Genomic DNA, 57,671 nt, shown 5'->3' on the forward strand with positions numbered 1-57,671 from the left:
GATAGTATTCAATTTGTAGGGAGTGATACCTATTATGCTTCTATTCCCACGGTGTATGAGTCTATTTATACCAAAGTGAAGGAGAAATTGGAAGAGGATGAAAAGTTTTTTGAAGAGGAAAGGCAGAAGAAGCAGGATTCTTTAGTGCAGGCCAAAGAAAAATTGAATCCAAATCTGAAAAAAAAGCCGGTTGAGACTAAGGATTCCGTTCAATAAACTTTTGGCAGGACATTTCAATGGTTCTGTCCAAGGCCTCAAAGGAATACCCTAATTGTTTTTGGATTTTGTCATTATTGAACTTTTGGTTTTTTCGCAAGGAAGAAACCGAGATTTTGGTGAGTTTTCTTCCCCTATTCCAAAAAATGTTTCTAAGCCAATCCAATCGCCAAAGGATTTCCAATTCCCAAAACTTAAGCTCCCTGTTGGGGCTAGGTTTACCAAAGCCCTTTGTTACTTTATAAAGAATTTCTTTATAAGAAAGTTGATCTGCTACAATGATATATTTTTCATTGGTTATGGAAGACTCCATTAGTTGGGACATTATATTTACCACATCGCTAACCGTAACAAAGCCAGTTCCTCCTGGCGGATAGAATTTACGAGCTTTAAAAGAAGTTTTAAACAAAAGTCCGGTCCCAGTATTCCAAAAACCGGGGCCCAAAATTACGCCAGGATTTATGATTACAACAGGAAGACCTTCTTGAGCACCTCTCCAAACTTCCAGTTCGGCATCCATCTTGGTCATGGCATAGACATTGCTCTGCTGGGAATTCCATTCGGTTTCCTCCGTAGCCTCTTGGTTGTCCAAGGTTCTCCCAATGGCGCCAATGGAACTAGTGTAACACAATTTTTTAATAGCATTGGCAATACAGAGATTTACAATATTCTTTGTGCCTTCAATATTTACGGTACGTAAGAGTTCATAATCATTGGGGTCAAAAGAAATTAAGGCCGCACAATGATAAACATGGGTAACGTTTTCAAAAGCAATTTCCAACGCTGGAAGGTCGTTAAGGTCTGCCTCTATCCATGAGATTTTTTGAAAAAGTTCTTGGGATTTGTCGGTATAATAACCGAAAACCTTTTCGACTTCTTTTAAGTTGCTCTTTTTTCTATGAATGGCTTTAACAGAGGCGCCAGTTTGCAATAAGTGCAAAAGAAGGTGCGCTCCTACCAAACCAGTACCGCCTGTGACTAAAATCATGGCGTAAATTTACTCAATTGACTCCAATTTATTCCGTTTTCATCAAGACTTAAGCAACCTATTTATTTTATATTTGCAGCTATTATTGAATTAGAATATTTAAAGCATGACAATAAACTTTGTAGAAGAATTAACTTGGAGAGGAATGTTGCACGATGCAATGCCCGGTACGGAAGAACATTTGCTAAGTGGAATGCAATCCTCCTATGTGGGGATTGATCCAACTGCAGACTCGCTTCATATAGGACATTTGGTAGGTGTTATGATGCTGCGCCACTTTCAATTGGCAGGTCACAAACCCTATGCATTGATCGGCGGGGCAACTGGGATGATCGGTGATCCTTCTGGAAAATCTACGGAGCGAAACTTGCTGGATGAAGCTACATTGGCACATAATCAGGCTGCCATAAAAGCACAACTTTCACGTTTTTTGGATTTCAACAGTGGAAAGGACAATAGTGCCATCTTAGTGAATAACTATGATTGGATGAAGGATTTTTCCTTTCTGGAATTCATTCGAGATGTCGGGAAGCACATTACGGTAAATTATATGATGGCCAAGGATTCCGTTAAAAAACGGCTATCGGCTGAAGCCAAGGAAGGGATGTCCTTTACGGAATTCACTTATCAATTGGTACAGGGATATGATTTTTTACATCTTTATAGAGAGTTTAACTGTACACTTCAAATGGGGGGTAGTGATCAATGGGGGAATATTACTACTGGTACCGAGCTAATCAGACGTATTGGAGGCGGAAAGGGATTTGCCCTTACCTGTCCCTTGATTACAAAGGCAGATGGCACCAAATTCGGGAAGTCTGAAGGTGGGAATATTTGGTTGGATTCTGAAAGAACCTCACCTTATAAGTTTTATCAATATTGGCTAAATACCTCAGATGAGGATGCCGAAAAATATATCAAAATCTTTACTTTTTTACCGAAGCAGCAAATAGAAGATTTGGTAAAAAAACATCAGGAAGCGCCACATTTAAGGGTGCTTCAAAAGCGTTTGGCAGATGAGGTCACCGTAATGGTGCACTCCCAGGAAGATTTGGACAACGCCATAAAGGCCAGTGATATTCTTTTCGGAAAATCGACCTCCGACGATCTGAAAAAACTGAATGAAAAGACGTTTTTGGATGTTTTTGAAGGTGTACCCCAGGCTGAGGTGTCCAAGGAGGATATTGAAAAAGGCTTGGATATAATTGCAGCCCTGGCGGCAAAAACGGGCTTTTTAGGGTCTAATGGAGAAGCTAGGCGCGAGTTGAAACAAAATTCCATTTCCGTAAACAAGGAAAAGGTCAAGGAAGATTATATTATTACCACGGAGGACCTTATCAATAATAAATTTGTTTTGCTGCAGCGCGGGAAGAAGAATTATTTTGTGCTGTTGATTAAATAAATACCTTATCTATAGATTCCCCGAATTAAGCCTTCGGGGTTTATAATTCATTGCTTCCTAAAAGAGTTAAGGCTTGTAGTTTTTGAAGTTTTGTTGTAGTATAATACATTCTCTAGATCTAATCAAGACAGTTTTTGGTTTTCAGACAAGAATGATGACAATAACTAATGTAAAGTTCCCTATGGCTTGTATCGGATACAGTCTTCTTCAATAAATTTTCTCAAAAAAAACAATTATTATTATTGCGGGATAAAAGAGTTAACATCTCTACCGATTGCATTAAGTTTAGTGGTTAGGGTGATGTATTTTGGAATATTCAAAATAAACAGGAATATGACCAGAAAACAAGGGGAAGAAAACACCCAGATCTTAAAAGATGAAAATGATCCTAGCGATAATTATATTTTTCAGGATAATAAAAAGACTAAAATAGGCGCAGCAATTATTACCGCTGTCTTGTTAATTATCCTTGCCGGGCTTATTTTATCAGGGCTTATTTTTGAAAATTGACGGTATTCAGGGGTCTAATTACCAGTGGGAATTAGGGCATTTAAAGGAGTGCGGTAACTGCTTGGCAAAGTCGCTCGACTTAGTATAGGCGTTCCTTAAAAAACGGATATAGCTTTATTCTCCATTGTGGACGCTAAGATCTTGGGATTATAATACCATTAAATTACAGCCGCGAACATCGGAATGATCAAACCTACCTAGTATTTCGAAACTACCGTTGCCATATACCTTACCCAAATCCTGTGTGGCTATAAAGGAGCAGGAGTGTACATTGGCCAGGTCAATGACATTTACGCCACCTGTCTTCCCCACTTCCTGTAAAGTTAAAGGGTCTTCCGTTTCGCGTGTCATGACTTTCATCCACTTAGGTGTTAAGAAAAGTCCATTCCCTTGTGAATAGGCTTGGGACAATAGCTCTGTCATCCCGTATTCGGAATGGATATTAGGTACCCCAAAACCAGATTTTAGCAATTGGTGCAATTCCTCACGAATCAATTCTTTTTTCCGTCCTTTCATTCCTCCGGTTTCCATAATTATGGTATTCTTAAGGTTTAATTGGTACGCTTCCGCCATGTCCAAAAGGGCAAAGGAGACACCCAATAGCAGTATTTTGGTACCGCTGCCATTCAATCTAACCATGGTCTTTTGTAATCGATCAATATCATCCAAATAAAAGCCGCTATCAGGATGCGTGCTTTTAAGGATAAGATCATTGGCCATATAAATTAATGATGAACCCTCCCTTTCCAGATAAGAAGGTAATAATGCCAGTACACAGTAGTCCTCTATATCCCCATAAAATTGTTTAAAAGCCTTTAGATAGCTATTTTCATATAGTTCCGTATTGCGGACATAATGTTTGCTTACTTCGCTTCGTGTGGTTCCACTGCTTGTAAATATAACTTGGGGAGTAAAGGAGCCGGTAATTACTTTTTTGGTCTTAAAAAATTCTATCGGAAGAAAGGGTATATCCACAAGGCTTTTCACATTGGATTCATCTTTTCCCAAGTGCCTGCAAAACTCCTGATAGACCAAATTTCCATGATACTGTATCCCAAAAGTTTTCAATGCCACGGCATTGAACTCAGTTTCAGTGGAAATATTAAAAATAGTATCAGTGGGCATATTCTAATTTACTACCGCAAAAGTAAGGATAACAACAGAGTGGAAAACCTATTTTGTGGTTTTATTGAGAATTGATAATGTGAAAAATTTACTTCGCGCTATAATTAGGCAGAACAGGCATTGGCCGTGGAAAAAGAATGTGGAGAGGATTTGTTATGAGGAGGTGTTCAGAAAAAAAATGTGTTGACAAGACGGATTATTTCACAACCAACTTTCTGGTCATGCTTTCGCGGTTTTCGGTAACTTGCAGAACATATACCCCGGGCGCCAGTTTGGATATGTTTAAAAGACTGGTCTTAATACGGTCCTGTAACACTATGGTGCCAAAAACATCATAGATTATTACATCCTTTACACCATTATGCTTGGTGGTAATATAAACTACCTCCTGATAGGCAGGATTGGGATATAACTTAAATGTATTGGGCTCGGCAGCTCTGTCCTCAGGTTCTTCAACAAATTCCTGTGCAGAAATCGCCATAGAAAATACCATGAACAGTAGGGTGTAAAATATTTTCATAGGTTAGTATTGATTTGGGATCAATACAGTAAATGTAGCAAAATTGGGGAGTAGGCGGTATTAAATGTTGTAAACACGCTGTTTTTGTATGTGAATCCTAATTTTAGGTATTTCACGATGCTCCTAAAGGCTAAAAATGAGATAATTATAAGGGCGGGAGAAGTAGAAAAAGTTGCGAAGCACTATTTAATTATTAGCTTACGGGTAGCTACTTTGTTTTTTTCGTTAACCCTTAACATGTAGACACCTGCATCCAAATCATTAACATTGAGTTCCGTTCCAATAATGGTAGTTTCCAAAACTTGAGATCCAAAAATATCGAAAATTAGAATTTGTTTCGGGGCGTTCAGGGAAGTACTAATATATACCCTGCCGTTGGTAACCGGATTGGGGTATATCTTAAAACCGGGTATATCCCCACCTCCGCTATTTCCTTTGGAATCCTGTCCATAGGAAATTGAGATAAAAAGTAAGGCTATAACTAGGTAGAGTTGCTTCATAGAAACTTTAACAACAAATAATATACCGTAAATGTAATAATTTTAAGCGCAGCACGTTAGCGCCATCTAAATTTATACGGGAATATTCGATGAAATGCAAAAAGAGGCCAAATTCTATGTAAAAAAACAATTAATTGGGCCTCTTTTTTATTCAGAATGAAATAGGCTTCTAGAATTTTAGATTATATCCCAAGGAGATAGACCTTCCGGGACTTCTTATGGAGAAAGTCTGATTTTGAGCCTTGTAGGATTCATACTCGCTTTCGACATCATCGTCCAAAAGATTACTTATTTTAAAACTTACGGTCTGATTTTGGTTTTCGCCAAAACTCTTGGAGAAGTTTAAGTTTAAATTGTGAAAAGGCATGGTATATACATCCGGTACAAAACCGTTACCAACCACCTGTAATGTTTTTCCCTGTACATTGTAGTTCATGCCGATTTGGATGCCATTTTCGGAACCCTCATAATTTAAACCGGAATTGATAAGAAAAGGCGACTGTCCCTGTAACTCCCTATCGTTGCCCAAGGTTTCCCCATCCCTAAGTCCAAGCGTCCTTAGATTACGCTCACTGTCACTATAGATTTGAGTCGATTTTATGATGGAGGTATTTACATTAAAGCTGAAATTGGTAAGAAAATGGGCTATGAAACCTAGATTCTTTCTTAATTCAAATTCCAATCCAACCACGTCGGCATCACCCAAGTTTTTAGGGGTGAAGTTATCCGAAGAAGACTCAAAGTAAGTTAGTTCTATGGGGTCCGTGAATTTTTTATAAAAGCTGCTCAACGCGATCATCTCGGCACTTTCACCAAACCATTCCACCCTAAAATCGAAATTGTTGATATAGGTTGGGTCCAAATCAATATTACCAATGAAGGTATTGTTGGATAATGGGTCAAAAATTTTGGCAATGGAAGCTTCCTTAAAGGAAGGTCTTGCCGTTGTTCTGGAAAAGGACCCCCTTAAATTAATATCTTCCGTTAGTTCATAAATTAAATTGGCCGTGGGAAAAAGGTCGAACTTATCTATAATGGTTTCGTCGTCATAAGTAACCTTTTGAGGGTCATTAACGTCCTTATTGTCTTCCCCGGTATATCGGGATTCGAACTTTTCAACTCTTAAGCCAAGGATGGTACGTAATTTTTTACCCAATTTAAATTCATTTGATACATAGCCTGCAATATTTTGTTGTACTGCTTCAAAGGTATTAGCTGGTTCTGCTATAGAGATGTCAGGATCAATATAAGAGCCAGAGTTGTTGTTCACCGTCCACAGGTTTTCATCCAAGAGAATGTTGTCTGCAACACCATTGAATTTAGTGGTTTGGGCGTTGTTCTCTATTTCAAAGTTTAAAATGCTAAAATCTCTGGTCTTGTAGGAGCTGTAGGCACCAAATTTTAATTTGGCATCTTTTTCCAGGAAGTCATATTTTTTGGTAAGATCTAGTTTCGCAACGGCATTGATCTCTTCCAAATCTCTCCATATCCTTTTTGGCTGATTGTTCTGAGGAATGGAATAAACTCCGTCCTCTACCCTGAAAGAAGTTGTTCTAATGTCTTTGTCTTGAATTTTGGATAAGGTAGGGGAAAGTGCCCATTCCGTAGTCCATGAGGCATCCTCGCTGGAATGTATTCCAGATAACAATACATTGGATATGGCTCGTTGGGTATATTCCAAGTTGTCTTTGGAGAAATTTACAAAGTCCGAAAAGTTAAGGGTTTGACTAAAATAACCTGCTGTAGATTCCCCGTTCTGAAGATGAAGTATATTTAGTTTGTATTTGGATTTTTCGGTCTTAAAAGAAGTGCCCAGTAACCCACTTACCAAAACATTATTTCTACCTAAATCCCCCGTTTGGGTCCTGTCGGTTTCCAGTTCAAAAACGGAAGTGTCGGAATTTCTTCTGTAGAAGTTATTCTCTGCACCTTCGTAGAAAGTGGTGGTGTTTTTATATGAAACAGATGCTAAAAATCCCAATCTGTTTTCACCTTCGCCCAGGTTGTATTGGTTGCCTGTTGTGAATCCAAAGCTGTAGTCCATGGCACTATTTGCCTTCATTGCCGATAATACCGGATTAAACTTTTTGGTAATGGCCGTTAATAGTGGATTGTACTCAAAAGTGTTGGGGATATCCTGATTGCGGTTAATGGGAACAGCGCGGTTACCATTGTCAAATCCTAGGAAATCTGTGGAACTGCCTTTGTAGTCCAAGTAGTTTTCATTAAAGTGCATGTCCGGATTATAACTACCACTCAAGGAAATGCTGTGTTCTTTTTTAGTGGGGTAATCCTTGGTTACAATGTTTACGATACCACCGGTAAAATCGGCGGGTAGATCTGCAGACGCAGATTTAAGGACCAAGATATTGTCTATGATATTGGTTGGAAAAATATCCAACTGAATAGTATTTCTATCTGGATCCAGACCAGGAATGTCCACTCCATTCAAAATGGATTTGGTATAGCGATCCCCTAGCCCCCTAACATAGACATATTTACCGCCTTGTACAGATACTCCGGGTACAGATTTTATGGCACTGGCCACATCACTTGAGCCAGTTTTTTTGAAGGCTTCGGCAGATAGACCGTCCAAAAGGTTGACGGCTTTTTTCTGTATACCCAAAACAGCCGTTTCCGTATTTTTTTTAACGCTTACGGTTATCACTACTTCGTCTAGGCCTTCGGCCAGGGTTTCCATAGTAACGTTTACATTGGTTACCTCGTTGGCCTTAATGACCACATTGGTAATTTCCACGGTTTTATAACCTAGGAATGAAAAAGAAAGGGTGTGGGTGCCTTCTTCAAGGCTAAGTTTGTAATTACCATCAAAATCCGAGGTGGTTCCTTTGGTCGTGCCTTTAACTAAAATATTGGCAAAGGGTACGGGGTCTTGAAAATCGGCATCGATCAATGATCCCGTTACCTCGCCAGTTTGTGAAAAAATGAGTTGAAAAATAAAAAAAGTAAAAGTTGAAAGTCTAAGTGAATATTTCATAAGTAATTGATAGTTAAATCGTAATAAACCAAATGCCCGCCATTAAATTTGGGCGAGCACGGTTGTTATTTTAAAGGGGTTTTTTGTATCTATTAGAAACCCAAGCCTGCATTAGCACTTGCATATGTCCAGGAAAATACGATAAGGTCTGCACCTACAGTTTGGGCACCAGCGGTAACTTGTGTAGTCCAGTCAGCAGCTCTTTCGGTAAATGTTGGAGTTAAGATTATTTTTGATTCCACATCGTTTCCGGCGTCATCCTTTTTAACCTTTTCAGCGAAAATGCTGTTGTTAAAACCTACCACTTGCCAAGCTTCGAAGGTCAATTTGCCATCCAAGAAGTTTTGGGCTACATCATTGGCGTCCAATTCCACATCTTTTCCATCCTGGAATCCAATGGCGTAAATGTTCTTGGTAGTTCCCATGGCATTGCTTCTGTAATCTGCATATTCACCATCAGCGGCTGTTGCGCTTCCAAAAATAGTTGCGTTCTTAAGGGTGAAAGAACCTGTTATGGAACCTTCCGGGCCATCTATTTCAAAAGCGTGATCAGAAGCTTCACCTGAAATTACGACGGCATTGTCTATGGTTCCGGAATAGGCTTGATCAATATCCAAAGCATCGTCACCTTGGGCCCATACCAATAAATTCTTTGTGTTTACAGTTCCTCCAAAAAATTCTATACCATCATCAACATTGGCAACAACTTCAATATTTTCAATCTTAGTGCCACTTCCCACAGAACCTAAAGTAAGGCCATTGATCTCGTTACCTTCACCGATCAAGGCACCTCCGTGACGTATGGAGATAAACTCCAATTCTCCTGAGTTATCAGTATCGTTCAAAGCATCTCCAGGTCCGTAAAGTCCAAAAGTATCATCGGCAGGAATTCCTTCGATCTGTACTTGGGTAACATCACCTTTAAAAGACCCGGTAGCTCTTCCCAGAACAATTAGTCCGCCCCAAAGTCCTCTTTGATTGTGGTCCAAATTGGTTCCTGATGTCTGTCCAACACCTATGTTATCGGCCTCGGCAGTAAATATAATCGGCTTTGCAGCAGTACCGTTGGCCATAATGGTAGATCCTCTTTGTACAATTAGTGCAGATGCCAAGGATCCTGAACCTGGCTTACCTTTTATAATGGTACCTGGCTCAATGGTCAATGTTTTTCCAACTCCAACAACCACTTTTCCCGCCAATACATATATATTGTCCGCAGACCATGTTGTATCGGCGCTTATTTCTCCGGAAACTGTAATGATTTCTGCACAAGAACCCCCTATGTCCACTCCTGTCTCATCTCCATTTTGGATACCGTCTTCACATGTTGCAGAGGCTACAGTACATGGCTGACAGTTAGGTCCTCCACAATCGACACCAGTTTCTCCTTGGTTTTGAATTCCGTCATTACAGTTGGCAACGACATCGGCTATTGGCGGTTCGTCATCGTTGGTGCAAGATGTAAAGGCCAATGCGCTTATGGCCAATGCGGATAATAAAAATCTTTTCATTTCAACTGAATTTTTTGTTTTCATTTTTGTTTTCACTTGTTATTCTTAAACATGGCAAATTAATTACCTAACTGTAAAAGTCCTGTTACCCTCAGATTAATAGTTTGTTGGCTTAACGTTATCTAATGGTTACTATATTAAATCCATGTTAAGAGGTTTCATGTAATAGTATTATCTTTACTTTTGGCTCGGAAAACCAATAAATATTAAGGTTTGGCAGGCATGTTGTAAATGATCATAAATTGTATTGGAATTGCGTATTTTCAATTGAAGCATTACTTCCAATACAGACATTCTTAAAAGCAGACCACATAAAGACCATAAAAATTAAGGCATGAAAAAAAAAGACATTAAGATACTTTTGGTTGATGATGAACCGGATATTCTGGAAATTGTAGGTTACAATTTATCCGCAGAGGGGTATGAGGTTTTTACCGCCAAGAACGGGATGGAAGGAGTTGCGAAGGCTAAAAAGAAAAAGCCCCACTTAATTATTTTGGACGTAATGATGCCCGAAATGGACGGAATTGAAGCCTGTGAGATTATCCGCAGAACAGAAGGTCTTGAGGACACTTTAATTACTTTTCTAACGGCAAGGGGTGAGGACTATTCGCAAATGGCAGGATTTGATGCGGGTGCCGATGATTACATTACAAAGCCTATTAAACCAAAGGTTTTGGTAAGCAAAGTAAAAGCTTTGCTAAGAAGACTAAAGAACGAAGAAAAGGAAGTAGAGGATATCTTTAAGGTTGGTGAAATCATAATAAACAGGGAGGAGTACAAAATTATTAATAAGGGCGAGGAAATTATTCTTCCCAGAAAAGAGTTTGAGCTTCTGTCACTATTGACTTCCAAGCCAAATAAGGTTTTTAAAAGGGAAGTGATCCTGGATAAAGTTTGGGGCAATGAAGTAGTTGTAGGGGGTAGAACCATCGATGTCCATATTAGAAAACTTCGCGAAAAAATTGGGGATGATCACTTTAAAACTGTAAAAGGGGTAGGGTATAAGTTCGTATTGTAATGACCACTAGGATAAAAAAATCTTATCGATTTGCCCATCGTTCCGCAATTCTTATTTCATTTCTACTGAGTTCTGTTTTAGGGGTATTTTTGTGGAACAGAGGTTCTATTGATTGGTTGCTTTTGGTTGTTGTAGCGCTAACTTCCTACTTGGTTTCTTTTCTAGTGGTGCAGTTGAGGGTGGAAAAATTCATCTATCGTAAAATTGAGCGCATATACAACGATGTAGCCCTCCTAGAGTCCACCTCCTTGGCTTCCAAGACCATTACTACGGACATGAGGACCTTGACAGATGAAATAGAAAAGTTTGCAAAGGATAAAAAGATTGAAATAGACACCTTAAAGATCCGTGAAGAGTATAGAAAGGATTTTTTGGGTAACGTTTCCCATGAATTGAGAACACCATTGTTTACGGTCCAAGGCTATATTTTAACTTTGTTGGATGGTGCCATGGAGGATAAAGGTCTAAGAAAAAAGTATCTTCAAAGGGCCAGTAAAGGTGTGGAGCGACTTATTTATATTGTAAAGGACCTTGATCTAATTACCAAATTGGAAGTAGGGGACCTGAATTTGGAGATAGAAGATTTTAATATTTTGGAACTTTTCCAGAATGTTTTTGATCTTTTGGAAATGAAGGCAGCTAAGAAGAATATTACCTTAACTTTCGACATGGACTATAGAAATCCTATCTATGTAAAGGCCGATAAGGAAAAAATACAACAAGTGATAACCAATCTGCTGGTCAATTCCATTAAATATGGACAGCAGAACGGAACCACGGAGGTTAGTGTGGAAAACCTAATTAAAAATAAGGTTATTGTCCGGGTGACCGACAATGGGGAGGGAATTTCCAAACAAAACCTTGCCCGAATATTCGAACGGTTTTACAGGGTCGATAAAAGTGGGAGTAGGGCCGAAGGTGGGTCCGGCTTGGGATTGGCAATTGTAAAACATATTATTGAGGCACACAACGAAAAGATTTATGTGGAGAGCGTACTGGATATAGGTTCGGAATTCTCCTTTACTTTAGAAAAGGCAAGCAAGTAATATTTTTCCAGATTCTAATTGATTTTGCGGCATTCGGGCTCCGTGTAAATTTGTATATTCCATATAGTCAACTTCCGAATGTATCCTTCATTTTCTGCCCGTGGACATGGAGCCTTCCTTATGTTAAATAAATCTAAATTAGGGGCAAACCATTAAGTTATTATCTTTAGGTGCGACAGATTACGCAACAACCAAGGACCTATGGAACACATTGTTATTATTGGTAATGGAATTTCGGGTATTACGGCAGCACGCCATATTCGAAAACTATCCGACAAAAAAATCACCATTATTTCCCCGGAGAGCAATTATTTTTTTTCTAGAACTGCATTAATGTATGTCTATATGGGACATATGAAGTTTGAGCATACCCAACCCTATGAGAATTGGTTCTGGAAAAAAAATAGATTGGATTTGGTGCACGGTTATGTTGCTAAGGTAGATACTGCCAATAAAAGGTTACTGTTAAAAGGTTCTGAGGAAATTGGATACGATAAACTGATAATTGCCACTGGTTCCAAATCCAATAAATTTGGATGGCCCGGCCAGGATTTGAAAGGTGTACAGGGGCTGTATTCCAAACAGGATTTGGAATTATTGGAAGCCAATGCGCCCAACAGGGAAGTTTGCAAAAGAGCGGTAATCGTTGGAGGAGGGTTAATAGGCATAGAGTTGGCGGAAATGCTTGGAAGTAGGGATATCCCGGTTACTTTTTTAGTGCGTGAAAAGAGTTTTTGGGATGGAGTCCTGCCCAAGGGTGAATCGCAAATGATCAATGAGCACATTTTGGAGCACCATATAGACCTAAAGTTGGATACCAATCTCAAGGAAATAGTTTCGGATGAAAATGGTTGGGCAAAGGCTGTGATTACCGATAAGGGCGAAACAATTCCTTGTAATGTGGTAGGGCTAACTGCTGGTGTTACTCCAAACATCGATTTTCTGGAAGGATCTGGTATAGAGGTAGGCAAAGGAGTTAAGGTCAATAATTTTTTGGAAACCAACATAACTGATGTCTATGCCATTGGGGATTGTGCTGAGCAACATGAGGCCATTGGCAATCGCAGGCCGATTGAGGCCGTATGGTATACGGGTAGAATGATGGGCGAGGCTTTGGCGCAGACCATATGTGGTAGGAAAAGGGCTTATAAGCCAGGGCATTGGTTTAATTCAGCAAAGTTTTTGGATATAGAATACCAAACCTATGGATGGGTGTTTACAGATAGGTCCAAAAAGGACCATGAACTGCATTTTCACTGGAGGCATCCGAGCGAAAAAATATGCGTTACAATTGCCTTTCATAAGGACACCAAGCAGCTCTTGGGGATCAATACCTTCGGAATTCGGATGCGTCATGAAATTTTAGATCGCTGGCTTACAGAGGAAAGAACAATGGATTACGTTTTGGAATATTTGAAGGATGCCAATTTTGATCCGGAATTTTACGCCAAATACGAAAAGGCCATTATATCCCATTATAACACCCAATTTGGTACGAACATTACTCCCAAAAAGAAAAGTTGGAAACGAATTTTTAGCAACGTATAAGATTTTAAGATGCAAATAATAAAAAAAATTGGGCTTTTCACTTTTCTAATTGGTCTAATCATATTTACAATTCTTCCATTCGTAGGTGAGTTTGAAGTAAGCTCCACAACCTTCGATAAAGTACTTCGGGAAAAAGGTATTTCCAGTGAAATTTTCGTTCAGGAAATGGAGAGAAATGTGGTAGGTAAAGAGTTTAGCGGTATGCTTTCATTATCACCTAAAATCTCCAATGCTCTTGAGACTGCCAATACCCAACATAGAAAGAATAAGGAGTACAAAAAGGTCATCTATACTGGTCCGCATGACATGGCCGCCGCGGTGGGAAAAGTTGGAGGAAGTGGTTTTGTGGTGGATAATAAAGGGCTAATGTGGTTCCTGACCTTTGGCCTGGGAATATTGGGGGCTTTACTTTTTATTGTTCCCGATGTAGTATTGTTGGGTCTAAAAGGAATTAAAAATAATGGTATTTACCATGAGAATGCCACAAATAGGGGATGGATTGCCTGGATGGTCTTCGTTTTTCTGGTTTCTTTTTATTTAGTGCTGTACTTTAGATCGGAATATGCTGTAAATTGGACGTATCTCGTAGATCCCATCAGTGAATTTTTAAGTGGTAATCCTGCCGGGCATTGGTTTGTTTATGGATTTATGTATTGTACGGTAATGTCGGTTATGGCCGTTCGCATGTATATTAAATACAGGCACAATATGTACCAAATGGTGCGCACAACATCTGTATTGTTCTTTCAGATTGTCTTTGCCTTTCTGATTCCGGAAATAATGGTGAGACTCCAAATGCCGTATTATGATTTTAAAAACGCCTTTCCTTTGGATTACGATTTCTTTTTCCAATGGAATCTAAAGTCCCTGTTGAACAGTGGTGGAATAGGTCTCTTTATTTTGGTTTGGGGAATTGTACTTACTTTGGTAATCGTTCCCGTTATGGTCTACTTTTTTGGGAAGCGATGGTATTGTTCCTGGGTCTGTGGTTGCGGCGGATTGGCCGAGACCTTGGGTGATCCATACAGACAGCATTCCAGTAAATCCTTATTTTCTTGGAAGGTAGAAAGGTGGTTGGTGCACAGTGTATTGGTCTTTGCCGTGGGAATGACCTTGATGACGCTCTACAGTTTTTTTACGGAATCCAGTACCGTCTTGGGGTTAAAAACACAGAGTGTACAAAGTGCCTATAGCCTGTTGATAGGTGCATTTTTCGCGGGAGTGATCGGTACAGGGTTCTATCCAATTTTTGGAAACAGGGTATGGTGTAGATTTGGCTGTCCCTTAGCGGCATATTTAGGTTTTGTACAACGGTTTAAGTCGCGCTTTAGGATTACCACCAATGGGGGTCAATGTATTTCCTGTGGTAATTGCTCTACTTATTGTGAACAAGGTATAGATGTTAGGGCCTATGCACAAAAGGGAGAAAATATAATTAGATCCAGCTGCGTAGGTTGTGGTATTTGTTCTGCAGTTTGCCCAAGAGGGGTCTTAAAGTTGGAAAACGGACCTCTAAAAGGAAGAATTAACCCTACGGAAATTCTTTTGGGGAATGATGTTGATCTAATGGAATTGGTAAATAAAAAATAAGTCTGCGCTGGGGCCAATATTATTATGCCATACAAAACTTGAAGATTTATAAATTGTTAAAAGTATTGATACCTTTGCGCTTTTAACGGGGCTATGGGTATTTAGGATGCCTCAGGTAAGTATCTATGGACAAATAAGAATCATTCTTCACATACACTAATGACCGATATCAAAGTAATAATTCCTGCCTATAATGAAGCTGATTCCATTGCAAGCGTAATAAAAGAAATCCCTAAAATTGTTTCTGAAATAATTGTCGTAAACAATAATTCTACGGACAATACAGCCCTTAATGCAAGGGATGCCGGAGCAACCGTTCTCACGGAAAATAGAATGGGTTATGGTTATGCCTGTCTTCTAGGAATTAATTATATATCCAAACAATCCAAAACACCCGATGTTATCGTATTTATGGACGGAGACTATTCGGATTTCCCCGAAGAGCTTTCCAAAGTGGTAAAACCCATAGTGGAAAACAATATGGATTTCGTTATTGGGGCCAGAACAAAGGAGTTGAGGGAAATGGGATCCATGACCCCGCAGCAGGTTTTTGGAAATGCATTGGCCACCACTTTAATGAAATGGTTCTTTGGAGCTTCTTTTACAGATCTGGGTCCATTTAGAGCCATAAAGTACAACAAGCTAATGGCGCTGGAAATGCAGGATAAGACCTACGGTTGGACCGTGGAAATGCAGTTGAAGGTTCTAAAAAAGGGATTTACATATGTCGAAGTACCAGTGCGTTATAAAAAAAGAATTGGCATATCAAAAGTATCAGGTACGGTAAAAGGTACTATATTTGCAGGCGCAAAAATTCTAGGTTGGATTTTTAAATACAGTTTAAAATAAAATGGGACTAACAATTACTTACTTTATCATTACAATTTACAGTATTTCTTTACTATTAATATTCTTTTATAGCTTGGCACAGCTTAATTTACTGGTCAACTATTTAGGTTATAAAAGGAGAAATCAGGTTGCTCCAAAATACAATTTACTTGATCCAAAAGAAATACCATTTGTAACCATACAACTTCCTATTTATAATGAAGAGTATGTAATGGAGCGTTTGTTGGACAATATCGCCAAAATAGAATACCCTAAAAGTAAGTTGGAGATTCAGGTTTTGGATGATTCCACTGACGATTCCGTATTGGATACTGCAAAGCGTATCCAAGCCCTTCAAGAGGCAGGACTTGATATTACACATATAAGAAGAACTAATAGACAAGGATATAAGGCAGGAGCCCTAAAGGAAGGTCTAGTTTTGGCCAAGGGAGAGTTTATTGCCATTTTTGATGCAGATTTCTTGCCATCCAGTGATTGGTTGAAGAAAACTGTTATCTACTTTAAGGATCAGGAAATAGGTGTTGTTCAAACAAGATGGGGGCATATCAATAGGGAATATTCTACTTTGACACGTATTCAGGCTTTTGCTTTGGACGCCCACTTTACATTGGAACAAGTAGGACGTAATGCCAAAGGGCATTTTATAAACTTCAATGGTACTGCTGGTATCTGGAGAAAGGAATGTATTTTGGATGCAGGAAACTGGGAAGGTGATACCTTGACCGAGGACTTGGATCTTAGTTACCGTGCACAATTGAAAAACTGGAAATTTAAGTATTTGGAGGATGTAGAGACTCCGGCAGAACTTCCAGTGGTAATTAGTGCTGCTCGTTCACAACAGTTTCGTTGGAACAAAGGTGGAGCTGAAAACTTTAGAAAAACCGTTTGGAGTGTTGTTTCTGCCAAGAACATTTCGTTTAAGACAAAGTTTCACGGCGTTATGCACTTGTTAAATAGCTCTATGTTCCTTTGCGTATTTTTGGTAGCCCTGTTGAGTATACCAATGATGTACATAAAAAATACGTTTGACCATTTGGGTTGGATTTTCGAAGCTACCAAATTCTTTATTCTAAGTACCGTTATACTTTTCGTCTGCTATTGGTTTACGTATAAGAGTATTCAGGGAAGTAGTTTTGATAATTTTGTTGACTACATTAAAATCTTCTTTACCTTTTTCTCGGTTGCACTTGGATTTTCTTTGCATAATTCCATTGCCGTATTGGAAGGCCATATGGGTAAAAGAAGTGAGTTCGTCAGGACACCAAAATTCAATTTGAACAGTATAAAGGACAGTTGGAAAGGAAATAAATACTTGGCTACCAAACTTTCTCCCAACATGATTTTGGAAGCGGCCTTAATGCTTTACTTCCTGTTTGGAATGTACAGTGCCATTCCCTTAAACGATTTTGGACTTTTTCCATTTCATTTTATGTTGTTTTTGGGATTCGGTTATGTCTTCTTTAAATCGCTTATGGCGAGGGCCTAATTCAATTAAAACACAGTATTTAAAAGCCCTGTTCTGTAAAAGGAACAGGGCTTTTTGCTTTCAAAATTAATAATCCACCCTATTCCCTTGAAACTGAAGTTAGACGTGAACCGGATTCCCCCCAATGCAAGGCAATGTGGGGTTCTACAGAGGTGTATTCTTTCTAAATAATAAAAAGACTATAGTTTCATTGCCAAAATCAAAACTAGACCAGTTGTTATTTGATAATTTCATTTAAATTTGGAGATTGCTCAACTAATTAAGTGACCAAAAACTACCAGACCATTATGATCCAAAGGACCGTTTCTTATTGGAAACTTCACAAAATTCCAATGTTAATGGTGCTTTTTAGTATTCTATTTTATATGGCTTTTGGGTACGATTTGGATCGTGCAGATTTTATAAAATTATTAAGCCTTTATTCGGTCCTGTTTTTTTTGTGCTATAAGCTAATTCAGTTTGAAAAATGGAATTTTAAGTTTCTGGCCATTTCCGGAACGCTTTTCCGATTGATGCTACTTTTTGCCGAACCCAACCTATCCCAAGATTTTTATAGATTTATTTGGGATGGTCAATTGATCAACAATGGCATAAGCCCCTACCTTCACATGCCTAAAGATCTGATTATTGGGGGTGGGCAAATAATGCACAATGCCGGAGAGTTGGTAAGTGGAATGGGAAGTTTGAGTGCTTCAAATTATAGCAATTATCCACCTTTAAACCAGATTATTTTTGCACTGTCCACGTGGTTGGCCGGAAAAAGTATAGTTGGGAGTGTACTGGTTATGCGGACCATTATAATTCTGTCCGATCTGGGAATTCTGTATTTCGGCCGTAAGTTGTTACAAAAACTCAATAAATCCACGCATCTGATCTTTTGGTATTTTCTAAATCCCATGGTAATTTTGGAACTGACGGGAAACCTTCATTTTGAAGGGGTAATGTTGTTCTTTTTTATATGGTCCATTTATCTTTTGTTCATTAATAAATGGCTGTTGGCCGCTATTGTGTATGCATTTTCTATCTCTATAAAATTGGTGCCCTTACTATTTCTGCCATTGTTCTTAAAATATTTCGGAATCAAGAAAAGCTTGCTCTTTTATGGGGTTGTGGGTATAACATTGGTCCTATTGGTACTCCCATTCCATTCCCCGGAATTGGCGGATAATTATTTACAGACGGTTGGACTTTGGTTCTCCAATTTTGAATTCAATGCCGGACTGTACAACCTCATTAAAAAAGTGGCCTTAAATTTTGATGCCAAACCATGGGAGCTTATTAAGGATTATGGAAAAATAACGCCCATCGTCGTCATTGCCTTGGTAGCCCTGTTTGCGTTTGTACGAAACAATAAAAAAATATCAAGCTTGATGACCTCTATGCTTTGGGTCTTAACGCTGTACTATTTTTTGTCGGCGACCGTGCACCCATGGTATATTATTTTTCTATTGGTTCTATGCCTTTTTACCGAATTTAGATTTCCCATTGTATGGTCCTTTAGTGTTATATTTAGCTACTGGGCCTATTCCAATGAGGGGTTTAAGGAGAATTATTGGTTGTTGTCTATTGAATATATTTCAGTATATGGTTTCATGATCTATGAAATTGTTAGATTACATAACAAAAAACTACTTTTTAGTAATAATTAGCACTTCAAATACAAAAATTCATTTTTATTTGTACTTTTGATGGTATAATGAATAACTCATATTACATACTTAATGCTAACAAGGTGTCTGACCTTGCTTATTCATTTACGCCTACACGTCGTCGCCCGTAAGGGTGCGCTTCTTTTATGGAAATAGGTGAGTCCATTTCCCTCTCAAAAAAAATAAATCATAATTTTAATTCTAAAAGCAACATTCAATGAAGATTGTTATTGCTAACGATTCCCATTTTAAATATGCCGAGATCATCTGCGAAACCATTGCAGAGTCGGCCAAAGTGCGCGGCACCGGGATTGCTAAGCGTACTCCTGAATATATTCAAAAGAGACTGCATAATGGTAACGCTATTATCGCCTTGGATGGAGATAAATTTGCAGGTTTCTGCTATATAGAGGTCTGGGGACATGAGAAGTTTGTCGCCAATTCGGGCCTTATCGTACATCCGGATTATAGAAACCAGGGTTTGGCAAAGCAAATAAAAAAGGAAATTTTTGACCTATCCAGGAGTAAATTTCCCAATGCCAAAATATTTGGGATCACAACGGGATTGGCAGTGATGAAGATGAACTATGAACTGGGCTATAAACCGGTTACTTTTTCTGAACTCACTACAGATCCCGAGTTTTGGAAAGGCTGTCAGACTTGTAAAAATTTTGATATCCTTACCAGGACAGAACAAAAGATGTGTCTTTGTACCGGTATGCTGTACGACCCGGAAACTAAAGCAAAGGAAATCAAACAGGAGCCCAAGGAAAAATTAAATTCCAAGGCATTTCAAAGATTAAAAAGTATTAAGGAAAGTTTATTCCTAAACAAGAAAACAAAGTAGTGGATCAATACTACTATGAATAAATAATAAGATAAGTTTAGCATGAAGAAATTAGTTTTAGCATATAGTGGTGGATTGGACACTTCCTATTGTGCAAAGTATTTATCAAAGGATCAAGGATTTGAAGTACATGCCGTAAGTGTAAACACTGGTGGGTTTTCAAAGGAGGAAATAGATAGCATTCATAAAAAGGCCTTGGAGTTGGGGGCCACCTCATACACTTCTATAGATGCAGTACAAACCTTTTATGAAAAGGTAGTAAAGTATTTAATTTTTGGGAATGTATTAAAAAACAACACCTATCCTTTATCGGTAAGTGCGGAACGAATTGTTCAGGCCATTGAAATTGTAAACTACGCCAAAAAGGTAGGCGCCAAATATATTGCCCACGGTAGTACCGGGGCAGGGAACGATCAGGTAAGGTTTGATATGATCTTTCAGATTATCGCTCCAGAAATTGAAATCATTACCCCTATAAGGGATAACAAATTGGCTAGGGAAGCTGAAATCGCATATTTAAAACAGAATGGGGTTGATTACCCTTGGGAAAAGGCCAAATACTCTATTAATAGGGGTCTATGGGGTACCTCGGTTGGAGGTGAGGAAACACTTACCTCACATAAGTCTTTGCCCGATTCTGCTTATCCAAGTCAACTTCAAGAAACAGAACCCAAACAATTGAAACTTACTTTTCACAAGGGAGAATTAATTGCTTTGGACGGTGATAACGATACTCCTGTGAACAATATCGTAAAATTGGAGGCTATTGCGTCCAAATATGCTATTGGTAGGGACATCCACGTTGGGGATACCATTATTGGCATCAAAGGTAGGGTAGGATTTGAAGCACCTGCTTCCTTGATCATAATCAAGGCCCACCATTTGTTGGAAAAACACACCCTTACCAAATGGCAACAGTACCAAAAGGAACAACAAGGTAATTTCTATGGCATGTTGTTGCACGAAGGAAATTATTTGGATGAGGTAATGCGCAATATTGAGGCCTTCTTGACCGATACTCAAAAGAACGTTAGTGGTGATGTCTTTGTAAGTCTGCACCCTTATCGATTTGAATTGGACGGGATATCCTCTTCGCACGATTTAATGAACGCCTCTTTTGGAAGCTATGGTGAGATGAACAAAGGATGGACCGCGGATGACGCCAAAGGATTTATTAAAATACTTTCCAATTCCGGAAAAATATATAACCACGTAAATCAGAATAATGATTAAAGTAGGTATTATTGGTGGTTCGGGGTATACTGGAGGGGAACTCATTAGAATTCTCCTGAACCATCCCAGTGCAACTATAGATTTTGTTTTTAGTACTACCAGGGCGGGCAAAAAGGTTACCACGGCCCATCCGGACCTATTGGGGGTTACCGATCTGGCATTTACAGGTGAGGTTAACAAGGATGTAGATGTGGTATTTCTTTGTCTTGGGCATGGGAACTCCACTAGTTTTTTAAAGGAAAATGAGTTTTCCAAAAATACCAAGATCATAGATTTGAGTAATGACTTTAGGCTGGAGGCCGATGCCGTTCTAGACGGAAAAGCTTTTGTCTACGGTTTGCCCGAACTTAAGAAGGAAGAAATTAGGAAGGCGAAATACATTGCCAACCCAGGTTGCTTTGCCACCGCCATCCAGTTGGGATTATTGCCATTGGCAAAGGCCCATAAACTGGATAAACCGGTACATGTCAATGCCGTTACCGGAAGTACAGGAGCAGGAGTAAGCCTTTCGTCAACCTCACATTTTAGCTGGAGGAACAACAACGTATCCTGGTATAAGCCTTTTACACACCAGCACCTTGGGGAGATAAATGAAAGCTTGCACAGTCTTCAAGAAAATACGGGGGAACTTTTTTTCCTACCTAATAGGGGTAATTTTACTAGAGGGATATTGGCCACGGCCTATACAGATTTTGATGGGAGTTTGGTAGAAGCCTATGAACTTTACAACGATTTTTATAAGGATGCGGTCTTTACACAGGTGACGGAAGAGGACATCAACCTAAAGCAGGTGGTGAATACCAACCAATGCCATATTCATTTGCACAAGCACAACAATACCCTACTGATTACCTCTGCCATAGATAATTTATTGAAAGGGGCTTCAGGGCAGGCAGTACAAAATATGAATTTGGCCTTCGGATTTAAGGAAACAGAAGGCCTGCAATTAAAAGCCGGTGTATTTTAGTATTGTTGGCCCTTGAATGGTAATGGCAATATTTAAACCGATCAACAATCATTTAAACCAATCAACAGCTTCCCACGGTTTTGGGAAGGTGATAAATAACTATTAAAGAATGAAAATAGCCATAATTGGAACAGGTAATTTAGGGTTGTCCATAGCAAAAGGCATTTTGAACACTAACGGCGCCACATCCATGGTCCTTACCAAGAGAAATCTAAGTGGGCTTAAGGAAATTGAGAAATTTGGAATTGTGACCACTACCACTGATAATAGGGAAGCAGTGTCCAAATCGGATATTCTAATATTTGCAGTTCAGCCAAACCAATTTGTAAAGATATTGGGGGAGGTTAAGGACATTCTTACAGATAAACATGTTATTATTTCCACCATTACCGGTTTTAGTATTGCCAAAATGGAAGAAGTTATTGGCCCTGATCACTATATTATTCGTGCCATGCCCAATACCGCTATTTCTGTAGGGAAATCCATGACTTGTATCTGCTGCAATGAGAAGGGTGCCAAAAGGATCGACTTGGCCAAGGCCATCTTTAACCGTATGGGGCATTCCATGCAAATTCCGGAAGACCAGATGCAGGCCGCTACCGTTATTTGTGCCAGTGGAATTGCGTTTTGGATGCGATTGATACGTGCCACCACACAAGGGGCCATTCAATTGGGATTCGATGCCAAGGAAGCACAGGAATTGGCCATGCATACCTGTAATGGGGCTGCTAGTTTGTTGATAGAATCTGACAGTCACCCAGAAAATGAAATAGATAAGGTAACTACCCCAAGGGGATGCACCATTTCCGGATTGAACGAAATGGAACACCAGGGACTTAGTTCTTCCTTGATAAGAGGTATAGTTGCTTCATTCGACAAAATAAACGAGATTAAAAAAGGTTAACCTTGTCATTAAACCTACATGGTTTTTAGGCATAAGAGGTTCAAAATATAAGATATAAGATGGAATTATTTGATGTATACCCATTATATAACGTAACCCCTGTTTCGGCAAAGGGAATCGTGGTCACCGATGATAAAGGACAGGATTATTTGGATTTTTACGGTGGACATGCCGTAATCTCCATAGGACATTCCCACCCACATTATGTGCAAAGATTAAAGGAACAGTTGGACAAAATAGGTTTTTATAGCAATGCCATCCAGAACCCTGTTCAAGAAGCCTTGGCGCATAAATTGGGGAAACTTTCGGGCTGTGAAAATTACAATCTCTTCCTGTGCAATTCAGGGGCGGAGGCCAACGAAAATGCCTTAAAATTGGCATCTTTCCAAACAGGTAAATCTAGGGTAATCGCTTTTAAACACGGATTCCATGGGAGGACTTCTGCCGCTGTGGCCGCCACTGACAATGAAAAAATAAATGCCCCTATAAACAAGCAACAAAAGGTAACCATACTTCCCTTCGAGGATTTGGCAGCGTTTAAAACCGAAATCTCCAAAGGAGATGTTTGTAGTGTGATCATAGAAACCATTCAAGGGGTAGGAGGTTTAGATCAACCTTCCCAAGAATTTTATCAAAATATAGCTTCCCTTAGTAAGGAAAATGGTGCCTTGCTTATTGCAGATGAGGTGCAATGTGGCTATGGTAGAAGCGGTAAGTTCTTTGCCTTTCAGCATTACGGAATCAAACCGGACATTATTACAGTAGCCAAGGGAATGGGTAACGGATTTCCTATTGGTGGAGTCCTGATCCATGAAAGTATTAAAGCTTCCTACGGAATGTTGGGAACCACTTTTGGCGGGAATCATTTGGCCTGTGCCGCAGGACTGGCGGTATTGGAAGTAATCGAGAAAGAGAATTTAATAGAAAATGCCGCCGAACTTTTTGAATATTTCAAGGCAAAGGCAGCTGCTATCCCCCAGGTAAAAAGAGTAAAGGGAATGGGGCTTATGCTAGGGTTGGAATTTGATTTTGACGTGGCTGAGCTAAGAAAGAAATTGATCCATAACCAACATATGTTTACCGGTGGCGCAAGCGATAAACACGTTTTGAGGGTATTGCCGGCATTGAATATTACCAAAGGAAATTTGGATCAATTTTTTGATGCCTTAAAAAAAGAATTGGCATGAGTTTATATTTAGACATATCCCAAAGAAATGCGGTGCTCAATACCATGGCACAACTGATCGATGGGGAACGAAATACCATTCTTGAGGTCAATAAGAAGGACCTGGAGGCCTATAATGGTGATGATTTGGCCATGTACGACCGACTAAAGGTTGACGATGCCAAGATTGAAGGTATGATCTTATCCCTTCAGCAGTTGGCGGGCCAGGAAGATCCTTTGGGATTGGAGCGCTTTAATTTTACCCATGAAAATGGGATGCACGTCAGTAATAAAACGGCCCCTTTTGGCACGGTCCTGATCATTTATGAATCCAGGCCCGATGTTACCATAGAAGCGGCGGCCATTGCCTTTAAATCTGGCAACAAAATTTTGTTGAAAGGCGGAAAAGAATCGCTTCAAAGCAATTTGGTACTGGTAAATTTTTGGCATAAATCCTTGGAGCAACACGACATTTCCAAGGATTGGGTAACTTATTTGGAATTCAATAGGGAGCAGACCCAGGCCTTTTTGGAAAAGCCTACCCAAAAGCTGGATCTTATTGTACCTAGGGGAGGGGAAAAATTGATTGCGTTTACCAAAAAGCATGCTACATGCCCGGTAATCGTCAGTGGTAGAGGAAATAATTTCCTATACGTACATCCTAAGGCGGACCTTAAAAAGGCAATGTCTATTATTCTGAATGGGAAGACCACAAAGATTTCGGCATGTAATGCTTTGGATAAGGTGTTGATAGACAGTGAATTGCCCAACAAAGCAGCTTTTATAAAGGATTTGATAGCTGAATTAAAAGCGAAAAATGTAGAGATTTTAGTGGATAATAGTCTGGTTGGCACAACAGACACTTCAGCAATTATGGGAGAATGCATCTGGTTTGAGGAATTTTTGGATTATAAGATTCTCATCGGGGAAGTAGGAAACACGGAGGAAGCTGTTGAAAAGATAAATACCTATGGCGGAGGCCATTCCGCGGTAATCGTTACTGAGGAGGAGCAGGAGGCCAACCTATTTATGAATTCTGTGGATTCTGCGGCAGTATACCATAATGTATCCACCCGTTTTACGGATGGAGGACAATTTGGACTGGGCGGGGAACTGGCCATAAGTACGGATAAATTACACCAAAGGGGGCCCATAGGACTGCAACATTTGGTGACCAACAAATGGTATGTTAAAGGTGATGGTCAAATAAGGTAGTACCCAGACCTAACAATAGGTCTAAAAAAAAGAGCATGCAGAAGAAAAGAATATTATTAAAAATAGGATCCAACACCCTTACCAAGGAAACAGACCATATTTCTAGGGGAAAAATTGAGGATATTGGTAGGCAGATTGCTAAACTTAAGGATAAGTACGAATTTATCATTGTAAGTTCAGGAGCCATAGCCGCCGCCAAACAGTTTGTAAAATTGGAACACAACGGGCAGGAGATTACCGTTAAGCAGGCCTTGGCCTCCATTGGGCAGCCCCATTTAATGCGTATTTTCCAGGAGAATTTTAGAGAATTGGGATTATTTACCTCCCAATGTCTTTTATCATATTCCGATTTTGAAAGGGAAGTTTCCAAGGAAAATATCTGCAATACCATCAATGTCCTGGTGGCCAATAACTTCATCCCGATTATTAACGAGAACGACACTGTTGCTACCGATGAGATTCAGTTTGGGGACAATGATAAATTAGCAGCGTTGACAGCCGCCTTGATGAAGGTTGATCTATTGGTCATAGCGACCAACACTGATGGTATTTACACCAAGGAATCATTTGCCGATAAGGATCCAAAAACCATTAGATTGGTAAGTAATTTAATCGATTTGCAAAAAGAGATAAGCAATTCCAAATCTTCCCATGGTACGGGGGGAATGGAATCCAAGATCGAGGCCGCCAATATAGCGAGAAAAGCAAATATTGAAACCTGGATCGTGAATGGCCTAAAAGACAATTTTATTATTGATGCCCTCGAAAACAAAACCGCTTTTACAACCATAAAATAAAGAAATGCAACACTATTTATCCTTAAAAGATATCGATTCCCTACCGCAATGGGTGGAAGAAGCTAGATCATTAAAGGCGAATCCGCTTCAATTCAAAGCTTTGGGACAGACCAAGACCATATGTTTATTATTCTTCAACAACAGCCTTAGAACCCGTTTAAGCACACAAAAAGCGGCCATGAACTTAGGGATGGAAGTTATTGTGATGAACTTTGGAAGCGAAGGATGGGCGTTGGAATATGGAGACGGTACCATCATGGACCAAGGCACTTCCGAACACATCAAGGAAGCTGCTCAAGTAGTGGCCCAATATTGTGATATAGTAGCTATTAGGGCCTTTGCCTCTTTGACCCATAAGGAACAGGACGAGGCTGAGGTGGTCATGAATGGTTTTAAAAAATATGCCGGTATTCCGGTGGTGAATATGGAAAGCTCTGTGGGGCATCCTTTACAGGCTTTGGCTGATGCTATTACCCTTGCGGAAAACAATACAAAGAAAAGACCCAAGGTGGTCTTGTCCTGGGCACCACATCCAAAGGCATTGCCACATGCAGTGGCCAATTCCTTTGTGGAAATGATGCATTTGCAGGAGGCCGATTTTGTTATCACCCATCCCAAAGGATACGATTTAAATCCGGAGGTGACCAAGGGCGCCAAAATAGAATTCGATCAGGACAAGGCTCTGGAAGATGCCGATTTTGTTTATGTAAAAAACTGGAGCAGCTATCAGGATTATGGTAAGGTGGTAAACCAGGATAAGAATTGGACCATGACCAATAAAAAATTAGGCCATGCCAAGTTCATGCACTGTTTGCCCGTAAGACGAAATGTGGTAGTAGCCGATGAGGTTTTGGACGGCAATAACTCCTTGACCATTCAACAGGCCAATAATAGGACCTATTCTGCACAGATCGTGTTGAAGAAGTTGTTGGAGAGCTTGTAGGGGTAGGCTTTTGGAAGTTGGCAGTAATCAGTATACAATTGGAAGTTGACAGTGAACAGTGGGCAGTATACAGTTATCAGTAAACAGTATTCAGTGAGCAATAGCAATGTCTTATGCTCGTCACTTCGAGTGGTTTTATGGAGTGAAACGAAATAAAATTGTATCGAGAAGTTAAAGGTGTAAAGTAAACAGTGAGCAGTAACTAGTAAACAGATTTTTTTGCTGCGCTACGCTTGCCTGACGGCTGGGCAGGCTCGCAATGACCAAAATAGGTGGCTCCTTCCCTTGGTTAAGGAAAGGTGGATTCTCCGACCATAGGAGGAGAAGACGGAAGGGATTGAAACTAAAGGTTAATTCTTTTGCTCGAATAGTATTAATTAGTGCCACGTCAGTAGACTTTACTCTGCAAGGAGTGTTAGGCATTTGGCAGTTAACTGTAATGGGAAACAGTGAAAAGTAATAAGTAAACAGATTTTTGCCGCGCTATTCCTGCCTGATGGCTAGGCAGACTCGCAATGACGAAAATTAAGCGCTCCTTCCCTTAGCAAGGGAAGGTGGATTCTCCGACCATAGGAGGAGAAGACGGAAGGGATTGAAACCGTAGGCTGGTTAATTTGAGCAAAAAGATCAATTACACCCCAAGCGGGTAGTAAAAAAAGAACATGAAACAAAAACTATCTATAATAAAAATTGGTGGGAACGTAATTGAGAATGAAGGGGAACTCAACAAGTTTCTGGATTCCTTTTCCGCCATGGAAGGCCCTAAAATTTTGGTGCACGGTGGTGGCAAACTGGCTACCCAAATCGCAGAAAAGTTGGGAATCGAATCCAAATTGGTAGGAGGAAGACGTATTACCGATGAAGAGGGACTAAAGGTAATTACAATGGTCTACGGCGGGTTGGCCAACAAGAATATTGTGGCACAATTACAGGCCAGAGGAGCAAACGCCATTGGCCTTAGTGGTGCCGATGGGAATACCATTCGGGCCGTGAAAAGACCGGTACGGGAAATAGACTACGGATTTGCGGGAGATGTGGAGGAAGTAAATGCAGCGGCAATTGACAAATTGTTGCAGGCCGAATTTGTTCCGGTCTTTTGTGCCATCACCCATAACAAAGAAGGGCAGTTGCTGAACACCAATGCCGATACCATTGCCTCGGAAGTGGCCATTGGGATGAGCGGGAACTATGACACCACTCTTTACTATTGTTTTGAAAAGAAAGGGGTATTGTTGGATATTGCGGACGAGACCTCGGTTGTAAAACACCTGGAGCCTAAGAACTACCAGGATTTATTGGAAAAGAAAATTATAGCGGATGGCATGCTTCCAAAATTGGAAAATTGCTTCCATGCGCTTCATAAAAATGTGGGCAAGGTCTGTATTGGGGACTTGGATATGCTAAACCCTAAAACCACCTTATTTACCACGATTACCTTATAAACATGGATCAACAAAAACTTACGGAAAAGGCTATTGCATTGTTACAGGAACTGATTTCAATTCAGTCGTTTTCCTCCGAAGAAGATAAAACGGCAAATGCCATTGAAGCATGGTTTACACACTTCAACATCCCTTTTAAACGGGAGAAGAACAATGTGTATGCCTTTAATAAATACTATGATGAGAACAAGCCGTTATTATTATTAAACTCGCACCACGATACGGTAAAGCCCAATTCGGCCTATACCAAAGACCCTTTTCATCCACATATTGAGGATGGAAAATTATTTGGTTTGGGCAGTAATGACGCCGGAGGATGTCTGGTATCATTGATCGCTACCTTTACCCATTTTTACGCCCAGGAAAACCTAAACCATAACATGGTAATCGTGGCCTCTGCAGAAGAGGAAAGTTCAGGGCCCAATGGTCTAAACAGTATGTTGCTCATCCTTCCAAAAATAGATGTGGCCATAGTAGGGGAACCTACTTTGATGAATTTGGCCATTGCCGAAAAAGGCTTGGTGGTTTTTGAGGGCAAGGTAAGTGGAACACCCTCGCATGCCGCCCACCCGAACGATAATAACGCCATTTACAATACCATTGAGGTACTACAGTGGTTTAAGGACTATAAGTTTCCCAAAGTATCCGAAGTGTTGGGCGAAGTAAAGCTTACGGTAACCCAGATAAGTGCCGGTAACCAGCACAATGTTGTGCCCGGACATGTGGATCTGGTAATAGACGTGCGTGTAAACGACTGTTATACCAACAAGGAAATCGCGGATATGCTCACTGCGGAAGCACCCTGCGAGGTAAAACCCCGTTCTTTACGCTTAAACTCTTCTTCCATCAATAGGGAACATCCTTTGGTTAAATCGGGCTTGGCCTTGGGCAGAAGCAGCTATGGTTCACCTACCCTTTCGGATCAGGCGGCCTTATACTGTCAGTCATTAAAATTGGGACCTGGAGATAGCACCCGTAGTCACTCCGCGGATGAATTTATTTATGTAGCGGAAATTGAAGAAGGAATAGATTTGTATATTCAGATCTTGCAAGGATTCTTGAAACAATGAACAATTAGCAATTAACAATTAAAAATGTAGATTTTTCATTGTAATTGACCATTAATAAACAAACAAAAACGACAAATGAAACTTTGGGACAAAGGATTTAGCACCGACAAAAAAATAGACCATTTCACGGTGGGCAATGATAGGGAACTGGATTTGCTTTTGGCAAAATACGACGTAATCGCCTCCAAGGCACATGCAAAAATGCTGGGTAAAATTGGTCTGTTGACCCTTAAGGAAACCGATTCCCTGGTACATGAGTTGGACAATATAGCCAAGACCATAGAGAACGGCACCTTTACCATAGAGGATAGTTTTGAGGACATGCATTCCAAGATTGAATTCCTGCTAACCCTAAGGTTGGGCGATGCCGGTAAAAAGATCCACACCGCCCGATCTAGGAACGATCAAGTTTTGGTGGCCATGCATTTGTACCTAAAGAACGAATTATCAGAGATCAAGGAACTGACCAAGGATTTGTTCCACCTCTTATTAATTTTGGCCGATAAGCATAAAAAAGTGATGTTGCCGGGCTATACCCACTTGCAGATTGCCATGCCCTCCTCCTTTGGACTATGGTTCTCCGCCTATGCCGAAAGTTTGGTAGACGATCTTTATTTTGTGGATGCCGCCTATAAGGTAGCCGATCAAAACCCCTTGGGAAGTGCTGCGGGTTATGGAAGTTCTTTCCCTATAGACCGTAGTTTTACTACTGAGGAAATGGGCTTTGAAACCATGAAATACAATGTAGTGGCCGCACAAATGGGCCGTGGCAAGGTAGAAAAAGCAGCAGCCTTTGGGATGAGTAGTATTGCCTCCACCCTGTCCAAAATGGCGATGGATATCTGCCTGTATATGAGCCAGAACTTTAATTTTGTCTCCTTCCCGGATGAGCTTACAACAGGTTCCAGCATTATGCCCCATAAGAAAAACCCTGATGTTTTTGAATTGGTGCGGGGTAAGTGTAACCGACTTCAAACCGTGCCCAACCAATTGGTATTGATCACCAACAACCTGCCCAGTGGCTATCACCGGGACCTGCAATTGGTAAAAGAGGTAATCGTACCTGCCATACAGGACCTAAAGGCCTGTTTGGAAATCCTGACCTTTAGTTTAAAGGAGATACGGGTCAACGAAAATATTTTGGACGATCCCAAATACGACTATTTGTTTAGTGTGGATACTTTGAACGAATTGGTATTGACTGGCACTCCTTTCCGTGATGCCTATAAGAAAATGGGCAAGGAGATCAATGAAGGTACCTTTACTCCCAAAAGGGATATACGCCACACCCACGAAGGCAGTTTTGGCAACCTTTGCTTGGCAGAGATCAGAAAGAAAATGGATAAGATTTCCTGATCAGCAATCAGTAAACAGTTTCCAGCGAACAGAGGGTTAAAGTCCAAAGTTCAAAGTCCGTCACTTCGAGTGATTTTATGAAGTGAAATGAAATAAAATTGTATCGAGAAGTAGACGATGAACAGTAAAAAGTGAACAGTTTTCACCGGTCAGTGAGCAGTTGATTTACAAACTAATTCATAAAATAAAGAGCTCCTCCCTTTAGGCCTGTACTGAGCGGAGTCGAAGTGCGAAGGGAGGTGGCTTCGACGTAGGAGAAGACGGAGGGTTCTGATTGCTCGAGCCTAGGGGCTTTGCGCAGTAAAAGGTATAGGCACGAGCGTGACACTCGCTCCAGCGGGGCTTATTATGTTATTCTAGTTGATTAATTTCTGTATTTACTCTCTTATTTAAATCTATGGCTCTTTTTAAAGTGGCTGAAAAATAGCGATTATAAATATATTTGAACAAAGAGGAATTCTTTGAAACTATTTCCCTAAAATGAGTGTCTTCAATTAGTAATTCATAATTCTTTGGAACAGTTTTAGAATTTTTAGTCAGAAATTTTGAGAATTCCTCTTTGTATACATAAATATTAATAAAGTCTAATATTTCTCTCTCCCAAGTTTTCATTAATTCATAATCATTATCATATAGATACGTTATTTCAGTTCTTAAAATTTCATTGGAGATAGTTTCAAGTCCTCGCGATTTAAGCATTTCAAAACCGCTTGTATTTTGCCAAAAATGTGGGAATAAAGAAAAACTTTGAAGATGGAGTTCTAAAGTATCATCATACGGTCTTTTATTGTCTAAATAATCTAATATTATTTTCATATGATTTATAGATTTGGCAAGAAGTCTGTCATTTTCCTGTAGGTCTAGTACATCTAATTCGAGGTTTTAATGTATTTCTTTAAGAATATAGAGTTCAATTTTTCTTGCTTTTTTCGCTTCATTCCAATTGTTTATTTGCAGAGCAATTAGAATACCTATAACTAAGAGAAATATTTCTCCAACCGCATATAACATGTATTTTTTCAGGCTACCTTCATACAACAGTTTTTGCCTTATTCTCCGAAGTAATTTTAACATGGTTTCCACATTTTATTTTGCTTCAATGACCACCTACATAAGAATATGGTAACAAGTACCTATATTCCTATTTTAGATAAACTGTTTTTTAATACATTTCTGTGTATAAAAAATCCTATTAATTCTTAAAAATTTTCGTGGATGTGCAGCGGAGGGAATACTTCAACCAAAAGATGGCTACTAACTTTCTAAGGTAGTGAATATATGGTTTCGGATTGGAGTAATCGATAAAGTTCAAAATTCTTCGGTGAACGACCTTTTTCAGTAAACAGTTCACAGTAGTCAGTTTTCAGTAAATGGGAATCAGCGATGTTGGCTTACAGTGAAAAGTGGGCGTAGCAGCCAATTCAATATGAGCCCAATTTCAGGGATTCCCAAGGATAACAAAAATATAATCATGATTTTGTGTCAAAGGGAATTACTTTCTTATTATTGTAAACTGTTAACCATAATAACGGCAGTACTTATGAAATCCAGATTTGTTTTTTTGTTTGCAATAATTTTATCTTTCTCAGTCCATTCCCAAGACATTTCCCAGTTACATTTTAACGGAAACAAAGAATTTAAGGTGGTACAGTTTACGGATACCCATATTAATGTGGAACGTGGCAAAAACTTGGATGCCTTTACTACCATTAAAAAAATATTGGCCATAGAAAAACCGGATTTGGTGGTTTTAACGGGGGATATTGCTACTGATGGCAATCCTGAAAAAACATATAAAGAATTTGAAGCTATTTTTACCGAAGCCAAAATGCCCTGGATCGTCACCCTTGGTAATCATGATTCCCAAGCTGATCTTTCCAGGAAAGAAGTGGCAGATTTCCTTCGGAAATTAAATTACTGTTTAAATGATGACCAGGGCGATACCTATGGTAACTCCAATTTTGTATATCCTGTCCTTAGTACTGATAATAGGAACGAAGCGCTTATTTACATTATGGATTCCAATGCCTATAGCACCTTAAAACCTGAAGTGGATGGTTGGGGCTGGTTTGATAATAGTCAAGTAAGCTGGTACAAGGAAAAAAGCAAGGAATTTACCCAACTAAATAATAACGAACCCCTACCTGCCATTGCCTTTTTTCATATTCCGTTGCCGGAGTATTACCAGGCATGGAAGAATAAAAAAGTAAAGGCCATTGGGAAGCGAAAAGAGCAGGAATGTGGACCGGAAATTAATACGGGCATGTTTGCGGCCATGCTGGAAGGCAAGGATGTGATGGGCACTTTTGTGGGCCATGATCACAATAACGATTATATAGGGGTGCACTTTAATATGGCCTTGGCCTATGGTAGGGTTACCAAAACAAAAACCTATAACAAAGCGCCGATCGAAGGGGCAAGAATAATTGTTTTAAAAGAGGGGGAACGTAGCTTTGATACCTGGATCCGAGAGGTAAACGGCAAAAAAGTCTACACTTGTTCATGGCCGGATTCTTTTCTGGAATAAAGTTGTTGTAAAAAGGGTGGGACGGACCTCCCCCACTCCCAAGGTAGGGGAGCAACGGGAAATAGACCTTCCCTGCATAATAGAAATGTTATTACTTTTTGAATAGACTCCTAGCTAAATTTCTTCAAGAAGAACCAAGGCTCGCGCTCGCGGTGGTTGTAACTGGCATAATAGGCCCTAAACCTTAAAATTGAACCCCGTGCTCGGCAGGAAATTGCAAGGGGATGTCCTCCTTGTTTTCTCCAAGGTTTTGCCTTAGGTCGATTTCAATTCCCCTTGCAATGGTAGAAATGGGAACGTCATTGGCAGTGCCTTCAAACGGATTTTCTCCCGTACGGCCGATTCTTTCCATGGTATGGAACATCCAGGCCACAGCGGTATAAACGGGGATTGAGAACAAGATAAATAAGTCGCCCAATAGGGAGTGTTTATCTGCGAATCCCTGGCCAATTTCTACAAATTGTGGCACCAATGCCATAGGAAGAAGGAGTAATAAAAGCCACATAAAATAATGGTTGAGGGAAGCATATTGTCTGGGGTATGGGAAATTCTTGATGCGTTCCGTTTGCCCTTGAACCGTTAGAAGCTCTTGGACAAGTCCTTCCAGTTCAAGAAACGAGAACTCCCAAAGCATGCCGTTTTCCTTAAGTTTTTTCAGGTGATGGGATTGTAAATATAAAATGGCGGTCTGATGATTATCCTTGTTCATTACATACTCCAAATCGGTTGCGGACAAATACAGTTGTAAATCCGCTTCCAAGGGAAATTTCTTTTCTGGTGGCTGTACGCCCCATTCGCGATTTGTCTTATTATTGCTGGTGGTTTCCCATGGCTTTGGCTGCCGCATGGCATGTCTTAATGCCGTCATCCATGCAATATGCCGGTGGGTGAGTACTTTCACCTCTGCTTGGATAGTTTCTTCTGATATAGCCTCCTTAGCATGCTCATTGGAGAGCATGTCTTGAACAAATACACCAAAGGTGCGGGAGGTGTTGACAATTCCGCCCCAAATTTTTCTAGCTTCCCATATACGGTCATAAACAGCATTATTTTGAAATCCGATGACGAACGCCACTGCTGTACCGATCAAGGCCATTGGTGTCCATGGAATTCTAAACCAATCCATATCTAGGAAATAATAGCCCAGAACCCACAAAACAATTATGAAAATGAACCAAAGGGTTTCAAACCGTGTCCATTTGGCCATAGTTAGTATTCGATAAACTTTTCCTGTGTACATAGGTGGTTAAGGGTATTGGTTCTGTTATAAATAGTGGTCAATAGTGGTGTAAAGGTTGTAATACACTACCCCTAAATATAGTAAATCCATTTTTTATTGGGGGTGGTTATATCAGTAAACAGTTATAAGTTAATAGGAGTCAGTAATGAGTAAGCAGTGCATAATGTCGAAAGTGGAATGTCGAAATATTCAAAAATCAGATTGTCGCGCTACACCTGCCCGACGGATAGGCGGGCTCGCAATGACGTAATGCTGCATGGTGGTAGACCGGCGGAGTCGAGACTTATAAAGAGAGACCAATGGTGTGCGACTTCTCGTCGTCCCAGAAAAAGGGACTCTGTCGAAGTGACTAATTAGGTAATTACGAGGAGCTTTGGTAACGAAGCAATCTATTCACTCAAAAAACCGACTGCCGCGTTTCACTCGCAATGACGAAAATAGATAGGCTCCTTCCCTTGGTTAAGCCTGTCCCGCGTTTTTCTCGGGAGGACAAGGTGGGTTCTCCGACCAAAGAAGAAGAAGATGGAAGGGATTGAAAGCCCAAGACTTTTGACATTTCACAATTGGCCTCCGCTAGCGTGAGGGTCACACTTGCCCGCAAAAGGCAGGCTCTTGCTAAATCCTTTTCAATGAAAACCAAATAATTCTCAGATAAAGTGGGCCTGCCTAGCCGTTAGTTTGGAGCGGCGTGGCAATCTGTTTCTTTAATATAGAGATTGCTTCGTCGTCAAAAACTCCTCGTAATAACGGTAAAATGTCAGGTCGAGCGCAGTCGAGACCTATAAGGTGATACCTCGATTCTTTCTTTCTAATCAGATGACCTGCTGCCAGCCTCCTTCAAGACCCTTTCCGCCTGGACCAAGTGGCGCTGATTGTGATAGATGACCACCCTAAACGTATCTCCCAATCTGAGTTTGATCCATTTGGAAATGGAGATAGCGGTTTCGGTTTTAACAAGGTCTGCCCGTGAGGCCAGTTTCAGGACATTGATCAAACCTTGTTGTTGGGCAATAAATGTGATGAGTACCGTCTTATCCAGAGAACTGCCCATGGGATTCATGTTGCTAAAGGTTTTCATCTTGTTCAACTTTTCCTTGGGAAGCATAGTATTGGCAAAATAGTTGCCCAACCAGCCGCTTTTGAATTTTTCTGAAGGCCGGTGTCGAGAGGCTTTTAGCTGCTTTTCAATTTCAGGAATATAAAAATCTCCATATCGGTTTAAATGTTCCAAACATTCCAAAATACTCCAGCTTTCAGGAGAGGCTTTCCAGTTTAAAGTTTCCAAAGGCAGGGTTTTAAATTGTTCTGCCTTGGCCTTATATTCCTGGCTGCGCTCCAACAAATCCTCCAATAAGTCCTTAGATGCTATTTCCATTGTTTTTTAGGGCAAAATTGGCTGCTTTTAGCAATTAAAACATTGATTTGAATTAAGATTTTTTAATCCTTGAAAGCGTTTCAGGAGTCATTCTTAAATAGGAAGCTATGTATTTATGTGGTATTTCCTGAAAGAGTTGGGGACTGCGCTTTAGGACTCTTTTATACCTTTCCAAGGGGGACACGGTTAAGATATCCCGTTCCCGTTCCATCTGTTGTAAGACCAGATGCTCCAATATAAGTTGCCATCTTCCCATATTTTCTGGGGAGGACCTAATATAATTAGTAAAGACCGACTTGCCAATGACTTTAAGTTTGGTTTTTTTTAGTACCTGTATATATAAATCGGAAGGCGCTTCATTTAGAAAAGAATCCAACGCCGCTATAAAATTGTCCTTATAGCCAAATCTTATGGTGTGTTCCTCATTTTCCTCCACCACAAAAATTCTTAAACTGCCCTCTACCACCCAGTAGAGGTTAGTGTCTAAGATTCCCTGGACCTTTACATATTCGTTCCTACCCAGTTCCAGTTCTGCGCTCCATAAGCCTTCCCTGTCTATTTGTTCCTTTAGGTGGGTAACGGGATTCATTTTTTTATTTGATTATTATTAATGCGAATTACAATTTTCCCTTTATGTTTTCCCTCACCAAAATACTGGATCAATCGCCCTGCATCTTCCAGGGGATATGGGCCGTCTATTTGGCATTTGATCTTCTGCTGAGCCATCAGGTCACAGATATAATCCAACCCAATATTTGATTTTAGGGCAAGTATTTTTAAACTTTTAGAGCTTAACAGGGGTACAAGTTTGCCCCAAAGCAACAATCCAATTAGATTGAAAGGCTTGCCGCCTATACTTACATAACGCCCATTGGGGTTTAAGGCTTTGAGATAGGTTAGTGGAGCTTTGTTGGACTTACAGTCCAAGATAAGGTCGTACCGCTCTCCGGCCTGTGTGAAATTCACCTTTTTATAGTCGATCACCTGATCATAACCAATGGCTGTCATCATAGCCAGTTTTTCTTGGGCATCTACTCCTGTTACTTGACAGTTATGAAGTTTGGCCAACTGTAGCCCAATGGTGCCCACACCGCCACCGCCACCGTTGATCAAAATTTTTTGTCCGTCTTCTATGTGTCCTATGTCCCGCAATGCCTGTAAAGCCAGACAGGAGGCATGCGGAACGGCTGCTGCTTCCTCAAAATTTAGGGCTTGGGGTTTCTGTATAACCGCATTTTCGCTAATACTTATATATTCTGCAAAGGTGCCAAAGCCATATTCCGAGGTATCGCCCATAACCGCATCCCCAATTTTAAACTTCGTGGACTTTGCCCCAACGGCTACAACGGTACCTGATAATTCCATTCCCAAAAGGCCATTTTTGGGTTTAAAAAGTCCGAACATTAAACGGTATAAATATGGTTTTCCCGAGACGAGAAACCAGTCGTAGTCGTTTACGGTAGTGGCATGGATCTTTATCAGCACCTCATTGTCCTTTGGGGAGGGTATTGCAGCTTCTTTTACCCTAACCCCCTTTTCTGGCGAGCCATATGCTTCACATTTAATAACTTTCATTTGGATCTATTGATGTCCTAATTTAATCATTTGATTTTAATGGGTTTTTGAAAATCTTCGGTCATATTATAGGGCAATTTCCAAATTTCACCCTTGAAATTTCCAAAATATAGTTCGGACTTACTTAGCTGGTGCGAATCTCCATCGGCCCAGAAAAATGAAAACGGGGCCTTGTAATTAACGGGCCTTCTCACATAGGAATGGCTAAAGGAACTAAACTGCGTTATGGTATTTATCTTTTTCCAGGTTTCTCCTTTATCCTTGGATTGCCAAATGGCCAGTTCACCGCCAACGCCCCATTCCTGGGGTCCTATTTCTGTGGGCCCAACAATTTTCCAGTCGTCTTCTCCAATAAAAAGGCTCCCCATATCATAATTGTGGTCGGAGGTGGTGATTAAAGTTGTTTGCCATTCTGCACCGTTCCATTTGGTAATGCACCATTCGTATGGGGCACTTTTGGGGCCGGGTTCATGGCCATTGCTTCTTATGTATAGGCAGGCGGGATCGCCTTCAGCTGTAAAACCCATATCTTTTAAATACAGGTTTTTGTTTTGGGAGGCATAATCCATCACTCTGGCGGGACTGGCTAGGTCCACAAGAGGGACTGGGGTATTTATGCCGTTTACAGTGGTCCAAGTGGTGCCAAAGTCGGCCGATTGTATATAGTACAGATCTGTCCTTTTATCTACGTTGCCATTGGGATGTCGGTTAAAAAAAGTTCCCAACACCTTGCCCTTATATAGATCAGAGGTCTGATAATGCCCTGATTTTTGACCTTCCTTTTCAGGGATAGCAGCGAGCAATTTATCTTCGGTCCAGGAGATGCCGTCCTTACTGGTTTCAAAATAGAGTTGACGGACTCCGGTATATTTTGTGAAAAATTGAAAGAAGCCAAAATCGGTATACCTGGGTTGTGGGTAGGTCATTTCCTCTTCTGTAATCTGAACAAATTCTTCAATGGAATATGGTGTCTTGCTTTTGTATTTATAACCTGGCCTTTGAGCACCCCGCCCACTAATGAATATCCAAATATACCCAGAGCCATCGATTAGAATGGAGGGATTGTCATGTGGATCGTCTATCCCATTTTTGTCATAGACGACCGTGGGTTTTGAGACCATTTCAGTTTTATGGTCGAACTCTCCGATCATACAAAGAAGGTGACGTTGGTCCTCTGCGGGAGTTCCTCCATACACGAAAAATGTTTTTTCAACTTCGGGGGCGTAAATAGCCAAGGGAACGTGTTTTGCGGTGTAGGTTCCCAGTGCTCCTGAGTATTTGTCCCCATATTCGTACTTCTGATTAAGTTCGAACCAAATACCCCTGTAACCGTTGATCTTTGTATTGGTCAAATCTTGGCCGAAGGCATTTCCACCTCCGAAAATAGTAAAAACCAGTACTAATAATTTGAGATTTCTTCCAGTGGTGTTGCTTATCATTTGTCTTATTTCGATTTGCTAAAACATATTTTTTTGATGTCCCCCTCACTGATGTATTCCCTTGTCTCCTGAAACCCAAACTTTTTATACAAGGCAATAGCAGGTGCATTTGCCCAACCTGTTTCTACAATAATAGTTTCCGAATTGTCATAATTTTCAAGAAAGTGTAACAGTTTACGGGCTATTCCCTGCCTGAAATAGTTGGGATGTACAACCAGGCTACAGATATCAAGAGTGTTTCTAGGTTGGTCTATTTCAGCTGCAGCGGCCAATACATCATCCTTCCACAAACCAAAAAATTGGGTGTTGCTATTTTGAAAATCGGTAGTAGTCCTTCTTAATGGAGGAAAATCCGACACACCCAGTAATTCAGCCTCAATGCGATAGGAAACTTGAAAAAGCTCATGAAGTTTTTTTGCATAGGAAATTTCGGAATGGGCTATTTTTTCGATCATTGACGTTTAAGTATGGCCTTAATTATGGAATACTGATCCCAATGAAATCTCTAATATAGCAATTCTTTGTTTCACGTTCGGGGTTCAAGGTTCAAAGATCAAAGTTGAATGTTCAAGGTTTAAAGTTGAATATTGTACGTCCCTGATATAGGTTGAACACTTTAAAGTTGAACGAAATAAAATTGTATTCAGTAGTATGAGGTGAATAGTAAACAGTGAACATTGAGTAAACAATTGCAACGCTGCACCGGCCTTGTGGAAGGTAAACTTACCTGACGGCTACGGCAGGTCCCTTCTAATATTAATTGGGACTTCCCAGATTGACCTCCCCCCGGCCCCCTCCCAAGGAGGGGGAGTGGAGGTTCTGAAAATCGTTTAAAGGATAGATTTGTTCCCATTCTTTGGGAGGAGGCTAGGGGGTGGACTTTATAGCAGGATGATTATCGTCATTGACTTTGCAATCTCTTAAATCACATAACAGATTGCCTCACTTTGATTAATTGACAAAAGTTTGGCCGGTTACCGGTTATCTTTTTATTTGAAAATTTTCAGTGCAGGTATATAGCTGTGTTTTTTATTTTTATAGACTCTAATAGTGCTTAATATTATTATTGTAATGTTATAAATGTAAAGGACAATTACTGGAAGGTATAATTTTAAGATACCTGCCGGTCCTACAATGGTATCTAAATATCCCATTATTACCCCCAACAATCCTGAGAATATTATAATGAAATATGAGAAAAGAAGGAGGCACCAAGTGATTTCGAAATTTAATATGGACTTTCCTAGCTCATTTACATCCTTGTATTTATCCTTCTTTAGAATCCAGAAAATTAAGGGAAGAATAATCCCTAAAATTGGGAAGAACAATAACCCCAATGCCGATAAACACATAAGGGTCAAATATCCTTTATCCTCGAGAATTATCCAGTCCAAAATTTCATCGGGAGAAGTATCCAATGCAATTGCCAGTCTTTTTAAAGTATCCCCCCGAGGTTCTGATTCGTTATTCTCTATTCTTTGAATAGTTCTTAGACTCAAACCGGACTCTTCGGCCAATAATTCTTGGGACAAACCTTTTCTACATCTCAATTCCTTAACTCGTTGCGATAAATTCATATTACTGTCTTTATTGTTTTAATTTGATGTAAAAGTAATCCCGGGTTATAATTTTAATAGCGTCGCTTGTATGACATATTTACGTCATTAATGTCAGACCCTTATTTGAGAGGCATTAAGAGGGAATGGTAAATAGTATTTCTCCAAAATCCAAAAATAGTCAATTACATTTTTTTTTGGACTACTTATTATAGACCCTAGTCTTGTTAAACTCGAAATGAAATGGATGGTATGTTAGTGCAATCGAGACCTATAAGGAAAGACCAATGGTTTGCGACTACCCGTCGTCCCATAAAAATGAGACTCTGTCGAATTGACTACAACGGACAATGAGGGTGGAGTCGTAACGAAGCATCTTCCACTACAAAAAAAGCAGATTGCTGCGCTGGACCTATTTAGAGGTTAGACAGGCCTCCCTATAGGCAGGCAAACTCGCAATGAAGGTAAAATGTCAGGTCGATCGCCGTTTCCAATAGGATAGATTTCTCCCAAGTCGTACCCTGATTTCGCGCCATGTTATCCTAGCGGATAAGGTGTGGAAAATATTGTGGTTATTTTTTTGGATAAACCATTCCGAAATCAAATTCAATGCCTTTTTGGAAATAACAAATGTATTTGATTCAATTAGCGTCCTAGATCGAGTATGGCCTTGATGGCTATAAACTATCCGAACTATTATGATTCCAAAGTGTTATTTCTTATTCACAGTATAGACACCCCCAGCAACCAAAAGTATACCCAATCCTAAATAGATATATCCCTGTTCTTTGCTCCCTTTATCTGAAACATCGAGTTCTATATCCAACACCTTTACAGAGGCCCCACTATTTTCTATTTTATTCAAACCTACATACCCTAAGGCGAGGCCACCAATAATTAGAAGGATCCCTATTACTTTTTTAGTATTCATAGTGGGTTATTTAATATTAAATATCAACAAAATTTTACGAACCGTAAAATAATGTCAACAACAAAATGCATTTACTATCGGGGTGATATGGAATTTGTTGCCAATGGGAGAAGTCGAATAATGGTTGAAATTAAAATAGGTATTAGACGCTATTTGATCATTCCTAAATTAATGACTTCCTGTTCGGTAAGGTGTCTCCAGTGTCCTCTTGGAAGGTCTTTTTTGGTGAGTCCGGCATAGACCACTCGATCCAATTTTACGACCTCGTACTCCAATTCTTCAAAAATACGGCGAACAATTTTGTTTCGGGTGCTCTTTAGTTCTATTCCTACTTCCCTTTTGGGAGCATTTTCAATAAAACTAATATCATCTACCCGTACAACACTGTCTTCAATTGAAATGCCTTCCTTGATCTTTAGGAGGTCTTCGCCCCTAAGATTTTTGTTAAGCTCTACGTGATATATTTTCCGAAGTCCGTTTTTAGGCTTTGTAAGTCGCTTCGTCATCTCGCCATCATTGGTAAACAATAAAAGACCTGTGGTACTTTTGTCCATTTTACCCACAACGGTAAGTTTGGATTTGGAGGCACTTGAAATAAGGGAGGCTACAGTTCTTCTTCCGTGCTCATCCTTGGGAGTGGTAACAAAATCCTTAGGCTTATTTAAAAGTACGTATTCCTTTTTCTCAGGATTCAGTAAACGACCGTCAAATTTTACTTCATCGGTCAGTTTTACTTTGTAGCCCATTTCGGTGATTGGCTTGCCGTTGACGGTGATGTTCCCTGCTGAGATGTAAATATCGGCATCCCTACGCGAACAAACTCCCGAATTGGCCACATAACGATTTAGTCGCATTACATTGGGGTCCGAAGGTGGCTGAACTTCCGTTTTCTTTCTTACCGGTGCGTTGCCCCTTGCATAACTTTTCTTTCTAAAAGTGCCACCCTGCCTTCCTGATGCCTTTTTGTCGTTATTGGAATCTGACCTACTCATAAGTACTATAATTTTTTGCAAAGGTAGCAAAGGAAATCATATGTATACGCTATTGTAGTGCTTATTAGTGATTCTTAGAAAATTCTGTTCAGTACAAGATCAACATTGATCAATAAAATACTAAATACTCCAAGTATGATGATCAATTTTAGAATGTTATGCAGCCAAACGTAGTGTTTTTTACTGTTGGATACTACCAAAAGAATTAAAAACCCCAAAAGTAAAAAGATACTGAATATAAAATAGAGGTACATATAGCCAACATCAAAATATTCGATCAAGAGAAACGAAGGGACCAAGGTAAGGCCTATCAAGATAGAAATACAGATCTTGGAAAATTTTGCACCATACAATATGGGGATGGTTTTATAGTTTTGGGCCATGTCCCCGGCCATATTTTCCAGATCTTTGATCATTTCCCTGGCCAATATCAACAGAAAAAGAAAAAGGGCATGGACAAAAATCACGGTATCAAAATTCTTGTAATACACAAAAACGGCAAAAAAGGGGGCAATGGCCAAGGTTGAGGAAACAAAATTGCCTAAAAACCGCACTCGCTTTAATTTGTGGGAATAGAACCAGATGCCAAAAATATAGGCAGAAAAGAATACTACGGCCTTAAAGGAAACATAACTGGCAAAGAATACCGAAAGAAAATTTAATACAAAATAGGTGGTGAGTTTGGTGCGCTGACTTACCAAGCGATCTAACATACTCTTTCGAGGCTTGTTGATAAGGTCTTTTTCTGCGTCGTAAAAATTATTGATGATATAACCTGCAGCTATTACCAAAGCCGAACTGAGTACGATAACGAACAGGTTGCCATCAAAAACAACTTTCCGGAGAGGTAAATGGGGCGCTAAAATATATATGGAGGCTAAGTACTGTGCCAAGGTGATCATAAGAATGTTGTACCCTCTAACCACAGAAAACAGGCTCAGGAACTTTAATAGCAAGAGCTTGTTTTTTCTACTAAGCATAGAGATTGCGTTTAGAAGTTATAAACCACTTCTAAATTATAGCCTTTCAGGGCTTTTTTTGCCTTATTGATGTCTTCGGTAAATCCTAGAATATAGCCGCCGCCGCCAGAGCCGCAGAGTTTTAAATAGTAGTCGTTGGTATCTATTCCCTGCTTCCATAGTTTATGGAATTCTACAGGAATCATAGGTTTAAAATTATCCAAGACCACATGCGATAACTGCTTTAAATTCCCAAAAAGGGATTTTACGTTCCCATTTATAAAATCTTCCACACAGGCATCGGTATGCTTAATAAACTGATCTTTCAGCATGGCCCGGAATCCTTCGTGTTTCATTTGCTCCATGAACAAATGTACCATTGGTGCGGTTTCCCCTGTGCTACCACTGTCCAACAGGAATACAGCTCCTTTGCCATCCATATTTTGGGATGGAATGCTGGTAGATTCTATATTGTCCTTGGAATTTATAAGAATAGGTAGGCTTAAATAACTGTTTAATGGATCGAGTCCGGAGGATTTACCATGGAAAAACGATTCCATTTTTCCGAAAATAGTCTTCAGTTTTAGAAGTTTTTCCCTAGTAAGATTCTCTAAAACGGTAATTTTTTCAATAGCATATTTGTCGTAGATGGCGGCTACCAAAGCGCCACTGCTCCCTACTCCATATCCTTGTGGAATGGAACTGTCAAAATACATTCCGTCGGATAGATCCCTATTTAGGGCCTCCAAATCAAAAGACACCAATTTGTGGTCTTTTAGTTGCAGGTTTTTTAAATATACAGCAAAGGCCTTAAGGCTAGCATTGGAATTCTTTGCTTCTTCAGAATCCTTGTTCTTGGATTTTAATGCGCCCTTAAAAAAATTATAAGGTATAGAAAGTCCTTTAGAATCTTTAATGATTCCATATTCCCCGAAAAGTAGGATTTTAGAGTAAAATAATGGTCCTTTCATTTCTTTAAGTTAAGAATAAATATTTAAAAATTAATATTTAAAAATTTATAATTATAGTTTCGATGATTACACAATACTCACCAATAACCTTAATATTTTTTCAATTTTTTCTTTAATAACCAAATACTCATCGGACTCTATATAGTCTGATTTGTATAAAAGTTCCAACCAATAATCCGTTTCATTCGCTTCTTTTAAGCCAATCGTCATTTTATTGGGGAAATCTACTTTACTGGTAGCAAATTCCGCCTCTCTTACATTAGCTACAATTGATGTGCCTTATTTTAATAGTTGTCTGGACATCACATATTCCTTATGGCCTGACACCAATTTTTTGTAGAGCACTACTACATCAATGGCAAAATCAAAACTTTTGGTTCTAATTGTATTTTCTTTCATTAATAATTAACGTAATATCTCACTATTAATTATTCATTTTCCATTTGGAAATTACAGCTTTTCCGCTCCTTTTCCAATTTGATCGCAAATATACTGACCGTTTTCGCAATATGCAACCAACTCATTACTAATAAATTGGTAAACCTTTTCTTTTTCATTTTCAGGATATAGTATATGCACATTGGCCCCGGCGTCCAATGTAAAACAGACATGGGTTTTGGAAGAGGTCCTGAAGGCCCATATTTTATTGATAATCTCCAGAGTATTGGGTTTCATCAACATAAAATAGGGCATGCTGGTCATCATCATCGCGTGCAAGGTAAGGGCTTCACTTTCCACGATTTTAATAAATTCCAATAAATTTCCTTCTTCAAAAATCGATTTTAATTTAGACAGATTTTTATGCGCTTGGTCGAACCGTTGTTCTGCAAAAGGATGATCGTGCATTAAATTATGGCCAAGGCTACTGCTCACCTGTTTGGATCCCTTGTCTACCAAAAGGATGGTATCCTGATAGTTCTTAAAGATCGGATGTATCTTGTACGGATATTTTATGGCATACAGATCGGAGCTGTTCAAAGTGTCCTTATGTACACCCCATTGCATTAAATCGCCTTCAATACTCCTGCAAGCGCTACCAGACCCCAATCGAGCCAAAAAGGAGGCTTTCTTTTTAAAAAAAATGGGGTTCATTTCTGGGTTTAACTCCTTTTCCAGTTCCATTAAACACAGCGCTAGGGCAGACATGCCACTGGCCGATGAGGCTATGCCACTGCTGTGGGGAAAGGAATTTGAGGTTTCTATGGTGAAATGATAGGCTTTTAAAAAGGGGAGATAAGGCTCGGCCCTTTTTAAAAACGCATTTATTTTAGGTTTAAAATCTTCTTTTGGTTTGCCCTCAAATAGGAGGTCGAACGAAAAGTCGGAAGTTTGGTTGTCCAATTTCTTATAGATAACCGTTGTTGTGGTGGCACAGGTATCCAAGGTAAAGCTGATGGATGGGTTGGCGGGAATTTGATGTTCCCTCTTTCCCCAGTACTTTACCAAGGCAATATTGCTGGGAGATCTATATGTAACTTTTCCTTCGGTTTTGTCTATGGTATACCCGGAAGGGATAAAGTCTTTATCGGTCATAACGGAATCAATTTGTGCAAAGATAGTTTTTAAGGAGTTTTGCTGTAGATCCTGTTAAAATAAATTGTTAATTTAGGGGATCAACAACCAACCTTTGAAAAAGCAACTTACTTATATCGGAATTTCTGTAGCAGTGTGCTTAACGATTGGATTTTTATCCAGTTTTGCTACGCAGTCCTCGGTAAATGGTTGGTATTTGGAATTGAATAAGCCTAGTTTTAATCCACCAAATTGGATTTTTGCCCCGGTATGGACCATACTCTATATTATGATGGGCATTGCCGCGGGGATTGTCTGGGCAAAGGGGTTTTATCATATTTGGGTGAAAACGGCCTTGTACCATTTCGGCATTCAATTGTTGTTCAATGCCCTTTGGAGTATAATTTTCTTTGGATTCAAAAATACGTTTGGGGCCTTGCTTGTGATTCTTACCTTATTAGTGTTATTGATCTTTACCATAAAATGGTTTAAAGTAGTAAGTAAAACGGCCGCTTATCTATTAATTCCTTATCTACTTTGGGTTTGCTTTGCTACTGCCTTGAACTATAAAATTTGGGAATTGAATTAATTTTTTTCTGCCATTTCCAGCAATTTCATCATAGTCCTGTGATTTCTGGTCGTGGCCTGCACTTTTAGTCTTTTTTCAAAGAAATTATTGTTGCATTTTGTATTGCCATAACCCTGGTCACAGCTGAGGTAGACGCAGTTATTTGAAATCACAAACCTTTCGTTCGGAAATTGTTCTTGTTGTAAAATATTGGTAAGTTCGTTGTTCGGGGCTTCCTGTAATAGCACATAATACCATTTTTTGGTCTCTAGGTCGCTGTGTTCCACAAAAGGGGATTGTTCTATAATTTCTTTCAATTCTATAAATGTCTTAGCCATTACGGGAACATCAAAGCCGAAAGTGGCTTTAATACCTTCTTTGATTATTTGCGATACTTTTATGGGCGAGGTTATATCACTGTTTATAACAATATTACCGCTTTGTATATAGCTACGCACCGAATAGAAATCCAAATTATCCAGCATCGTCCTTAAGTCGGACATTATAATTTTCTTCTGGCCGCTTACATTGATTCCCCTTAGTAAAATAATAAACGTTGTCATGATGTTCCAATTTTAAGAGCAGTCAATAAAAATAAGAATTTATGGACTGGGACGAAATTACTTTTTTAGGTAAAATACCTAGTGGCCTTTGTTGTTTTTAGGCCGTATTTATTTAAGCTCTTTGATCTGTATCCCGAAGAATTGGGAATAGGATTATTGTTGAAATCTTAGGGGGTCTATTTATTAATTTTTCAAAATTAGTGTCCATATTTTGTTATCTTGATACCCATTTCAAAAATTCACCACCCATATGGAAAAATATATACTAGCGTTAGATCAAGGTACAACCAGTTCCCGTTCAGTTGTTTTTGATAAAAAAGGCAATATTGTTTCGGTCTCTCAAAAAGAATTTACACAGTATTTTCCAAAACCGGGTTGGGTAGAGCATGACCCCTTGGAAATATGGTCGTCCCAAGTAAGTACGGCCGCAGAGGCGACAACCAAAAAGGGGATTTACGGGGCTGATATTGCAGCTATAGGGATTACCAACCAACGGGAAACAGTTGTTGTTTGGGAAAAGAAAACAGGAAAACCAGTATATAATGCCATTGTTTGGCAGGATAAGCGGACTTCCAATTATTGTGATGAATTAAAGAAGCAAGGAAAATCCAAGCTTATAAGGGAAAAGACCGGTCTCGTGATCGACTCCTACTTTTCAGGTACCAAGGTGAAATGGATCTTGGATAATGTGGAAGGTGCCAGAAAAAAGGCGGAAGCAGGAGACTTGATCATGGGAACCATAGATTCGTGGTTAATTTGGAATATGACCAAGGGGGAACTACATATTACAGATGTTACCAATGCCTCTAGAACATTGCTCTTTAATATAAACACCCTGGAATGGGATGATGAGTTATTGGAGCTTTTTACTATTCCAAAGAGCATGTTGCCCAAAGTGAAACAGTCCAGTGAAGTATACGGTAATACCAATCCCAATTTTTTTGCCAGTAAAATTCCCATTGCGGGAATTGCTGGTGATCAACAGGCGGCACTTTTCGGCCAAATGTGTACCAAACCGGGAATGGTTAAAAACACTTATGGTACCGGTTGTTTTATGTTGATGAACATTGGGGAAAAACCCATTGTTTCTGAAAACAATCTTTTAACCACCGTAGCGTGGACCATTAATGGAAAAACCCAATATGCTTTGGAGGGCAGTATTTTTATCGCGGGTGCCGTAGTTCAATGGTTGAGGGATAGCTTAAAGATCATTAAAAAATCTGAAGACGTAGAAAAATTGGCGGGATCTGTAAGCAGCACCGAAGGCGTTTATTTTGTGCCGGCCTTTGCAGGTTTAGGTGCGCCTTACTGGAACCAACATGCACAGGGAAGTATATTTGGGCTTACAAGAGGAAGTACGGATGCCCATATTGCTAGAGCGGCTGTAGAATCCATTGCCTTTCAGACCATGGATGTTTTAAAGGCTATGGAAGCAGATTCAAAAATTTCCATTAAGGAATTAAGGGTAGATGGAGGAGCAACCGTAAATAATATGTTGATGCAATTTCAGGCCGATGTCCTTAATACGGCAACGGTGCGCCCAAAAGTAATAGAGACCACTGTTATGGGGGCGGCTTATTTAGCTGGTTTGGCGGTCGGATTCTGGGAAAGTTTGGAAGAAATTCAGGAAATATGGCAAACCGATGTTAATTTTAACCCTACGACAGAGAGAAAAGATATTGAAAAAAATATCAAAGGCTGGTACCGGGCGATCGATGCTGTAGAATATTGGTCCAAACTAAACAATTAAATAAAAAACCAACTAAATATGACTCCATTTATTGCTGAAATCATGGGCACTTTTTTCCTGATCCTTTTAGGAGGCGGGGTAGTTGCCAACGTAATCCTTAATAAAACAAAATCTAATGATCTGGGCTGGATGGTGATATCTACCGGATGGGCACTGGCCGTGTACATTGGGGTGGTGGTAGCTGCACCATTTAGTGGCGCACATTTAAACCCGGCTGTGAGCATAGGCCTTGCTGTTGCCGAGAAATTTGATTGGGCATTGGTGCCCTGCTATGTATTGGCGCAATTTATTGGGGCCATGTTGGGTGCCTTGATAGTTTGGCTCTTCTATAAAGATCATTTTGATGTAACGGAAAACCAAGACACTAAAAAAGCGGTCTTTTGTACTGCTCCGGCCATAAGAAATCCCATTTCCAATCTTTTCAGTGAGGTGGTAGGTACTTTTACCTTGGTTTTTGTTGTGCTTTATTTTACGGACGCTACTATAACCGATACGGAAACGGTTATTGGCCTGGGGTCTTTAGGGGCACTGCCAGTAGCATTTTTGGTTTGGGCAATAGGGCTTTCCTTGGGAGGGACCACAGGCTATGCCATTAATCCGGCAAGGGATCTTGGCCCCCGAATAATGCACGCTATAATGCCCATTAAAGATAAGGGCGGAAGTGATTGGGGCTATGCTTGGATTCCCGTTTTAGGTCCAGTTATTGGAGCTATATTGGCCGCGTTGCTGATGTTGTTGTTGTCCTAAAGTTATTTGCTCTATGCAGCGAATGTACCTTATTTGTTTTAGTTTACTAATTGGCCTTCTGACAAGGTGTAATGAGGGGAAATTGGAAATTGAACAGTTGTCGGATGAACCGTATAAGTTGGTGTGGTCAGATGAATTTGATTTAGAAGGAAGCCCCGATCCTACTAAATGGAAACTTGAAAAAGGACTGCTTCGTAACCAGGAAGAACAATACTATACCGATAGCATTAAGAATGCCTACGTGGCCGGCGGTAATTTAATATTGCAGGGTCTGAATGAAGAAATTGCCAACGATAGTTTTGTGTCTGAGGAGGCTGAGGACTGGAGGGAAAATCAAGAATTTGCGAATTATACTTCTGCCAGCCTCACAACACAGGGCTTAGCTCAGTGGACTTATGGTAAAATTGATGTCAGGGCGAAACTGCCAAAAGGGGTGGGCGTATGGCCGGCCATTTGGATGTTGGGAGATAATGTTAGTGAGGTAGGCTGGCCCAAATGCGGGGAATTGGATATTATGGAACATGTCGGCTTTAACAAGGATTCCATATTTGGTTCTGTACATACAGAAACTTACAACCATACCAAGGGCACGGCTAAGGGGAAAGCAGTTTTTATTACAAAGCCCTACGATGAATTCCATATTTATTCCATTGAATGGACACCCGAGAGAATAGATTTCTTATTGGATGGCGAAGTATACCACTATTTTACCAATGAGGACGGAAACCTTGACGAATGGCCGTTTGACCAACCCTTTCATTTAAAATTGAATTTTGCCATTGGAGGAACTTGGGGCGGACAGCAAGGTGTGGATTCATCCATATTTCCACAGCAAATGATCGTAGATTATGTTAGGGTATATGAGTTTACTCAATAGCTATGGCTTGGGCGGCAATATATGCTCCAGTCCAAGCATTCTGAAAATTAAATCCGCCGGTAATGGCATCTATATTGATTACTTCCCCGGCAAAGAAGAGGTTGGGAAGAATTTTACTTTCGTAAGTTTTAAAATTGATTTCTTTCAGGTCTACCCCTCCGGCAGTGACAAATTCTTCCTTAAAGGTGCTTTTCCCATCTACATTAAACTTGGAATTCGTTAATTGCTTGGCTAAATTCTGTAATTGGTTTTTGGAAATATCTGCCCATTTATCGGTATCTGAAATGTCCGATGCTTTTACTAGGCTGATCCATAATCGCTTTGGAAGTTCGAACGCTTTGGTGCGAAGTACTGTTTTCTTACCTTCAATTTCCTTTATCTCATGAAGTTGACTAAGTACTCCTTCCTCATGATAGGCAGGAAGCCAATTTATTTTTATTGAAAATTTATAATTCAACTCATTAAGCAATTGAGCTCCCCAAGCCGATAGCCTTAAAATTCCAGGACCGCTCATCCCCCAATGGGTTATTAATAGGGGGCCTTCAGATTCTAGGTCCGATGGGTGGATGGCATATTTTTTTAGGGCCGCATTATATTTTCCATTATTTACCTTGGTTGGAATTATTTTGATACTGGCATTGGTGCTCACCCCCTGTATACCGGTAATTCTTTCATCCTTAATATTGAAGGTGAAAAGTGAAGGTACTGGTGGGATTATGGTATGCCCCATTCGTCTTAATAGCTCCCAAATTTTAGGATTGCTACCTGTGGCAACCAATATTTTTTTAGCTTTGTAGGTGTTTCGAATCGATTTAATTTCCCAGGAGTAATCGTCCTTCCCTTTATTCTTGTCCAGTGGTGTTATCTCAATAACGGAACTGTTCTTGAGCACTTTAATTCCAAGTCGCTCCGTTTCCCCAACAAAGCAGTCTATAATAGTTTGGGAAGAATTGGTCGAGGGGAACATTCTACCATCAGCTTCAATGTTCAATGTCACTCCCCGTTTTTCAAAGAAGGTCATGGTATCACCTGTACAATAGTTGTGGAACGGACCTAATAGTTCCCTTTCCCCCCTGGGATAATTTTTGGAAAGTTCTTTGGGGTCAAATTCGGCATGGGTAACGTTACAGCGCCCACCACCTGACACCTTAACTTTGCCCAGTACATCTTTGCCGCGTTCCAAGATTGCGACTTGTAATTTGGGGTTGGACTCCGCAATGTGTATGGCACCATAAAAACCTGCGGCACCTCCTCCTAGTACAATTACATCGAACATTAATTAATGCGTTCTGGGAAATTGGTGATGATGCCATCCACTCCCAATCGCTCTACCGCTTCAATTTCTTCTGGTTCATTAACGGTCCATGGGTAGATTTTGAATCCTGCTTTTTTCATCTCGTGAACGTTCTCCAAGGTCAAATCCTCAAAATAAGGGTTAATGGCGACTGCTCCCAATTCTTTGGCAATGTCCAAGGCTTCAAGCGGATCACCACTAATTAGGATGGCGATGGGCACTTGGGCATTCAGCTTTCGCATGGCCTGAAGTTCATCCCATCTAAAACTGGAAATAATGAATTTGTCGATAGGCCAACCTTTTTCCTTTATGTAGTAATTCATTATAAAGTTTACCCTGTCAGCCGTGTTGGATCCCTTTAGCTCAATATTTAATTGTACTTTTTTATCAATCACGTTCAAAACCTCTTGAAGGGTAGGAATTTTATGGTTGCCGACAAGCGTCAATTTCTGCAAGTCTTCAAAATTATAGTCCTCTATTTTTCCAATACTATCCGTAAGTCTTTCTACCTCGTTATCATGGAACACTACAGTTTCTCCACTTTTTATTTTAAAAACGTCGATCTCTATCATGTCCACACCAAGATCTATAGCTTTTTGTATGGATGCCAAGGTGTTTTCCGTTTCATGCCCCATGGCACCTCTATGGCCAATAACCAAGGGTTTGTTCATATTGTCACAACTTAAAATTAATAGTAAGAGGAATAATGATCCAACTAGTGATGGTGTTTTCATAATATAATGTGCTAATCTATTTTAAACTTAAAATTAAGGATTCCAATGGTTGTATATCTATTCTTATATGGCCAATTTCATTTATAACGATTAAGGATAGCTCCTTTTCTCTGAACAATTCGTCCTTTGTCTGGTAGGTTTTATTCTGCAGACCCCATTCCTGCACAATTTCCCTAGGCAATTTTAAATCGAATCCAAATGCCTGATGTGCATCAAAATTAGAAATAATTATTAGTTTTTCGTTTTTGGACCATCTTACAAAGGACAGGACGCGGTGATTGTAATATTCTGTATGCTCCTTGTTGTAAAAATGAATATCCCTATAGTTGCCCATCAAAGCACTACTGTTAACGGTGAATTTGAGCAAGTTCTTGTAAAATGTTCTAAGTTCTTTCTCTTTTGCCGATAATTGCCCTCCGTCAAATTTTTTATTGTTTACCCAGCGTTGAAAGTGGGGTACCCCAATATAATCGAAAATGGAAGTTCTACCGGGTGACCCAAATCCAGGACTTTCGGCGGCCGGTTCTCCTACCTCTTGTCCAAAGTAGATCATTGTAGGTGAGGTACTTATGGTTGTGGAAACCACCATGCCCGGTTTGGCATTATCGGCATTTCCTAAAAATTCCGGGCAGGAAAGGCGCTGCTCGTCATGATTCTCTAGAAAATGAAGCATCTGGTGCTCAATATCCATGAGTCCGTTTTGCACTACCGGTATATGGTCTGTCCACCCATGGCCCTGCATAATATGTTTTAAGGAATCATAAAATTCCACCTTGTCATATAAATAGTCCATTTTCCCTTTAAAGATATAATCCCGGTATAACTGTGGATTATATACTTCTGCCATTAAAAATGCATTTGGATTTTTCATTTTTATGGACGAATTCATAAAGCTCCAGAATTCAACTGGAACCATTTCAGCCATATCATAACGAAATCCATCCACTCCCAGGTCCAACCAGTAGAGGGCAATATCCCTAAATTTTATCCAGGAATCGGGTACAACTCTATTTTTCCAGAACTCAAAATGTTCAGAAAAGTCTTTATGGCCAAAGTCTTCTGGTAGCGATTCAAAATCCCTATGTCCGTCGGGGCTAATTCCGTAATTTATTTTTACAGTCTCATACCAATCATTAAAATCGGGCTTGGGTAAACGGGACCCATTTCCAGTCCATTTGGCGGGAGTTTCGGTAAATTTGTTGTCGGCCAACTTATTTTGCGCTCCACCTAATGGCAAGTAGCCGTCTCTCCAATCCGGGACTGTAAAGGACTTTCCGGGATTGTAATAGAAATTGTTGTTCTTGTCATAGACCACATTTGTATTGTCTTTGGCCCCAAAATCTACCACCCCTTTGGGATTATTTTTTCCATCGTATTTTCTGGCGACATGATTTGGAACAATATCTATGATAACTTTTAAATCCGCTTTATGGCTCCTCGTAATTAAGGATTTGAACTCCGCTAATCTATTTTTGGGATTATGTGCCAAATCTGGATTAACACTGTAATAATCCTTAACGGCATAAGGTGAACCCGCTCTGCCCTTAACAATGTCCGGGTCGTCGTTGGAGATGTCGTACGCGGTATAATCCCTAACTAGGGCGTGATGTGGAATACCGGTATACCAGATATGGGTTACTCCCAAATCCTTAATTTCATTTAAGGCTTTTTGCGTGAAGTCACGAAATTTGCCCACTCCATTTTCTTCTATGGTGCCCCAAGGTTTATTGGTGGTATTGGTATTGCCGAATAATCTGGTAAATACTTGATAAACTACTGCTTTTCGAATTTCAGTGGTCTGTTTCATTTTATGCTTCTTTTCTGGAATAAAAGCTACTTAGGTGTTATTAGGCTTTTCTATGCAATAATGATACATGTTTTTGGAATTAGTGTTAATTTTTTAATAATTTTTTTCCGGTGACCTCCTTTTGTCACAATTTATTTAAGTTTTCTGTAAAACAATCCCAATAGTGCATTTTTTGAATCATTCTTGGGATTGGTTTTTATTGCTAAAGGACTAAGTAGCGGATGAATGGTTTTTTTTACCTGCAGTTAATACCACCCGCTTTCCATTCACCCGAATAGACATTTCGTCCGTGCCTTCGAGGTCGAAGGTAGTTTCGTTTTCAGTAACCATGACCTTTAAAATTCTATTCCTAAAATTCACCTTGAAAGAGTAGGATTTCCATTCCTTTGGTATTCTTGGGGTAAAGGATAATTTATCATCAGAAATTCTCATGCCCCCAAAACCTTCCACTATGCTCATCCATGTACCTGCCATTGAAGTAATATGGAGTCCTTCTTCTACTTCCTTGTTATAATCGTCCAAATCCAATCTGGAAGTGCGTAGATAGAAAGTATATGCTTGGTCCATTCTGTTCAATTTTGCTGCCTGAATGCTGTGAACGCATGGGGATAAGGAAGATTCGTGAACCGTAAAGGGTTCGTAAAAATCGAAATGCTTTTCCAGTTCTTCGGTGGTAAAATGGTCTTCAAAGAAATAGAATCCTTGTAGGGTATCTGCCTGTTTAATATATGGTGATCTTAGTATTCGGTCCCAACTCCATTTCTGATTAATGGGGCGATTTTTTTTGTTCAATTCCTTGACTGGGATAAGTTCTTTGTCCAAAAAGCCATCTTGTTGCAAATAAATACCCAATTTTTCATCATAGGGGAAGTACATTTTTTTTGCAACCTTGCTCCAGGCTTTGGTCTCCTTTTCTGAAAGTTTGGTTACCCCTATGATTCTATGATAATCATCCGGGTAGCCCTCTTTTACCCTTTGTAGTTCCTGTAGCGCATAATTAATGCACCATTTTGCAATATAATTTGTGTACCAGTTGTTGTTTACATTGTTCTCGTATTCATTGGGACCGGTGACCCCTAGAATTACATATTTGTTTTTTTGGGTAGAAAAGGTAGCTCTTTGATGCCAAAATCGGGCTATCCCTATCAAGACTTCCAGTCCCATTTCAGGGATGTAGGTATAATCTCCCGTAAACCGGTAATAATTGTATATAGCAAAGGCTATGGCACCATTTCGATGTATTTCCTCAAAGGTTATTTCCCACTCGTTATGGCATTCTTCACCGTTCATGGTGACCATGGGGTATAGGGCCGCCCCATCTACAAACCCTAATTTACGGGCATTTTCAATGGCCTTTTCCAAATGGTTGTACCTATACGTAAGTAAGTTTCTTGCCACTTTTTTATTTTTGGTGGCCATGTAAAATGGAATGCAATAGGCTTCCGTATCCCAGTAAGTACTACCGCCATATTTTTCCCCTGTGAATCCCTTTGGCCCAATATTGAGTCTGGAATCCTTCCCCAAATAGGTTTGGTTTAAATGAAAAATATTAAATCGGATTCCCTGTTGTGCCCTTACATCCCCTGCGATCATAATATCGCTCATCTCCCATATTTTGGACCATGATTTTTTTTGTAGCTCCAATAGGGCTTCAAAACCTAATTCAATGACCTTTAGCAAAACTTTTTTGGCAGCTGAGATCAATTCACTGGACTTATGGTTTGTGGAGACGGTATAACCGCCAAATTTAATCAGCGTAAGGGTTTCACCTTTTTTAATATCCTTCTTAAAGTGATGTACTATAGTAGTCTCTGAAGTTGCTTCTAAAGGTTTCTCCTTTACCATTTTATTATTATGGTACAACCTGGACTCCATAAAAGTGCAGGTAGCGAAATTGGTCTTCATGGTATGGGCCTCAATAAACGCCTGAAAACCTTCCGATGAAACGCCGGTAGTGTTCCAAAATTGATCATCCCAATTGGTGTCCTCATTGGTAATTCCACTATCTATATAAGGGTGAAAAGCTATGGATGCATCTTGATGAATAGGAGTAATTTCATATTTAATGGCACCCACTTCATCATGGTCCAAACTTAGGAATCGGGTAATCTTTACCTCCAAAACGGCATCATTGGGCAAGGTTGCCCTAAAACTCCGTGTATACCATCCTTCCTGCATATTTAATTCCCTACGAAAATTCGCTACATTTTTACAAGTATTTAGATCCAGAGTTTCCCCATTGATAAGAACATTTATTCCGATCCAATTTGGAGCGTTCAAAACCTTTGCAAAATACTCGGGATAACCATTTTTCCACCAGCCTACCCTTGTTTTGTCTGGGTAATATACTCCGCCGATATAGCTTCCTTGAAAAGTGGGGCCCGTATATTTTTCTTCAAAATTGGCACGTTGACCCATGGCACCGTTCCCAAGACTGAATAAACTTTCTGAGGATTTTACCCTGTCCTTTTCAAATCCTTCTTCAATAATAGACCAGTTGTCCGGCTTTATATAATCTTGATTCATTATAGTGGTATTTCTACGTTATAGTAATAGGTGTATGGTCGTTTTCTGTTGTTTTCAATCCAGAAATTACCAAATTAACCAAATATTGTCAATGTTCACCCCAATCTTTATTCCAGAAGACGATTTATGAATGTAACATCCATTTCCGTAAAATTTGAAAACACGAATTTTGCCTTGGAAAGCACCTTTTCCTGCCCTATACCAATGCTCAACATTCCCGCATTATTGGCGGCCTCAATTCCTGCAACTGCGTCTTCAAAAACTACGCAATCTTTGGGGCGTACCCCCAATTGTTCTGCGGCTATTAAAAAAACTTCTGGATCGGGCTTGGCTTTGGTTACATGGGTACCGTCAACAATGACATCAAAATAATCCATTAATTTTACCTTTTCCAAAATAGGTATGGCATTTTTACTTGCCGATCCTAGGGCAATGGGCATGTTATTCTTTTTGAGAAGCGTAAGTACTTTTTGGACATCTGGCAAGATTTCCGATTCATCCATTTTTTCAATAAGGGACAAGTAATCCTCATTTTTTTCTACCAACCATCTGTTAAATTGTTCCTGCGAAGTTTTGATGCCTCCAATTTCAAGAAGGATTTCCAGGCATCTTTTTCGACTTACCCCTTTAAAAAGTTCGTTTTGTTCTTGGGTAAATTCAAAGCCCAATGCATTGGCCAATTTTCTCCAGGCCAGATAATGATATTTGGCAGTATCCACAATAACTCCATCCAAATCAAATATAAATCCTGTTTTTTTCATCATTTAAGTTATCAATTGCAACTGGGCAGGGCTAAAAAATAAATTTTTAGATTGTGGAATTTTCGATTA

At 39.8% G+C, this 57,671-nt stretch carries 53 protein-coding genes (1 of these 53 cut by a window edge); 26 read left to right on the top strand and 27 right to left on the bottom strand.

Annotated features, from left to right (window positions below):
• Nucleotides 1–216: the 3' portion of a DUF4296 domain-containing protein gene (locus CWD91_RS03765; RefSeq protein ID WP_103439582.1), read on the top strand. Its footprint begins 213 nt before the window's first position; the window shows 216 of its 429 coding nt (coding positions 214–429); the start codon falls outside the window, past its left edge; it ends in the stop codon at nt 214–216.
• On the opposite strand, the gene CWD91_RS03770 is transcribed toward CWD91_RS03765, so the two are convergent.
• On the bottom strand, nt 197–1,204 hold the full coding sequence (locus CWD91_RS03770; RefSeq protein ID WP_103439583.1) for an NAD-dependent epimerase/dehydratase family protein: 1,008 nt from the start codon (nt 1,202–1,204) through the stop codon (nt 197–199). The two genes, CWD91_RS03765 and CWD91_RS03770, sit on opposite strands and share 20 nt — an antisense overlap.
• A gap of 106 nt (nt 1,205–1,310) precedes the next feature.
• Between CWD91_RS03770 and tyrS the strand changes: the two genes are divergently transcribed.
• Together tyrS and CWD91_RS22765 are read left to right on the top strand one after the other, a co-directional pair.
• Nucleotides 1,311–2,606: a tyrosine--tRNA ligase gene (tyrS, locus tag CWD91_RS03775; RefSeq protein WP_103439584.1), complete on the top strand. Its 1,296-nt coding sequence runs from the start codon at nt 1,311–1,313 to the stop codon at nt 2,604–2,606.
• Nucleotides 2,607–2,939: 333 nt separating this feature from the next.
• Nucleotides 2,940–3,116, top strand: coding sequence for a hypothetical protein (locus CWD91_RS22765; protein ID WP_192877628.1), 177 nt, complete (start codon nt 2,940–2,942; stop codon nt 3,114–3,116).
• Nucleotides 3,117–3,263: 147 nt separating this feature from the next.
• On the opposite strand, the gene CWD91_RS03785 is transcribed toward CWD91_RS22765, so the two are convergent.
• From CWD91_RS03785 to CWD91_RS03805, 5 genes are all read right to left on the bottom strand, one after another.
• Nucleotides 3,264–4,241 (bottom strand): LuxE/PaaK family acyltransferase, encoded by a 978-nt coding sequence (locus tag CWD91_RS03785; protein WP_103439586.1) that lies wholly within the window; start codon nt 4,239–4,241, stop codon nt 3,264–3,266.
• Nucleotides 4,242–4,437: 196 nt separating this feature from the next.
• The gene (locus CWD91_RS03790) at nt 4,438–4,761 is read right to left on the bottom strand and encodes a T9SS type A sorting domain-containing protein (RefSeq protein ID WP_103439587.1); all 324 of its coding nucleotides are present in this window, start codon (nt 4,759–4,761) and stop codon (nt 4,438–4,440) included.
• Between the two features lie 182 nt (nt 4,762–4,943).
• On the bottom strand, nt 4,944–5,261 hold the full coding sequence (locus CWD91_RS03795; RefSeq protein ID WP_103439588.1) for a T9SS type A sorting domain-containing protein: 318 nt from the start codon (nt 5,259–5,261) through the stop codon (nt 4,944–4,946).
• Nucleotides 5,262–5,430: 169 nt separating this feature from the next.
• Nucleotides 5,431–8,259 carry a TonB-dependent receptor gene (locus CWD91_RS03800; protein ID WP_103439589.1) on the bottom strand — a complete coding sequence of 943 codons (2,829 nt, stop codon included), beginning with the start codon at nt 8,257–8,259 and terminating at the stop codon, nt 5,431–5,433.
• Nucleotides 8,260–8,351: 92 nt separating this feature from the next.
• On the bottom strand, nt 8,352–9,770 hold the full coding sequence (locus CWD91_RS03805) for a hypothetical protein (RefSeq protein WP_103439891.1): 1,419 nt from the start codon (nt 9,768–9,770) through the stop codon (nt 8,352–8,354).
• A gap of 334 nt (nt 9,771–10,104) precedes the next feature.
• Between CWD91_RS03805 and CWD91_RS03810 the strand changes: the two genes are divergently transcribed.
• The 18 genes from CWD91_RS03810 to argH all read left to right on the top strand — a co-directional run bounded on the left by CWD91_RS03810 (nt 10,105) and on the right by argH (nt 30,898).
• Nucleotides 10,105–10,791 carry a response regulator transcription factor gene (locus CWD91_RS03810; RefSeq protein WP_103439590.1) on the top strand — a complete coding sequence of 229 codons (687 nt, stop codon included), beginning with the start codon at nt 10,105–10,107 and terminating at the stop codon, nt 10,789–10,791.
• Nucleotides 10,791–11,837 (top strand): sensor histidine kinase, encoded by a 1,047-nt coding sequence (locus tag CWD91_RS03815; protein ID WP_103439591.1) that lies wholly within the window; start codon nt 10,791–10,793, stop codon nt 11,835–11,837. The genes CWD91_RS03810 and CWD91_RS03815 overlap by 1 nt, the downstream gene beginning before the upstream one ends.
• Before the next feature lie 201 nt (nt 11,838–12,038).
• Nucleotides 12,039–13,385, top strand: a complete 1,347-nt coding sequence (locus CWD91_RS03820; protein ID WP_103439592.1) for an NAD(P)/FAD-dependent oxidoreductase — start codon at nt 12,039–12,041, stop codon at nt 13,383–13,385.
• 9 nt (nt 13,386–13,394) lie between these two features.
• Nucleotides 13,395–14,975: a 4Fe-4S binding protein gene (locus CWD91_RS03825; protein ID WP_103439593.1), complete on the top strand. Its 1,581-nt coding sequence runs from the start codon at nt 13,395–13,397 to the stop codon at nt 14,973–14,975.
• Between the two features lie 159 nt (nt 14,976–15,134).
• Complete coding sequence (locus CWD91_RS03830; protein WP_103439594.1) at nt 15,135–15,824, top strand: glycosyltransferase family 2 protein; 690 nt, start codon at nt 15,135–15,137, stop codon at nt 15,822–15,824.
• A gap of 1 nt (nt 15,825) precedes the next feature.
• A complete protein-coding gene (locus CWD91_RS03835) occupies nt 15,826–17,310 on the top strand; it encodes a cellulose synthase family protein (protein ID WP_103439595.1) in 1,485 nt (494 codons plus the stop codon).
• 263 nt (nt 17,311–17,573) lie between these two features.
• A complete protein-coding gene (mptB, locus tag CWD91_RS03840; RefSeq protein WP_317045597.1) occupies nt 17,574–18,959 on the top strand; it encodes a polyprenol phosphomannose-dependent alpha 1,6 mannosyltransferase MptB in 1,386 nt (461 codons plus the stop codon).
• Between the two features lie 217 nt (nt 18,960–19,176).
• A complete protein-coding gene (locus CWD91_RS03845) occupies nt 19,177–19,806 on the top strand; it encodes a GNAT family N-acetyltransferase (protein WP_103439596.1) in 630 nt (209 codons plus the stop codon).
• Between the two features lie 42 nt (nt 19,807–19,848).
• Nucleotides 19,849–21,039: an argininosuccinate synthase gene (gene argG, locus CWD91_RS03850; RefSeq protein ID WP_103439597.1), complete on the top strand. Its 1,191-nt coding sequence runs from the start codon at nt 19,849–19,851 to the stop codon at nt 21,037–21,039.
• A complete protein-coding gene (gene argC, locus CWD91_RS03855; RefSeq protein WP_103439598.1) occupies nt 21,032–22,006 on the top strand; it encodes an N-acetyl-gamma-glutamyl-phosphate reductase in 975 nt (324 codons plus the stop codon). Before argG ends, argC begins: the two co-directional genes overlap by 8 nt.
• Before the next feature lie 109 nt (nt 22,007–22,115).
• Nucleotides 22,116–22,910, top strand: a complete 795-nt coding sequence (gene proC / locus CWD91_RS03860; protein WP_103439599.1) for a pyrroline-5-carboxylate reductase — start codon at nt 22,116–22,118, stop codon at nt 22,908–22,910.
• 59 nt (nt 22,911–22,969) lie between these two features.
• On the top strand, nt 22,970–24,097 hold the full coding sequence (locus CWD91_RS03865; RefSeq protein WP_103439600.1) for an aspartate aminotransferase family protein: 1,128 nt from the start codon (nt 22,970–22,972) through the stop codon (nt 24,095–24,097).
• On the top strand, nt 24,094–25,290 hold the full coding sequence (locus CWD91_RS03870; RefSeq protein ID WP_103439601.1) for a glutamate-5-semialdehyde dehydrogenase: 1,197 nt from the start codon (nt 24,094–24,096) through the stop codon (nt 25,288–25,290). The genes CWD91_RS03865 and CWD91_RS03870 overlap by 4 nt, the downstream gene beginning before the upstream one ends.
• A gap of 35 nt (nt 25,291–25,325) precedes the next feature.
• Nucleotides 25,326–26,087, top strand: a complete 762-nt coding sequence (proB, locus tag CWD91_RS03875; RefSeq protein ID WP_103439602.1) for a glutamate 5-kinase — start codon at nt 25,326–25,328, stop codon at nt 26,085–26,087.
• A 4-nt stretch (nt 26,088–26,091) separates the two neighbouring features.
• Complete coding sequence (locus CWD91_RS03880; protein ID WP_103439603.1) at nt 26,092–27,030, top strand: Rossmann-fold NAD(P)-binding domain-containing protein; 939 nt, start codon at nt 26,092–26,094, stop codon at nt 27,028–27,030.
• Nucleotides 27,031–27,692: 662 nt separating this feature from the next.
• On the top strand, nt 27,693–28,472 hold the full coding sequence (gene argB, locus CWD91_RS03885) for an acetylglutamate kinase (RefSeq protein ID WP_103439604.1): 780 nt from the start codon (nt 27,693–27,695) through the stop codon (nt 28,470–28,472).
• A gap of 2 nt (nt 28,473–28,474) precedes the next feature.
• On the top strand, nt 28,475–29,542 hold the full coding sequence (locus tag CWD91_RS03890; protein WP_103439605.1) for a M20 family metallo-hydrolase: 1,068 nt from the start codon (nt 28,475–28,477) through the stop codon (nt 29,540–29,542).
• A gap of 75 nt (nt 29,543–29,617) precedes the next feature.
• Nucleotides 29,618–30,898 carry an argininosuccinate lyase gene (argH, locus tag CWD91_RS03895; protein WP_103439606.1) on the top strand — a complete coding sequence of 427 codons (1,281 nt, stop codon included), beginning with the start codon at nt 29,618–29,620 and terminating at the stop codon, nt 30,896–30,898.
• A gap of 351 nt (nt 30,899–31,249) precedes the next feature.
• Here the strand turns inward: argH and CWD91_RS03900 are convergent, their stop codons facing one another.
• Both CWD91_RS03900 and CWD91_RS23050 read right to left on the bottom strand, forming a co-directional pair.
• Complete coding sequence (locus CWD91_RS03900; protein WP_103439607.1) at nt 31,250–31,714, bottom strand: hypothetical protein; 465 nt, start codon at nt 31,712–31,714, stop codon at nt 31,250–31,252.
• Nucleotides 31,715–31,780: 66 nt separating this feature from the next.
• A complete protein-coding gene (locus tag CWD91_RS23050) occupies nt 31,781–31,972 on the bottom strand; it encodes a DUF6090 family protein (RefSeq protein WP_103439608.1) in 192 nt (63 codons plus the stop codon).
• A gap of 466 nt (nt 31,973–32,438) precedes the next feature.
• On the opposite strand from CWD91_RS23050, the gene CWD91_RS03910 reads away from it, so the two are divergent.
• Complete coding sequence (locus CWD91_RS03910; RefSeq protein ID WP_157943708.1) at nt 32,439–33,425, top strand: metallophosphoesterase family protein; 987 nt, start codon at nt 32,439–32,441, stop codon at nt 33,423–33,425.
• Between the two features lie 184 nt (nt 33,426–33,609).
• Here CWD91_RS03910 and CWD91_RS03915 read toward each other — a convergent pair whose 3' ends face one another.
• The 13 genes from CWD91_RS03915 to CWD91_RS03975 form a co-directional block, all read right to left on the bottom strand.
• The gene (locus tag CWD91_RS03915) at nt 33,610–34,551 is read right to left on the bottom strand and encodes a bestrophin family protein (RefSeq protein WP_239985642.1); all 942 of its coding nucleotides are present in this window, start codon (nt 34,549–34,551) and stop codon (nt 33,610–33,612) included.
• Between the two features lie 922 nt (nt 34,552–35,473).
• Nucleotides 35,474–36,040, bottom strand: a complete 567-nt coding sequence (locus CWD91_RS03920) for a DinB family protein (protein WP_192877629.1) — start codon at nt 36,038–36,040, stop codon at nt 35,474–35,476.
• A gap of 52 nt (nt 36,041–36,092) precedes the next feature.
• Nucleotides 36,093–36,629, bottom strand: a complete 537-nt coding sequence (locus CWD91_RS03925) for a Crp/Fnr family transcriptional regulator (RefSeq protein ID WP_103439611.1) — start codon at nt 36,627–36,629, stop codon at nt 36,093–36,095.
• Nucleotides 36,626–37,615 (bottom strand): NAD(P)-dependent alcohol dehydrogenase, encoded by a 990-nt coding sequence (locus CWD91_RS03930; RefSeq protein WP_103439612.1) that lies wholly within the window; start codon nt 37,613–37,615, stop codon nt 36,626–36,628. The genes CWD91_RS03925 and CWD91_RS03930 overlap by 4 nt, the downstream gene beginning before the upstream one ends.
• Nucleotides 37,616–37,641: 26 nt before the next feature.
• Nucleotides 37,642–39,054: a BNR-4 repeat-containing protein gene (locus CWD91_RS03935; protein WP_103439613.1), complete on the bottom strand. Its 1,413-nt coding sequence runs from the start codon at nt 39,052–39,054 to the stop codon at nt 37,642–37,644.
• Nucleotides 39,055–39,059: 5 nt separating this feature from the next.
• Complete coding sequence (locus CWD91_RS03940) at nt 39,060–39,509, bottom strand: GNAT family N-acetyltransferase (RefSeq protein WP_103439614.1); 450 nt, start codon at nt 39,507–39,509, stop codon at nt 39,060–39,062.
• Nucleotides 39,510–40,043: 534 nt separating this feature from the next.
• The gene (locus CWD91_RS03945) at nt 40,044–40,631 is read right to left on the bottom strand and encodes a helix-turn-helix domain-containing protein (RefSeq protein WP_103439615.1); all 588 of its coding nucleotides are present in this window, start codon (nt 40,629–40,631) and stop codon (nt 40,044–40,046) included.
• A 691-nt stretch (nt 40,632–41,322) separates the two neighbouring features.
• Nucleotides 41,323–41,541: a hypothetical protein gene (locus tag CWD91_RS03950; RefSeq protein ID WP_103439616.1), complete on the bottom strand. Its 219-nt coding sequence runs from the start codon at nt 41,539–41,541 to the stop codon at nt 41,323–41,325.
• Between the two features lie 149 nt (nt 41,542–41,690).
• Nucleotides 41,691–42,533, bottom strand: a complete 843-nt coding sequence (locus CWD91_RS03955) for a pseudouridine synthase (protein WP_103439617.1) — start codon at nt 42,531–42,533, stop codon at nt 41,691–41,693.
• 74 nt (nt 42,534–42,607) lie between these two features.
• Nucleotides 42,608–43,513, bottom strand: a complete 906-nt coding sequence (locus CWD91_RS03960; protein ID WP_103439618.1) for a geranylgeranylglycerol-phosphate geranylgeranyltransferase — start codon at nt 43,511–43,513, stop codon at nt 42,608–42,610.
• 11 nt (nt 43,514–43,524) lie between these two features.
• A complete protein-coding gene (locus CWD91_RS03965) occupies nt 43,525–44,463 on the bottom strand; it encodes a mevalonate kinase family protein (protein ID WP_103439619.1) in 939 nt (312 codons plus the stop codon).
• A 66-nt stretch (nt 44,464–44,529) separates the two neighbouring features.
• The gene (locus CWD91_RS22925; protein ID WP_239985658.1) at nt 44,530–44,733 is read right to left on the bottom strand and encodes a four helix bundle protein; all 204 of its coding nucleotides are present in this window, start codon (nt 44,731–44,733) and stop codon (nt 44,530–44,532) included.
• A gap of 180 nt (nt 44,734–44,913) precedes the next feature.
• On the bottom strand, nt 44,914–45,996 hold the full coding sequence (locus CWD91_RS03975; protein ID WP_103439620.1) for a diphosphomevalonate/mevalonate 3,5-bisphosphate decarboxylase family protein: 1,083 nt from the start codon (nt 45,994–45,996) through the stop codon (nt 44,914–44,916).
• 94 nt (nt 45,997–46,090) lie between these two features.
• Between CWD91_RS03975 and CWD91_RS03980 the strand changes: the two genes are divergently transcribed.
• The gene (locus tag CWD91_RS03980; RefSeq protein WP_103439621.1) at nt 46,091–46,564 is read left to right on the top strand and encodes a TspO/MBR family protein; all 474 of its coding nucleotides are present in this window, start codon (nt 46,091–46,093) and stop codon (nt 46,562–46,564) included.
• Here the strand turns inward: CWD91_RS03980 and CWD91_RS03985 are convergent.
• Nucleotides 46,561–47,106: a DUF1697 domain-containing protein gene (locus CWD91_RS03985; protein WP_103439622.1), complete on the bottom strand. Its 546-nt coding sequence runs from the start codon at nt 47,104–47,106 to the stop codon at nt 46,561–46,563. The genes CWD91_RS03980 and CWD91_RS03985 overlap by 4 nt on opposite strands.
• Nucleotides 47,107–47,356: 250 nt before the next feature.
• On the opposite strand from CWD91_RS03985, the gene glpK reads away from it, so the two are divergent.
• Genes glpK through CWD91_RS04000 form a run of 3 tightly spaced genes read left to right on the top strand, consistent with a single transcriptional unit; the run spans nt 47,357 to nt 50,480 of the window.
• A complete protein-coding gene (gene glpK / locus CWD91_RS03990; protein ID WP_103439623.1) occupies nt 47,357–48,856 on the top strand; it encodes a glycerol kinase GlpK in 1,500 nt (499 codons plus the stop codon).
• A gap of 18 nt (nt 48,857–48,874) precedes the next feature.
• Complete coding sequence (locus CWD91_RS03995; RefSeq protein ID WP_103439624.1) at nt 48,875–49,603, top strand: MIP/aquaporin family protein; 729 nt, start codon at nt 48,875–48,877, stop codon at nt 49,601–49,603.
• Nucleotides 49,604–49,616: 13 nt separating this feature from the next.
• Nucleotides 49,617–50,480: a glycoside hydrolase family 16 protein gene (locus tag CWD91_RS04000; RefSeq protein WP_103439625.1), complete on the top strand. Its 864-nt coding sequence runs from the start codon at nt 49,617–49,619 to the stop codon at nt 50,478–50,480.
• Here the strand turns inward: CWD91_RS04000 and CWD91_RS04005 are convergent.
• The 5 genes from CWD91_RS04005 to pgmB form a co-directional block, all read right to left on the bottom strand.
• The gene (locus CWD91_RS04005) at nt 50,470–51,756 is read right to left on the bottom strand and encodes a BaiN/RdsA family NAD(P)/FAD-dependent oxidoreductase (protein WP_103439626.1); all 1,287 of its coding nucleotides are present in this window, start codon (nt 51,754–51,756) and stop codon (nt 50,470–50,472) included. The genes CWD91_RS04000 and CWD91_RS04005 overlap by 11 nt on opposite strands.
• Nucleotides 51,756–52,445 carry a glycerophosphodiester phosphodiesterase gene (locus CWD91_RS04010; protein ID WP_239985643.1) on the bottom strand — a complete coding sequence of 230 codons (690 nt, stop codon included), beginning with the start codon at nt 52,443–52,445 and terminating at the stop codon, nt 51,756–51,758. The genes CWD91_RS04005 and CWD91_RS04010 overlap by 1 nt, the downstream gene beginning before the upstream one ends.
• A 79-nt stretch (nt 52,446–52,524) precedes the next feature.
• Complete coding sequence (locus CWD91_RS04015; protein WP_103439628.1) at nt 52,525–54,315, bottom strand: alpha-amylase family protein; 1,791 nt, start codon at nt 54,313–54,315, stop codon at nt 52,525–52,527.
• Between the two features lie 210 nt (nt 54,316–54,525).
• A complete protein-coding gene (locus CWD91_RS04020) occupies nt 54,526–56,841 on the bottom strand; it encodes a glycoside hydrolase family 65 protein (RefSeq protein ID WP_103439629.1) in 2,316 nt (771 codons plus the stop codon).
• A gap of 107 nt (nt 56,842–56,948) precedes the next feature.
• On the bottom strand, nt 56,949–57,602 hold the full coding sequence (gene pgmB, locus CWD91_RS04025) for a beta-phosphoglucomutase (protein WP_103439630.1): 654 nt from the start codon (nt 57,600–57,602) through the stop codon (nt 56,949–56,951).
• Between the last annotated feature and the right edge of the window lie 69 nt (nt 57,603–57,671).

This window comes from Arenibacter hampyeongensis (genome assembly GCF_002909255.1).
Lineage (GTDB): Bacteria > Bacteroidota > Bacteroidia > Flavobacteriales > Flavobacteriaceae > Arenibacter > Arenibacter hampyeongensis.

What these genes read in the sequence shown, in the direction of transcription:
- tyrS (WP_103439584.1), top strand. Translation starts at nt 1,311, where the DNA reads ATGACAATAAACTTTGTAGAAGAATTAACTTGGAGAGGAATGTTGCAC.
- CWD91_RS03930 (WP_103439612.1), bottom strand. Translation starts at nt 37,615, where the DNA reads ATGAAAGTTATTAAATGTGAAGCATATGGCTCGCCAGAAAAGGGGGTT.
- CWD91_RS04020 (WP_103439629.1), bottom strand. Translation starts at nt 56,841, where the DNA reads ATGAATCAAGATTATATAAAGCCGGACAACTGGTCTATTATTGAAGAA.
- CWD91_RS04010 (WP_239985643.1), bottom strand. Translation starts at nt 52,445, where the DNA reads ATGAACAAACCCTTGGTTATTGGCCATAGAGGTGCCATGGGGCATGAA.
- argG (WP_103439597.1), top strand. Translation starts at nt 19,849, where the DNA reads ATGAAGAAATTAGTTTTAGCATATAGTGGTGGATTGGACACTTCCTAT.
- CWD91_RS03830 (WP_103439594.1), top strand. Translation starts at nt 15,135, where the DNA reads ATGACCGATATCAAAGTAATAATTCCTGCCTATAATGAAGCTGATTCC.
- CWD91_RS03800 (WP_103439589.1), bottom strand. Translation starts at nt 8,259, where the DNA reads ATGAAATATTCACTTAGACTTTCAACTTTTACTTTTTTTATTTTTCAA.
- CWD91_RS03790 (WP_103439587.1), bottom strand. Translation starts at nt 4,761, where the DNA reads ATGAAAATATTTTACACCCTACTGTTCATGGTATTTTCTATGGCGATT.
- argB (WP_103439604.1), top strand. Translation starts at nt 27,693, where the DNA reads ATGAAACAAAAACTATCTATAATAAAAATTGGTGGGAACGTAATTGAG.
- argH (WP_103439606.1), top strand. Translation starts at nt 29,618, where the DNA reads ATGAAACTTTGGGACAAAGGATTTAGCACCGACAAAAAAATAGACCAT.
- CWD91_RS03910 (WP_157943708.1), top strand. Translation starts at nt 32,439, where the DNA reads ATGAAATCCAGATTTGTTTTTTTGTTTGCAATAATTTTATCTTTCTCA.
- CWD91_RS03950 (WP_103439616.1), bottom strand. Translation starts at nt 41,541, where the DNA reads ATGAATACTAAAAAAGTAATAGGGATCCTTCTAATTATTGGTGGCCTC.
- proC (WP_103439599.1), top strand. Translation starts at nt 22,116, where the DNA reads ATGAAAATAGCCATAATTGGAACAGGTAATTTAGGGTTGTCCATAGCA.
- CWD91_RS04005 (WP_103439626.1), bottom strand. Translation starts at nt 51,756, where the DNA reads ATGTTCGATGTAATTGTACTAGGAGGAGGTGCCGCAGGTTTTTATGGT.
- CWD91_RS03770 (WP_103439583.1), bottom strand. Translation starts at nt 1,204, where the DNA reads ATGATTTTAGTCACAGGCGGTACTGGTTTGGTAGGAGCGCACCTTCTT.
- CWD91_RS03890 (WP_103439605.1), top strand. Translation starts at nt 28,475, where the DNA reads ATGGATCAACAAAAACTTACGGAAAAGGCTATTGCATTGTTACAGGAA.
- CWD91_RS03995 (WP_103439624.1), top strand. Translation starts at nt 48,875, where the DNA reads ATGACTCCATTTATTGCTGAAATCATGGGCACTTTTTTCCTGATCCTT.
- CWD91_RS22765 (WP_192877628.1), top strand. Translation starts at nt 2,940, where the DNA reads ATGACCAGAAAACAAGGGGAAGAAAACACCCAGATCTTAAAAGATGAA.
- CWD91_RS03870 (WP_103439601.1), top strand. Translation starts at nt 24,094, where the DNA reads ATGAGTTTATATTTAGACATATCCCAAAGAAATGCGGTGCTCAATACC.
- CWD91_RS03880 (WP_103439603.1), top strand. Translation starts at nt 26,092, where the DNA reads ATGCAACACTATTTATCCTTAAAAGATATCGATTCCCTACCGCAATGG.
- CWD91_RS03795 (WP_103439588.1), bottom strand. Translation starts at nt 5,261, where the DNA reads ATGAAGCAACTCTACCTAGTTATAGCCTTACTTTTTATCTCAATTTCC.
- CWD91_RS03925 (WP_103439611.1), bottom strand. Translation starts at nt 36,629, where the DNA reads ATGAATCCCGTTACCCACCTAAAGGAACAAATAGACAGGGAAGGCTTA.
- CWD91_RS03835 (WP_103439595.1), top strand. Translation starts at nt 15,826, where the DNA reads ATGGGACTAACAATTACTTACTTTATCATTACAATTTACAGTATTTCT.
- CWD91_RS03785 (WP_103439586.1), bottom strand. Translation starts at nt 4,241, where the DNA reads ATGCCCACTGATACTATTTTTAATATTTCCACTGAAACTGAGTTCAAT.
- pgmB (WP_103439630.1), bottom strand. Translation starts at nt 57,602, where the DNA reads ATGAAAAAAACAGGATTTATATTTGATTTGGATGGAGTTATTGTGGAT.
- CWD91_RS23050 (WP_103439608.1), bottom strand. Translation starts at nt 31,972, where the DNA reads ATGTTAAAATTACTTCGGAGAATAAGGCAAAAACTGTTGTATGAAGGT.
- CWD91_RS03940 (WP_103439614.1), bottom strand. Translation starts at nt 39,509, where the DNA reads ATGATCGAAAAAATAGCCCATTCCGAAATTTCCTATGCAAAAAAACTT.
- CWD91_RS03825 (WP_103439593.1), top strand. Translation starts at nt 13,395, where the DNA reads ATGCAAATAATAAAAAAAATTGGGCTTTTCACTTTTCTAATTGGTCTA.
- CWD91_RS03965 (WP_103439619.1), bottom strand. Translation starts at nt 44,463, where the DNA reads ATGAAAGGACCATTATTTTACTCTAAAATCCTACTTTTCGGGGAATAT.
- CWD91_RS04000 (WP_103439625.1), top strand. Translation starts at nt 49,617, where the DNA reads ATGCAGCGAATGTACCTTATTTGTTTTAGTTTACTAATTGGCCTTCTG.
- CWD91_RS03985 (WP_103439622.1), bottom strand. Translation starts at nt 47,106, where the DNA reads ATGACAACGTTTATTATTTTACTAAGGGGAATCAATGTAAGCGGCCAG.
- CWD91_RS03915 (WP_239985642.1), bottom strand. Translation starts at nt 34,551, where the DNA reads ATGGATTGGTTTAGAATTCCATGGACACCAATGGCCTTGATCGGTACA.
- CWD91_RS03920 (WP_192877629.1), bottom strand. Translation starts at nt 36,040, where the DNA reads ATGGAAATAGCATCTAAGGACTTATTGGAGGATTTGTTGGAGCGCAGC.
- CWD91_RS04015 (WP_103439628.1), bottom strand. Translation starts at nt 54,315, where the DNA reads ATGAAACAGACCACTGAAATTCGAAAAGCAGTAGTTTATCAAGTATTT.
- CWD91_RS03900 (WP_103439607.1), bottom strand. Translation starts at nt 31,714, where the DNA reads ATGAAAATAATATTAGATTATTTAGACAATAAAAGACCGTATGATGAT.
- CWD91_RS03960 (WP_103439618.1), bottom strand. Translation starts at nt 43,513, where the DNA reads ATGCTTAGTAGAAAAAACAAGCTCTTGCTATTAAAGTTCCTGAGCCTG.
- CWD91_RS03935 (WP_103439613.1), bottom strand. Translation starts at nt 39,054, where the DNA reads ATGATAAGCAACACCACTGGAAGAAATCTCAAATTATTAGTACTGGTT.
- CWD91_RS03865 (WP_103439600.1), top strand. Translation starts at nt 22,970, where the DNA reads ATGGAATTATTTGATGTATACCCATTATATAACGTAACCCCTGTTTCG.
- CWD91_RS03945 (WP_103439615.1), bottom strand. Translation starts at nt 40,631, where the DNA reads ATGAATTTATCGCAACGAGTTAAGGAATTGAGATGTAGAAAAGGTTTG.
- CWD91_RS03975 (WP_103439620.1), bottom strand. Translation starts at nt 45,996, where the DNA reads ATGACCGATAAAGACTTTATCCCTTCCGGGTATACCATAGACAAAACC.
- CWD91_RS03805 (WP_103439891.1), bottom strand. Translation starts at nt 9,770, where the DNA reads ATGAAAAGATTTTTATTATCCGCATTGGCCATAAGCGCATTGGCCTTT.
- glpK (WP_103439623.1), top strand. Translation starts at nt 47,357, where the DNA reads ATGGAAAAATATATACTAGCGTTAGATCAAGGTACAACCAGTTCCCGT.
- CWD91_RS03820 (WP_103439592.1), top strand. Translation starts at nt 12,039, where the DNA reads ATGGAACACATTGTTATTATTGGTAATGGAATTTCGGGTATTACGGCA.
- CWD91_RS03810 (WP_103439590.1), top strand. Translation starts at nt 10,105, where the DNA reads ATGAAAAAAAAAGACATTAAGATACTTTTGGTTGATGATGAACCGGAT.
- proB (WP_103439602.1), top strand. Translation starts at nt 25,326, where the DNA reads ATGCAGAAGAAAAGAATATTATTAAAAATAGGATCCAACACCCTTACC.
- CWD91_RS03845 (WP_103439596.1), top strand. Translation starts at nt 19,177, where the DNA reads ATGAAGATTGTTATTGCTAACGATTCCCATTTTAAATATGCCGAGATC.
- CWD91_RS03815 (WP_103439591.1), top strand. Translation starts at nt 10,791, where the DNA reads ATGACCACTAGGATAAAAAAATCTTATCGATTTGCCCATCGTTCCGCA.
- argC (WP_103439598.1), top strand. Translation starts at nt 21,032, where the DNA reads ATGATTAAAGTAGGTATTATTGGTGGTTCGGGGTATACTGGAGGGGAA.
- CWD91_RS03955 (WP_103439617.1), bottom strand. Translation starts at nt 42,533, where the DNA reads ATGAGTAGGTCAGATTCCAATAACGACAAAAAGGCATCAGGAAGGCAG.